Origin of the sequence: Streptomyces sp. NPDC102283, assembly GCF_044766265.1 — a bacterium.
GTDB lineage: Bacteria > Actinomycetota > Actinomycetes > Streptomycetales > Streptomycetaceae > Streptomyces.
On sequence record NZ_JBIWLQ010000004.1, the window covers coordinates 1 to 57,256 of the forward strand.

The 57,256-nt window shown below is 72.9% G+C and carries 45 protein-coding genes (1 of these 45 cut by a window edge); 18 read left to right on the forward strand and 27 right to left on the reverse strand.

What is annotated here, in order from left to right; all coding sequences use genetic code 11:
• Positions 1-531: 531 nt before the first annotated feature.
• Both ACIRJT_RS09260 and ptsP read left to right on the forward strand, forming a co-directional pair.
• Positions 532-981, forward strand: a complete 450-nt coding sequence (locus tag ACIRJT_RS09260; protein ID WP_403906593.1) for a PTS glucose transporter subunit IIA — start codon at positions 532-534, stop codon at positions 979-981.
• Between the two features lie 76 nt (positions 982-1,057).
• Positions 1,058-2,728 (forward strand): phosphoenolpyruvate--protein phosphotransferase, encoded by a 1,671-nt coding sequence (gene ptsP / locus ACIRJT_RS09265; RefSeq protein WP_403906596.1) that lies wholly within the window; start codon positions 1,058-1,060, stop codon positions 2,726-2,728.
• A 75-nt stretch (positions 2,729-2,803) separates the two neighbouring features.
• Here ptsP and ACIRJT_RS09270 read toward each other — a convergent pair whose 3' ends face one another.
• Complete coding sequence (locus ACIRJT_RS09270; RefSeq protein WP_403906599.1) at positions 2,804-3,733, reverse strand: hypothetical protein; 930 nt, start codon at positions 3,731-3,733, stop codon at positions 2,804-2,806.
• A gap of 75 nt (positions 3,734-3,808) precedes the next feature.
• Complete coding sequence (locus ACIRJT_RS09275) at positions 3,809-5,788, reverse strand: acetoacetate--CoA ligase (RefSeq protein ID WP_403906601.1); 1,980 nt, start codon at positions 5,786-5,788, stop codon at positions 3,809-3,811.
• Positions 5,789-6,007: 219 nt separating this feature from the next.
• Here ACIRJT_RS09275 and ACIRJT_RS09280 point away from each other — a divergent pair, with 219 nt between their 5' ends.
• Complete coding sequence (locus tag ACIRJT_RS09280) at positions 6,008-8,371, forward strand: glycoside hydrolase family 31 protein (protein WP_403906603.1); 2,364 nt, start codon at positions 6,008-6,010, stop codon at positions 8,369-8,371.
• Between the two features lie 147 nt (positions 8,372-8,518).
• Here the strand turns inward: ACIRJT_RS09280 and ACIRJT_RS09285 are convergent, their stop codons facing one another.
• A complete protein-coding gene (locus ACIRJT_RS09285) occupies positions 8,519-9,082 on the reverse strand; it encodes an NUDIX domain-containing protein (protein ID WP_403906606.1) in 564 nt (187 codons plus the stop codon).
• A gap of 168 nt (positions 9,083-9,250) precedes the next feature.
• On the opposite strand from ACIRJT_RS09285, the gene ACIRJT_RS09290 reads away from it, so the two are divergent.
• From ACIRJT_RS09290 to ACIRJT_RS09305, 4 genes are all read left to right on the forward strand, one after another.
• Positions 9,251-10,048, forward strand: coding sequence for a M15 family metallopeptidase (locus ACIRJT_RS09290; protein ID WP_403907491.1), 798 nt, complete (start codon positions 9,251-9,253; stop codon positions 10,046-10,048).
• A gap of 132 nt (positions 10,049-10,180) precedes the next feature.
• Positions 10,181-10,597 (forward strand): Mpo1-like protein, encoded by a 417-nt coding sequence (locus ACIRJT_RS09295; protein WP_403906609.1) that lies wholly within the window; start codon positions 10,181-10,183, stop codon positions 10,595-10,597.
• Positions 10,598-10,696: 99 nt separating this feature from the next.
• Complete coding sequence (locus ACIRJT_RS09300) at positions 10,697-11,164, forward strand: Zn-ribbon domain-containing OB-fold protein (RefSeq protein ID WP_403906611.1); 468 nt, start codon at positions 10,697-10,699, stop codon at positions 11,162-11,164.
• Complete coding sequence (locus ACIRJT_RS09305) at positions 11,161-12,363, forward strand: lipid-transfer protein (protein WP_403906614.1); 1,203 nt, start codon at positions 11,161-11,163, stop codon at positions 12,361-12,363. Before ACIRJT_RS09300 ends, ACIRJT_RS09305 begins: the two co-directional genes overlap by 4 nt.
• Positions 12,364-12,513: 150 nt before the next feature.
• Here ACIRJT_RS09305 and ACIRJT_RS09310 read toward each other — a convergent pair whose 3' ends face one another.
• The 4 genes from ACIRJT_RS09310 to ACIRJT_RS09325 are packed head-to-tail and all read right to left on the reverse strand — an operon-like array spanning position 12,514 to position 17,027.
• On the reverse strand, positions 12,514-13,122 hold the full coding sequence (locus ACIRJT_RS09310; RefSeq protein WP_403906616.1) for a GTP-binding protein: 609 nt from the start codon (positions 13,120-13,122) through the stop codon (positions 12,514-12,516).
• Positions 13,103-13,540 (reverse strand): DUF742 domain-containing protein, encoded by a 438-nt coding sequence (locus tag ACIRJT_RS09315; RefSeq protein ID WP_403906619.1) that lies wholly within the window; start codon positions 13,538-13,540, stop codon positions 13,103-13,105. Before ACIRJT_RS09315 ends, ACIRJT_RS09310 begins: the two co-directional genes overlap by 20 nt.
• An 11-nt stretch (positions 13,541-13,551) precedes the next feature.
• A complete protein-coding gene (locus tag ACIRJT_RS09320) occupies positions 13,552-13,995 on the reverse strand; it encodes a roadblock/LC7 domain-containing protein (RefSeq protein WP_403906622.1) in 444 nt (147 codons plus the stop codon).
• Entirely contained in the window at positions 13,992-17,027 is a 3,036-nt protein-coding gene (locus ACIRJT_RS09325) for a nitrate- and nitrite sensing domain-containing protein (RefSeq protein WP_403906624.1), read from the reverse strand. The genes ACIRJT_RS09320 and ACIRJT_RS09325 overlap by 4 nt, the downstream gene beginning before the upstream one ends.
• Before the next feature lie 623 nt (positions 17,028-17,650).
• Between ACIRJT_RS09325 and ACIRJT_RS09330 the strand changes: the two genes are divergently transcribed.
• Positions 17,651-18,004 (forward strand): hypothetical protein, encoded by a 354-nt coding sequence (locus ACIRJT_RS09330; protein ID WP_403907493.1) that lies wholly within the window; start codon positions 17,651-17,653, stop codon positions 18,002-18,004.
• Positions 18,005-18,061: 57 nt separating this feature from the next.
• On the opposite strand, the gene ACIRJT_RS09335 is transcribed toward ACIRJT_RS09330, so the two are convergent.
• From ACIRJT_RS09335 to ACIRJT_RS09365, 7 genes are all read right to left on the reverse strand, one after another.
• On the reverse strand, positions 18,062-22,831 hold the full coding sequence (locus tag ACIRJT_RS09335) for a hypothetical protein (RefSeq protein WP_403906626.1): 4,770 nt from the start codon (positions 22,829-22,831) through the stop codon (positions 18,062-18,064).
• A 99-nt stretch (positions 22,832-22,930) separates the two neighbouring features.
• Positions 22,931-23,875 (reverse strand): hypothetical protein, encoded by a 945-nt coding sequence (locus tag ACIRJT_RS09340; RefSeq protein ID WP_403906628.1) that lies wholly within the window; start codon positions 23,873-23,875, stop codon positions 22,931-22,933.
• A gap of 103 nt (positions 23,876-23,978) precedes the next feature.
• The gene (locus tag ACIRJT_RS09345; RefSeq protein ID WP_403906630.1) at positions 23,979-25,508 is read right to left on the reverse strand and encodes a hypothetical protein; all 1,530 of its coding nucleotides are present in this window, start codon (positions 25,506-25,508) and stop codon (positions 23,979-23,981) included.
• 45 nt (positions 25,509-25,553) lie between these two features.
• The gene (locus ACIRJT_RS09350; RefSeq protein WP_403906633.1) at positions 25,554-29,267 is read right to left on the reverse strand and encodes a hydantoinase B/oxoprolinase family protein; all 3,714 of its coding nucleotides are present in this window, start codon (positions 29,265-29,267) and stop codon (positions 25,554-25,556) included.
• A gap of 106 nt (positions 29,268-29,373) precedes the next feature.
• The gene (locus ACIRJT_RS09355; protein ID WP_403906636.1) at positions 29,374-29,946 is read right to left on the reverse strand and encodes a DUF4240 domain-containing protein; all 573 of its coding nucleotides are present in this window, start codon (positions 29,944-29,946) and stop codon (positions 29,374-29,376) included.
• A 72-nt stretch (positions 29,947-30,018) separates the two neighbouring features.
• Entirely contained in the window at positions 30,019-31,437 is a 1,419-nt protein-coding gene (locus tag ACIRJT_RS09360; RefSeq protein ID WP_403906639.1) for a HEAT repeat domain-containing protein, read from the reverse strand.
• Positions 31,438-31,726: 289 nt separating this feature from the next.
• Positions 31,727-32,119 (reverse strand): ankyrin repeat domain-containing protein, encoded by a 393-nt coding sequence (locus ACIRJT_RS09365; protein WP_403906641.1) that lies wholly within the window; start codon positions 32,117-32,119, stop codon positions 31,727-31,729.
• A 325-nt stretch (positions 32,120-32,444) separates the two neighbouring features.
• Here ACIRJT_RS09365 and ACIRJT_RS09370 point away from each other — a divergent pair, with 325 nt between their 5' ends.
• Both ACIRJT_RS09370 and ACIRJT_RS09375 read left to right on the forward strand, forming a co-directional pair.
• Entirely contained in the window at positions 32,445-32,639 is a 195-nt protein-coding gene (locus tag ACIRJT_RS09370; RefSeq protein WP_003970432.1) for a hypothetical protein, read from the forward strand.
• 37 nt (positions 32,640-32,676) lie between these two features.
• Positions 32,677-34,362 (forward strand): hypothetical protein, encoded by a 1,686-nt coding sequence (locus ACIRJT_RS09375; RefSeq protein WP_403906643.1) that lies wholly within the window; start codon positions 32,677-32,679, stop codon positions 34,360-34,362.
• Positions 34,363-34,460: 98 nt separating this feature from the next.
• Here the strand turns inward: ACIRJT_RS09375 and ACIRJT_RS09380 are convergent, their stop codons facing one another.
• A complete protein-coding gene (locus ACIRJT_RS09380; protein ID WP_403906645.1) occupies positions 34,461-35,960 on the reverse strand; it encodes a PLP-dependent aminotransferase family protein in 1,500 nt (499 codons plus the stop codon).
• Positions 35,961-36,062: 102 nt separating this feature from the next.
• Between ACIRJT_RS09380 and ACIRJT_RS09385 the strand changes: the two genes are divergently transcribed.
• The 4 genes from ACIRJT_RS09385 (at position 36,063) to ACIRJT_RS09400 (ending at position 39,601) form a co-directional block, all read left to right on the forward strand.
• A complete protein-coding gene (locus ACIRJT_RS09385; protein WP_403906647.1) occupies positions 36,063-36,782 on the forward strand; it encodes a YitT family protein in 720 nt (239 codons plus the stop codon).
• Positions 36,779-37,540: a glycerophosphodiester phosphodiesterase gene (locus ACIRJT_RS09390; RefSeq protein WP_403906649.1), complete on the forward strand. Its 762-nt coding sequence runs from the start codon at positions 36,779-36,781 to the stop codon at positions 37,538-37,540. Before ACIRJT_RS09385 ends, ACIRJT_RS09390 begins: the two co-directional genes overlap by 4 nt.
• 46 nt (positions 37,541-37,586) lie before the next feature.
• Positions 37,587-38,960: an MFS transporter gene (locus ACIRJT_RS09395; protein ID WP_403906652.1), complete on the forward strand. Its 1,374-nt coding sequence runs from the start codon at positions 37,587-37,589 to the stop codon at positions 38,958-38,960.
• 266 nt (positions 38,961-39,226) lie between these two features.
• Positions 39,227-39,601, forward strand: a complete 375-nt coding sequence (locus ACIRJT_RS09400; protein WP_003959706.1) for an RNA polymerase-binding protein RbpA — start codon at positions 39,227-39,229, stop codon at positions 39,599-39,601.
• Between the two features lie 149 nt (positions 39,602-39,750).
• Here ACIRJT_RS09400 and fxsA read toward each other — a convergent pair whose 3' ends face one another.
• From fxsA to ACIRJT_RS09420, 4 genes are all read right to left on the reverse strand, one after another.
• Positions 39,751-40,362 (reverse strand): FxsA family membrane protein, encoded by a 612-nt coding sequence (gene fxsA / locus ACIRJT_RS09405; protein ID WP_403906655.1) that lies wholly within the window; start codon positions 40,360-40,362, stop codon positions 39,751-39,753.
• A 91-nt stretch (positions 40,363-40,453) separates the two neighbouring features.
• Complete coding sequence (locus tag ACIRJT_RS09410; RefSeq protein WP_403906658.1) at positions 40,454-41,221, reverse strand: polyprenol monophosphomannose synthase; 768 nt, start codon at positions 41,219-41,221, stop codon at positions 40,454-40,456.
• Positions 41,222-41,804: 583 nt separating this feature from the next.
• Complete coding sequence (locus ACIRJT_RS09415) at positions 41,805-43,451, reverse strand: amidohydrolase (protein WP_403906661.1); 1,647 nt, start codon at positions 43,449-43,451, stop codon at positions 41,805-41,807.
• A gap of 67 nt (positions 43,452-43,518) precedes the next feature.
• Positions 43,519-43,959, reverse strand: a complete 441-nt coding sequence (locus ACIRJT_RS09420; protein WP_371622361.1) for an Lrp/AsnC family transcriptional regulator — start codon at positions 43,957-43,959, stop codon at positions 43,519-43,521.
• A gap of 202 nt (positions 43,960-44,161) precedes the next feature.
• On the opposite strand from ACIRJT_RS09420, the gene ACIRJT_RS09425 reads away from it, so the two are divergent.
• Positions 44,162-44,560: a hypothetical protein gene (locus ACIRJT_RS09425; RefSeq protein WP_403906663.1), complete on the forward strand. Its 399-nt coding sequence runs from the start codon at positions 44,162-44,164 to the stop codon at positions 44,558-44,560.
• 430 nt (positions 44,561-44,990) lie between these two features.
• Here ACIRJT_RS09425 and ACIRJT_RS09430 read toward each other — a convergent pair whose 3' ends face one another.
• Positions 44,991-46,163, reverse strand: a complete 1,173-nt coding sequence (locus ACIRJT_RS09430) for an acyl-CoA dehydrogenase family protein (protein WP_403906665.1) — start codon at positions 46,161-46,163, stop codon at positions 44,991-44,993.
• Between the two features lie 387 nt (positions 46,164-46,550).
• On the opposite strand from ACIRJT_RS09430, the gene ACIRJT_RS09435 reads away from it, so the two are divergent.
• Positions 46,551-47,822 carry a glycoside hydrolase family 18 protein gene (locus ACIRJT_RS09435; RefSeq protein WP_403906668.1) on the forward strand — a complete coding sequence of 424 codons (1,272 nt, stop codon included), beginning with the start codon at positions 46,551-46,553 and terminating at the stop codon, positions 47,820-47,822.
• 130 nt (positions 47,823-47,952) lie between these two features.
• On the opposite strand, the gene ACIRJT_RS09440 is transcribed toward ACIRJT_RS09435, so the two are convergent.
• The 3 genes from ACIRJT_RS09440 to ACIRJT_RS09450 all read right to left on the reverse strand — a co-directional run bounded on the left by ACIRJT_RS09440 (position 47,953) and on the right by ACIRJT_RS09450 (position 50,600).
• On the reverse strand, positions 47,953-48,105 hold the full coding sequence (locus tag ACIRJT_RS09440) for an SCO1431 family membrane protein (protein WP_403906671.1): 153 nt from the start codon (positions 48,103-48,105) through the stop codon (positions 47,953-47,955).
• A 254-nt stretch (positions 48,106-48,359) separates the two neighbouring features.
• Complete coding sequence (locus tag ACIRJT_RS09445; RefSeq protein WP_403906674.1) at positions 48,360-49,142, reverse strand: SAM-dependent methyltransferase; 783 nt, start codon at positions 49,140-49,142, stop codon at positions 48,360-48,362.
• A 93-nt stretch (positions 49,143-49,235) separates the two neighbouring features.
• Entirely contained in the window at positions 49,236-50,600 is a 1,365-nt protein-coding gene (locus ACIRJT_RS09450) for a peptidase C39 family protein (RefSeq protein ID WP_403906677.1), read from the reverse strand.
• A 186-nt stretch (positions 50,601-50,786) separates the two neighbouring features.
• Here ACIRJT_RS09450 and ACIRJT_RS09455 point away from each other — a divergent pair, with 186 nt between their 5' ends.
• On the forward strand, positions 50,787-51,416 hold the full coding sequence (locus tag ACIRJT_RS09455) for a uridine kinase (protein WP_403906679.1): 630 nt from the start codon (positions 50,787-50,789) through the stop codon (positions 51,414-51,416).
• A 357-nt stretch (positions 51,417-51,773) separates the two neighbouring features.
• Entirely contained in the window at positions 51,774-53,678 is a 1,905-nt protein-coding gene (locus tag ACIRJT_RS09460; RefSeq protein ID WP_403907495.1) for an AAA family ATPase, read from the forward strand.
• Between the two features lie 47 nt (positions 53,679-53,725).
• Here ACIRJT_RS09460 and ACIRJT_RS09465 read toward each other — a convergent pair whose 3' ends face one another.
• From ACIRJT_RS09465 to hisG, 4 genes are all read right to left on the reverse strand, one after another.
• Positions 53,726-54,835 (reverse strand): hemolysin family protein, encoded by a 1,110-nt coding sequence (locus ACIRJT_RS09465; RefSeq protein WP_403906682.1) that lies wholly within the window; start codon positions 54,833-54,835, stop codon positions 53,726-53,728.
• Positions 54,832-56,190, reverse strand: a complete 1,359-nt coding sequence (locus ACIRJT_RS09470) for a hemolysin family protein (protein WP_403906685.1) — start codon at positions 56,188-56,190, stop codon at positions 54,832-54,834. The genes ACIRJT_RS09465 and ACIRJT_RS09470 overlap by 4 nt, the downstream gene beginning before the upstream one ends.
• A 193-nt stretch (positions 56,191-56,383) precedes the next feature.
• Positions 56,384-56,854, reverse strand: a complete 471-nt coding sequence (locus tag ACIRJT_RS09475) for a PH domain-containing protein (RefSeq protein WP_403906687.1) — start codon at positions 56,852-56,854, stop codon at positions 56,384-56,386.
• Positions 56,855-56,887: 33 nt separating this feature from the next.
• Positions 56,888-57,256: the 3' portion of an ATP phosphoribosyltransferase gene (gene hisG / locus ACIRJT_RS09480; RefSeq protein ID WP_403906690.1), read on the reverse strand. The gene runs 480 nt beyond the window's last position; 369 of the gene's 849 nt are visible here — the last part of the coding sequence; the start codon falls outside the window, past its right edge; it ends in the stop codon at positions 56,888-56,890.

The window sequence follows — 57,256 nt, forward strand, 5'->3', positions numbered from 1 at the left end:
CGTTGACTTTTGGCACGCTGTTGAGTTCTCAAGGAACGGACGCTTCCTTCGGTCCCGTATCACCGGGGCCCTCCGGGCGCTTCCCTTCGTTTACTACTTTGTCTTACTGTCCTGCGTTTCCGACTCTATCAGACTCTTTCGTGTCCGATTCCCGGTCGAAGCGGGTCCCGCTTTTCGCTTTCAGATAATTCGCTTTCGCGTTTTCCCTTTCGGCGAGTCCGACTCTATCAGGCCTTTTCCGTCTCCTTGACCACGCCCTGCGGGCATGCCGAAGAAAGGTTCAAGGTTAGGATCTGGGCTTGGAGGTCGCCGCCGACCCCCGACTCAAAGTCGCGTTGGGGTCAGGCAGGAGTACGACAGTACAGGCCTCCGGGAGTCGAGGCAAATCGTTTCTGGTGCACCCCTAGGTCCGCCAAGCGGTAGGTCTCGGGCGGAACCGGGACTTCATATGACTTACTCTGCTGAGCAGTACGCCGTCCCCCATCAGTCGCGGCGGCGACACCTGAATCTCCACCCCCTGGGAGGCTCCCCATGACCAACGTGACGTCCCCTCTTGCCGGACGCGCCATCGGACTCGCCGCGGTTCCCGACCCGGTCTTCTCGGGCGCGATGGTCGGTCCCGGCACCGCCATCGACCCCGTACGTGAGCCCTCCGAGGCCGTGTCCCCGGTCGACGGCATCGTCGTCTCCCTGCACCCCCACGCGTTCGTCGTCGTCGACGCGGAGGGCCACGGGGTCCTGACACACCTCGGCATCGACACCGTCCAGCTCAACGGCGAGGGCTTCGAGCTCCTCGTGAACAAGGGGGACACGGTGAGCCGGGGCCAGAGCATCGTGCGCTGGGACCCGGTCGCCGTCGAGGCCGCGGGCAAATCACCCATCTGTCCGATCGTGGCCCTGGAGGCCACCGCCGAGTCGCTCTCCGATGTCCGTGAGGACGGGGACGTGAAGGTCGGCGACCCGCTGTTCGGCTGGCAGTGACGCCTCGGGCGCAGTGACAAGCCAGTTGCACAACCACCGCGGTGACTCGGTCGCCGCACAACCGGAGACGGGTGAAATGGAGACAACGCTGCGAGGCGTCGGCGTGAGCCACGGTGTGGCCATCGGCGAGGTTCGGCACATGGGTACGGCGGTGCTGGAGCCGCCCGCCAAAGCGATTCCCGCCGAGGAGGCCGGTCGCGAACAGGGGCGTGCCAGGCAGGCGGTGGAAGCGGTCGCCGCCGATCTGATCGCGCGCGGCAATCTGGCCGGCGGCGAGGCACAACACGTGCTCGAGGCGCAGGCCATGATGGCGCAGGACCCCGAGCTGATGTCCGACGTCGATCGGCGCATCGCCGTGGGCAGCACCGCCGAGCGTGCGGTGTACGACGCGTTCGCCGCGTACCGGGCGCTGCTCGCCAATGCCGGGGAGTACCTGGCGGGGCGGGTCGCGGACCTCGACGACGTACGGAACCGGATCGTGGCGCGGCTGCTCGGTGTGCCGATGCCCGGCGTGCCGGACAGCGACGAGCCGTATGTGCTGATCGCGCGCGACCTCGCGCCGGCCGACACCGCGCTCCTCGACCCGACGCTGGTGCTCGGCTTCGTCACCGAGGAGGGCGGGCCGACCAGCCACAGCGCGATCCTGGCGCGGGCGCTCGGCGTTCCCGCCGTGGTGGCGCTGCCCGGCGCCGGTGAGCTGGCCGAGGGCACGGTGGTCGCGGTGGACGGCAGCACGGGCGAGATCTTCGTCGACCCGAGCGAGGAGAAGCGCGCCGAGCTGGAGGGCGCCGCCGCCGCTCGTAGGGCGGCGCTGTCCGCCTCGACCGGTCCCGGCGCCACGTCGGACGGGCACAAGGTGCCGCTGCTCGCCAATGTCGGCGGTCCGGGCGATGTGCCCGCGGCGGTCGAGGCGGGGGCGGAGGGCGTCGGGCTGTTCAGGACCGAGTTCCTGTTCCTGGACGACAGCAAGCAGGCTCCTTCCGAGGAGAAGCAGATCGCGGCCTACCGCGCGGTGCTGGAGGCGTTCCCCGAGGGGCGTGTCGTCGTGCGCGTGCTGGATGCCGGAGCCGACAAGCCGCTGGACTTCCTGACGCCGGCCGACGAGCCGAACCCGGCGCTCGGCGTCCGTGGGCTGCGGAGCCTGCTGGACCACCCCGAGGTGCTGCGTACCCAGCTGACCGCGCTGGCGAAGGCCGCCGAGGGTCTGCCGGTGTACCTGGAGGTCATGGCCCCCATGGTGGCCGACCGTATCGACGCCAAGGCGTTCGCGGACGCGTGCCGCGAGGCCGGGCTGCGGGCGAAGTTCGGCGCGATGGTGGAGATTCCGTCCGCCGCTCTGCGGGCGCGGTCGATCCTCCAGGAGGTGGAGTTCCTGTCGCTGGGCACCAACGACCTGGCGCAGTACACCTTCGCGGCCGACCGTCAGGTGGGCGCGGTGTCGCGGCTCCAGGACCCGTGGCAGCCGGCGCTGCTGGATCTGGTGGCGCTGTCCGCCGACGCGGCTCGTGCCGAGGGCAAGAGCTGTGGTGTCTGCGGTGAGGCGGCGGCGGATCCGCTGCTGGCCTGTGTGCTGACGGGTCTGGGGGTCACCTCCCTGTCGATGGGCGCCGCGTCCATTCCCTATGTACGGGCCACGCTGGCCAAGTACACGCTGGCGCAGTGCGAGCGGGCGGCGAACGCCGCTCGTGCGGCGGACTCGGCCGACGAGGCGCGCAGCGCCGCGTCGGCTGTGCTGTCCGGCGAGTAGTCGGGATCCAGTGGGTCCAGGAGGGGCTTTCCGCCGGGTGGCGGGAAGCCCCTCCTGCTGTGTGGTTGTGGGGTGTCAGTGGTGGGGCTCCGCCGGATCCGCTCCGATGTCGAATCCCGCGCAGTACTCCACGCCGGATTCCGGGGAGACGGGTTCTCCGGTGTCGGCGTCGGTGCAGTAGGCGTTGAAGACCTCGCCCGCGGTGAGCGGGGCGAGGGCTCCGTAAGCCAGGCGCCAGCCGTGGACGCGGTCCGGGCTGTCGGGTGCGCTGGTGCGCAGGACGACTCCCCCGCGCGATTCCAGGGCGATGGCCACCGCGAGGACGGTGGCGAACTCCGCTCCCTCCGTGCTGTCGAGGCGGGCCGGTCCCGTGGTGTCGCGGTGGGTGTGGAGCACGGCCAGGAGCTGGTCGTCCTCCGTCGGGGTGCTGCACACCAGGTGGTGGGCGCCTGGTCCCGCCGTTTCCAGCAGGCGCGTGAGGAGGTGGGAGGCGCGGTCGAAGGCGGCGCGTCCGATGTCCTGGCCGCAGTCGGCGCAGGTGCCGAGGTCGGTGAGGAGAAGGGTGGCGTACTCCCAGGTGGCCCGGCGGACCGCGCGGGAGACGAGGACGGGGATGAGGTCGCTCAGGCGTTGGCCGGTGTAGGCGACCGTGGCTCCGGCGGCGGCGATCTCCGCGGTGAAGCGGCTGCGGCTGGCGCCGGTGTCGGCGTCGAGGCCCGATTCGGCGCAGAACTCCGCGTAGTCCTCCGGGTCGAAGAGGGCGACGGTGGTGTGCACGCCTTGGGCCGCGAACGCTTTGAGCAGGCCCTCGACCTGCTGGAGGTAGACGGTGTGGTCGTCGAAGGCGAAGGTGCGGTAGCGCCGCATGGCCGCGAAGTCCTGTGCGTCGGCGAGGAGGCCGATCGTGCTGGGCGCTTCGCGGCGCAACGCGCGTCGCATGGTGGTGCCGGTGCCGTGCTCCGTGTGGTGGGTGGTGCTGTTCTCGGTGTGGCCGGTCTGCGCCATGTGTCCCCCTGTGCGCGGTGAATCCTTGCTCACTCAGCGTAATCATGGGGACTGACAACCGGGCTGCCCAGTGGCCTAGCGGTGTCGGTTCGCGGCCAGGTCGGCGTAGAAGTGGAGGAGGTCGAGGTTGTCGACGGAGCCCGGGTTGACCGCCTTGGCCAGCTCGGTTCCCTGAAGCAGGCGCTTGACCGGAACCTCGATGCGCTTGCCGGTGAGGGTGTGCGGGATGGCGGGGACCTCGATGACCTCGTCGGGTACGTGGCGCGGGGAGAGGTTCTCGCGGATGGTTCGCTTGATCGCGGCGCGCAGGTCGTCGTCGAGGGTCGCGCCGTCGGCGAGGTGGACGAAGAGCGGCATCCAGTAGCCGCCGTCGGGTTCTTCGAGGCCGATGACGAGGGATTCGCGGATCTCGGGGAGCCGTTCGACGGCCTCGTAGATGTCGGCGGAGCCCATGCGGACGCCCTGGCGGTTCAGGGTGGAGTCGGAGCGGCCGTGGATGATCACCGAGCCGTGGTCGGTGAGGGTGATCCAGTCCCCGTGCCGCCAGACGCCGGGATACATGTCGAAGTAGCTGTCGTGGTAGCGGCTGCCGTCGGGGTCGTTCCAGAAGCGGATCGGCATGGACGGGAGCGGGTTGGTGACGACGAGTTCGCCGACCTCGCCGATGAGGGGTTTGCCGGACGGGTCCCAGGACTGGAGGTCGGTGCCGAGGCAGGGGGCCTGGAGTTCGCCGATGTGGACGGGGAGGGTGGGGACGGCTCCGGCGAAGCAGCTGCAGACGTCGGTGCCGCCGCTGACGGAGGCGATCCAGAGGTCTTCGGCCACCTCGTCGTGGAGCCAGCGGAAGCCGTCGGGCGGGAGCGGGGAGCCCGTGGTGGCGACGCACTGGACGCGGGAGAGGTCGAGGTCGCGGCCGGGGTGGATGTCGGCCTTGCGGCAGGCCATGACGTACGCGGCGGAGGTGCCGTAGAGCGTCGCGCCGGTCTGTTCGGCGACCCGCCACTGGGCTTGGACGTCCGGATAGCCGGGACTGCCGTCGTACAGGACGACGGTGGTGCCGGTGAGGAGGCCGGAGACGAGGAAGTTCCACATCATCCAGCCGGTGGAGGTGTACCAGAAGAAGCGGTCCTCGGGTCCGAGGTCGCAGTGCAGGCCGATCTGCTTGAAGTGTTCGAGCAGGATGCCGCCCTGGGACTGGACGATGGCCTTGGGCAGGCCGGTGGTGCCGGAGGAGTAGAGGACCCAGAGCGGGTGCTCGAAGGGGACCTGTTCGAAGACCGGCTCGGTGTCGGCGGAGGTGAGGGCGGCCCAGGCGAGCGCGCCTTCGGGGGCGTCGGTGCCGAGCAGCGGGATGTGGACGACGGCGCGCAGGGTGGGCAGTTCGCGGCGGAGTTCGGCGACGGTCTCGGTGCGGTCGTGTTCCTTGCCGCCGTAGCGGTAGCCGTCGACGGTGAACAGGACGACGGGTTCGATCTGCTGGAACCGGTCGAGGACGCTGCGGGCGCCGAAGTCGGGGGCGCAGGAGGTCCAGATGCCCCCGACGGCGGCGGTGGCGAGGAAGGCGACGACGGCCTGCGGAATGTTGGGGAGGTAGCCGCTGACGCGGTCGCCGGGGGTGACGCCCAGCGCGCGGAGTTCGGCGGCGAGCGCGCCGACCTGGCGGCGGAGGTCCGCCCAGCTGACGGGAGACTGGGTGTGGGTCTCGTCGACGTACAGCAGGGCGGGGGTGTCGGCGCGGGCCGGGTCCTCGGCGGTGCGCAGGGCGTGTTCGGCGTAGTTGAGGGTCGCGCCGGGGAACCAGGTGGCGCCGGGCATCGCGCGGTCGCCGATGACGCTCTCGTACGGGGTGGAGAAGCGGATGTCGAACCATTCGGCGACGGCGCGCCAGAAGGTGTCGAGCTCGTCGACGGACCAGCGGTGCAGGGCCGCGTATCCGCCCTCGGCCGGGGCGCCGTACCGGGTCGCGGCCCAGTTCTGGAAGCGGGTGACGGCCGCGGCCTCGATGCGGTCGGGGCCGGGCTGCCAGAGCGGGGCGTCGGGCGTGGCTGCGGTCATGAGGGCTGCTCCCTGGCTGTACGGGTACGCGGGGTGGGCGTGTCGGTGCCGCACGGGCCGGGATGTGCGCGTGAGCGGCTGACACGGACGATGCCATGTGATCGTCTTCGGCACCAGGGTGGCCCCTCCGTCAGGAGTTCCGCCCCTCCCCGGCCGGCATGGGTGAACGGCAGTTGAACGGGAGGTTCTGCGGGTCGGGCGGGTGGCAGGGTGTGCGCCATGGACGGTCGTGACCTGGTGCGTCGGGTGAGATGGGTCGGTTCGGTGCGAGGGCTGCGGACGGTGCGTTCGGCGTGGCGGCGGCGGTCCGCGGACGCTGCGGCGCTGCCGGCGCGTGGGGTGGAGCGGGCCCGGGTGCCCGGTGCGCTGACGGGTGCGGAGCCGGCTCCTGGCGGGGGTGTGGTGCGGTTCGCCCGTTCGGAGCTGCGTATCCGTGTGTCGGTGGGCGGTGCGGTGTTCTGGGCGTGGGACGGGGCTCGGCCGCTGCCGTCGTACGCGGTGGCGGGCGAGGCGCCCGCGCCGGATCCGCGGGCGGTGCTGGAGCCGGACAAGGACGGCGGCTGGCAGGTGGTGTCGGAGCGGCTGACGGTGGTGGTGTCGCGGACCGGGGCGGTGGAGCTGCGGACGCCGGGCGGGTTGCTGCTGCGGCGTGAGCTGCCGCCGCGCTGGTGGGAGCCGGTGGGCGGGGGGCCGGTGCGGTGGGTGCAGCGGTCCGAGGTGCCTTCCGACGCGCGGTTCTTCGGTCTGGGCGGGCGGGCGGCGGGACCCCGGTTGCGGGACGGGGTGTACGGGCTGTGGAACACCGATCCCGGCGGGCGTTTCGGTCCGGGGGACGACCCGCTGTATCTGACGATGCCGGTGCAGGTGGTGGTGTCGGACGCGGGGACGCATCTGATGTTCCACGACAACAGCTGGGCGGGGCGGGTGGTGCTGCGGGAGGGCGAGGAGGGCGCCGGTTCGGGGCATGACCGGCCGGGCGCCTGCGAGGTGCGGATGGAGGGCGGGCCGCTGCGCTGCTGGGTGGTGGCGGGGACGCCGGCCCGGGTGCTCCAGGGCTGGACGGCGCTGACGGGTGCGCCGGCGCTGCCGCCGTCCTGGGCGCTGGGGCCGCAGCACGCCCGGTGGGGCTTCGGCAGCGAGCGTGAGGTGCGGCGGGTCGTCGACGGTTACCGGGAGCGGGGGTTGCCGCTGTCGGTGCTGCATCTGGACATCGACCACTACGACGCGCACCGGGTGTTCACGGTGGACCGTGAGCGGTTCCCCGAGCTGCCCGCGCTGGCGAAGGAGCTGCGCGAGGACGGGGTGCGGCTGGTGTCGATCGTGGATCCGGCGGTGAAGGCGGAGCCGGGCGAGGCGGTGTTCGACGCGGGGGCGGCGGTCGGGGAGCGGGGGGCGTACGTCCGGGACGCGCGGGGGCGGGTGGTGGTCGGTGAGGTGTGGCCGGGAGCCTCGGTCTATCCGGACTTCACTGATCCGCTTGTGCGGGATTGGTGGGGATCTCTGTACGAGGAACGGCTCGCGCAGGGCTTCTCGGGGGTCTGGCACGACATGAACGAGCCGGTGTCGTTCGCGGCGTTCGGGGATCCGTCGCTGCCGCGTTCGGCCCGGCATGTGCTGGAGGGCTTCGGTGGTGATCATCGGGAGGCGCACAACGTGTACGCGCTGGCGATGGCGCGGGCGGGTTATGAGGGGCTGCTCCGGTTCCGTCCGGAGGAGCGGCCGTTCCTCTTCTCGCGGTCGGGCTGGGCGGGGATGCAGAGGTACGGGGGCACCTGGTCCGGCGATGTGTCGACGGCGTGGCCGGGGCTGCGGGCGTCGTTGTCGCTGGTGGTGGGGCTCGGTTTGTGCGGGGTGCCGTATTCGGGTCCGGATGTGGGCGGGTTCGACGGGTTCCCGTCGCCGGAGCTGTATCTGCGGTGGTTCCAGCTGGGGGCGTACCTGCCGTTGTTCCGGACCCGTGCGGCGATCGACGCGGGGCTGCGGGAGCCGTGGGAGTTCGGTCCCGAGGTGCTGGAGCACGCGCGGGCGGCGCTGGTGGAGCGGGAGCGGCTCCGCCCGTACTTCGTGACGCTGGCGCAGGTGGCGCGGATGACCGGGGCGCCCTATGTGCGGCCGATGTGGTGGGGCGCGACGGGCGACCGGGCTTTGCGGGAGTGCGAGGACGCGTTCCTGCTGGGCGACGCGCTGCTGGTGGCTCCGGTGCTGGAGGCCGGGGCGCGGCGGCGGGCGGTGCGGCTGCCCCGGGGGCGGTGGTACGACACGGCGACCGGGCGGGCGTACGAGGGGCCGGGCCAGGTCCTGGTCGACGCTCCGCTGTCGCGGGTGCCGGTGCTGGCGAGGGCGGGCACGGTGATTCCGGTGCGGGGTGCGGACGGCGGCGCGGAGCTGGAGGTGTGGGCGCCCGCGCCGGGGCGTACCGGCGGCGGGCTGGTGGTGCCGGACGCGGGCGACGGGTGGGCGGAGGCGGAGGTCGAGCGGTATGTGACGCGGTGGGAGGGCGACCGCGTGGTGGTGGAGCGGGACGGCGCGGAGGACGGGGTCGACTGTCCGGTACGGGTGCGGGGGGCGCGGGGGCGGGGTTAGGGGGCGGGCGTCGGCACGGGGGCGGTGTGGGCGTGTCCGGCACGTGCGTGTCGGTGCGCGGGGGCCCGGTGGCCTCAGCCGTGGCGGCCCCGGGGGCGGTGGCCTCAGCCACGGTCCCACGACGGTGGTCCCCCGGCTGTGGTGGCCTCAGCCGCGGCGGCCGGCGAACCAGGCGTCGGCCGCTTCCGTGTGCAGCGGGAAGGCCAGAGGGCGCGGGCCGTACAGGACGTCGTAGCCGGACGTCTCGTCGGTGGGTGCCGAGGGCGGGAGGCTCGCGAGGGAGCGTGCCGGGAGGAGGCCGAAGACCAGGAGGTGGCCGGCGGGGTCGCTGAGGGTGTCGGCGAGGCGGACGTCCTCCGCGGCGGCCTCGATGCCGGTCTCCTCGCGCAGTTCCCGGGCGACCGCCGCACGCCAGTCCTCGCCGTGGTCGATGAACCCGCCGGGCAGGGCCGTACCGCCCTTCTGCGGCTCGATGGTGCGGGTGATGACGACGAGTCCGGTGGAGCGCGGGCCGGTGACGGGGAGGAGGGCCACCGCGACGGGGAGCGGGTTGCGGTAGGCGGTGGTTCCGCAGTGCGCGCACCTGCGGGGCCAGGCGTCGGCGGACACTAGCGCGGTGTACGGGGCTCCGCAGGTGCCGCAGTGGGAGTCGCGTACGTACCGGGACGGCTGCGGGGCGTTCGGGGATGGGCTGTTGCCGGGTTCGGACACGGGCGGACTGTACCGAACCGGCCTCCCCGCTTTCCGGCTCTCCCCGCTTTCCGGCTGCCTCGCCGTTTTCCGGCCCCCCTGCTTCCGGCCCCCTGCTCTCCGGGGGGCGCGACGTCGCGTCCTTTCCCGGAGGCCGCGGAGCTGATAGACGATGTGCCCATGACAGGAATGCGTACCGCTCTGCGCTCTCTGGCCGCCACGGCCGCCGCCCTCCTCGCCGTCACCGCGCTCTCCCCCGCGGCACAGGCGCGCCCCGAACCGAAAGCTCCCGAGGAGTTCGTGGCACTGCGCTCGGTGGACCCGACGATCATCCAGGAGATGCGCTACACCACGGCGCACACCTTCCTCGGCGAGCGGGTGGACGGATACCGGCAGCCGGTCTGCATCCTGACCCGGCCCGCCGCCCGTGCCCTGCACCTGGCGCAGAAGCGGCTGTCGCGCCATGGGTACTCGCTGAAGGTGTACGACTGCTACCGGCCGCAGCGGGCCGTGGACCACTTCGTGCGGTGGGCGAAGGACCTCGACGACCAGTCCATGAAGGGGGAGTTCTATCCGCGGGTCGACAAGGGCCGGCTGTTCGAGGACGGCTACATCGCGGAGAAGTCCGGGCACAGCCGGGGCAGTACGGTGGATCTGACCCTGGTCCGGCTCCCCGCCCCGCCGACCAGGCCGTACCGTCCGGGCGAGCGCTTGGCCCCCTGCTTCGCGCCGAAGGGCGAACGGTTCCCCGACAACTCGGTGGACATGGGCACGGGTTATGACTGCTTCGACACCCTGTCGCACACGGACGATGCCCGGATCCAGGGGCTTCAGCGCGTCAACCGGCAGTTCCTGAAGCGGACCTTGACCGAGGTGGGGTTCGTGAACCTGCCGGAGGAGTGGTGGCACTTCACGTTCAAACCCGAGCCGTTCCCGGACACCTACTTCGACTTCCCGGTGCACCGCCGGCCGGTCGCCGGGCACTGACCGAAAACGGTCCGCCCCGCGAGGCGGGGAACGGGCGACCGGGACCACCCCCGTGGGCTCCGGCCGCCCGTTCTTCATCTCGGACGCGAAAGGGGCGTGTTCGGTTGCCGATCGGGCGGCTACGGTGCCCGTATGTCACAGCAGACGTTCGATACGTACGAGGAATTCTGGCCGTACTACGTCGCGATGCACTCCCGTGCCGCCACCCGCTGGGTCCATCTCACCGGCACCCTGACCGGGCTGGCGATCTCCGCGTACGGGCTCGCGCGGGGCCGGAAACGCTATCTGGTGGCCCTGCCGCTGATCGGGTACGGCACGGCGTGGCCCGCGCACTTCCTGATCGAGAGGAACAACCCGGCCACGTTCGGACATCCGGTGTGGTCGCTGCGCGGGGACGCGCGGATGATCCGGACGATGCTCGCGGGCCGGGACGCGGAGCTGGCGGAGACCGCGGCGAAGTGGCTGGCGGAGCACGGCGAGGGCGGGCACGGCGAGGGCGGGAGCGCCGACGGGGGTGAGTACGGGCAGGGCGGGGACGGGCGCGGCTGAGGTCCGGCCCGACCGGGGTGACGGGCCGGACCCCTCGCCGGACGAGGGCGCCCGTGGCACACTTCTGACGTTCCGTCAGATCCAGTGCCGGGAGGGGCTTTGTCGCGCACGCGCATACCCGTGGTGGCCGGGTGGTTCACCGAGGACGCCGCGGAGGAGGATTTCCGGCTGCTGGGCACCCGGTGCTCCGGCTGCCGGTCGGTGCACTTCCCCCGGGAGGACGGCCACTGCCGCAACCCGGGCTGCCCCGGCGGCGAGCTGGAGGAGGCTCCGCTGTCGAAGCGGGGCACGGTGTGGTCCTGCACCGACGGGCGCTACCGGCCCCCTCCCCCGTACGTCAGCGACCCCGATACGCCCTGGACCCCGTACACGCTGGTCGCCGTCGAGCTGGCCGCCGAGCGCATGGTGGTCCTGGGGCAGGCCGCCCCCGGGGTGGGCGTGGCCGATCTCCCCGTCGGCTCGGTGGTGGAGGTCGTACCGGGTGTCCTGACCGAGGACCGGGCGACGGGAGTCGTGCACACGACCTGGCACTGGCGTCCCGTCGCGGCGACGGGGGCCAAGTCATGACCGGCGGAAGGGCCGGCGACGTGGCCGTCCTCGGGGCCGGGATGCACCCGTGGGGCAAGTGGGGGCGCGGTTTCGTCACGTACGGGCGGATCGCCGCACAGGCCGCCCTGGCTGACGCGGGCATCGGCTGGCCCGAGGTCAGGTCGGTGGTCGGCGCGCAGACGGTGCGCGGGGGCTATCCGGGGTACGTGGCGGGCGCGACGTTCGCCCGGGCGCTCGGGTGGCAGGGGGCGCGGGTGGCGTCCGTGTACGCGGCCTGCGCTTCCGGGGCGCAGGCGATCGACACGGCGCGGGCGCAGATCCTGGCGGGTCTGGCGGACGTGGTGCTGGTGGTGGGGGCCGACGCGGCGCCCAAGGGGTTCTTCGCCCCGGCGGGCGGGGAGCGGCCGGACGACCCGGACTGGCTGCGCTTCCGGGTGCTCGGGGCGACGAATCCGGCGTACTTCGGGCTGTACGCCCGCCGCCGCATGGCGCTGTACGGGGACACCTCGGAGGACTTCGCGCTGGTCAAGGTGAAGAACGCGGCGGCGGGGACGCTGAACGAGTACGCCCGCTACCGGGTGCCCGTCACGGCCGAGGAGGTCGCCGCCTCCGCGCTGGTCGCCGATCCGCTGCGGCTGCTGGACATCTGCGCCACGTCCGACGGAGCCGCCGCCCTGGTGCTGTCCAGCACGGAGTTCGCGCGGCGTCGCGGGGTGCGTGATCCGGTGCGGATCCGGGCCGTCTCCACCGTGTCGCCGACCTATCCGAGGACCGTCCTGGACCTGCCGGACATCGGCACGGACTCGGCGGTGGCGGTGGACCCCTCCCCCGAGAGCTTCCGCGCCTCGATCGCGCGGACCGCGTACGAGGAGGCGGGGATCGGGCCGGAGGATCTCTCGCTGGCCGAGGTCTACGACCTGTCCACGGCCCTGGAGCTGGAGTGGTACGAGGACATCGGGCTGTGCGGTCCCGGCGAGGGAGCGAAGCTGCTCAGGACGGGGGCGACCGCGCTGGGCGGCCGGGTCCCGGTGAACGCGAGCGGTGGTCTGGCCTCGTTCGGCGAGGCGGTCCCCGCGCAGGCCATCGCACAGGTCTGCGAGCTCACCCGGCAGTTGCGCGGACAAGCCGGGGAGCGACAGATACCGGGCGCACGGGTCGGCATCACGGCGAACCAGGGGCTGTTCGGGCACGGCTCGGCGGTGGTGGCGGTCCGCTGAGCCCGGCCGCCCCCGCCAGGTTTTCCCTGCCCTTTACTTGACTGGGCGTCACCGCCGCAGAACACTCGGGGCCCGGTCCGCCGGACGACGTGCGGCCCGTACCCCTGTCGGCGGGGGTACGGGCCGTACGCGTACCCGGGACTGCTCGACTCAGGTGGCGACGGGTTCACGGGCCCGTGCCGCGCGCTCCAGGGCGTGCTCCACGACCGCGACCAGGACGTCACGCACGGAGGACCGGTCCCGCGCGTCGCAGACGAGCACGGGGACCTCGGGGTCGAGGTCGAGGGCGGCCTGCACGGTCTTTGCCGGAAACCTCTCGGCGCCCTCGAAGGTGTTGACCGCGACCGTGAACGGGATACTCCTGCGCTCGAAGTAGTCGACCGCGGCGAAGCAGTCCTCGAGACGCCGGGTGTCGGCGAGGACGACCGCGCCCAGGGAGCCCTGGGCCAGTTCGTCCCACAGGAACCAGAAGCGGTCCTGGCCCGGCGTGCCGAACAGGTAGAGGACCAGGTCCTCCCGCAGCGTGATCCGGCCGAAGTCCATCGCGACCGTGGTGGTGGTCTTGGACTCGACCCCCGCCAGATCGTCCACCGGGCGGCCCGCCTCGCTGAGGCGTTCCTCCGTGCGCAGCGGCCTGATCTCGCTGACCGAGCCGACCGCGGTCGTCTTGCCGACGCCGAAACCTCCCGCCACCAGGATCTTCAGAGTGACGGGCTCGACGTGCCGCTGCTTCTCGCGCCTAGAGCGCCCGAAGGCCATTGATAACCTCGCGAAGAATGTTCACGTCCGGCAGCTCGGCCGGTGGAACGGGACGGGTGACATGCACCAGCTCGTCCTCGACGAGATCGCCGACCAGGACCCGTACCACCCCTACGGGAAGGTCGAGTTCGGCGGCGAGCTCGGCGATCGACTGGGGCATGTCGCTGCAGAGTTCGACGATCGCCACATGTTCGGGGGCGAGCGTCTGGTCCCGGCCGGGATCGTCGGCGGCCGGTTCCGGGACGACGAGCGCGATCAGGTCGAGGCGGTGACGGGAGGCGCTGCTGGTGCGCCCGCGGGTCATCGCGTACGGGCGGACCACCGGTCCCGCCTCCGCGTCGTACCACCGCGAGACCTGGGGATCGAGGGACCCGTCCGTGGATCCGGGGCCGGTGCCCCGGGGGGAGTCGGCGCTCATGCCCGCCACCCTCACCCTCCGGCGGACAGACCGGTCGTCCGTGGGGCGTTGGCGAGATGGACCCCCACGCGCTTGACCATGAGTGTCATCTCGTACGCGACCTGGCCCACGTCGGAGTCGGCGTCCGCCAGGACGGCGAGACAGCTCCCGTCGCCGGCGGCCGTGACGAAGAGGAAGGCCTCGTCCAGTTCGACGACGGTCTGGCGCACCCGGCCCGCGTCGAAGTGGTGGCCCACTCCCTTGGCGAGGCTGTGGAACCCGGAGGCCACGGCTGCGAGGTGCTCGCTGTCCTCACGGGTCAGGTCCGCCGAGGCGCCGGTGGCGAGTCCGTCGCTGGAGAGCACCAGCGCCTTGCGGATGCTGGCGACGCGCTGGACGAGTTCGTCGAGCAGCCAGTTCAGTTCGCCCGAGCCGTGGCGTGCGGGGTTGTGTGCTGCGGCGTTCGGTGCGGTCATCGACCGTCCCCTCCCGGAGTGGTTCCTGGTGCTGTGCCACCGGGGCCGCCGGTGGGCTCGGTGTCCTCGGTGGCTTCGGCGTGCGCGGTGGTTTCGGTGTCCGCCGTGTTCTCGGTGGACTCGGCGGCGTTCTGCCGACGGCCGCGCTGCCAGCCCCGCTGGAGCGAGGCCATGCGGTCGCGTACCTCGTCCGCGTCGCGGTCGCCGTCGTCGAACGTGTCCACGGGCGCCCGCTGAGGAGTCCGGTCCGCGGAGTCCTCACGGAGCTGACGGGCGAGGCTGGCCTGCCGGACCCGCCGGGGCAGTCCGCCCACGGTGTCGGGCTCCGGTGGGGCGGGCGGCACCGGGGTCCCGTCGTGCCGTGTCCCGGGGGCCGGGGACGGCTCAGTGGCCCGTGGTGCTTCCGTGACGCGGGATGTCTCTGTGGCGCGGTGTGCGGCCGCTCGTACGGTCCAGGGCGTGTCGGAAGCCCCGGTCCTGTCTGCCGTCCCGGGTGGCCTGTCGGCGGTGTGCGGGACCGGACCGGTGGACTTCGCGGAGGTCTCGACCGGGCCGTCGCCCGGGGTGTCGACCCGGCGGCCCCGGTCGGAGACCAGCGTCGGGGTGCGGCGCGGCAGCGGGACGGGTCCGGCGGGGCGCATCGGGCGCACCTGCGCCGTGGGCTCGTCGCCGTGGTCGCGGGCCTGCTGGTGCTGGTCCCGGTCGGCCGCCCGGCGCATGCCGCCGGGCTCGTCGCGACGTGAGCCCCGGTCGTCCTCGCGGCGCAGGTCCCGGGCGCGGAAGATGCCGCCGCGCTCGCTCTCGGTGTCCTCCAGGTCGGACACGCCGTCCAGGACCGGGCCCAGGGCCGGGTCCAGGGCCGGGTCCAGTTCGGGATCCGGAGCGGGCGAACGGTCCAGCCGGTCGCCGGTGAAGTCCAGCGGGCCGACCGGGGCCTCCAGCTCGACCGGCCCGTCCAGGACGCCCGGTGCGGTGAGCCCGGTGGGCACCGGAGACAGGGCCGTAGACCTGCCGTTGACGCGGCGCTCCCCGCCCGTGACCGTGCTCTGCGCGCCCTGCGCCGCCTCCGGGCCGTGGCCGCTGCCGATCGCCCGCTCGGCCCGGCGATCGAGGCGGAATCCGGTGCCGTGGGTGTCGGGGGCGTCGGTGAGCAGCGCCGCGGGGATGAACACGACCGCGGTGGTGCCTCCGTACGGTGATTTCTGCAGGGAGACGCGGACGTTCTGCCGCTGGGCGAGTCGGCTGACGACGAACAGGCCCAGCCGGTCGGTGTCGGAGAGCTCGAAGTCGGGGGTCTCGGCGAGCCGCAGGTTGGCGTCGAGGAGGATCTCGGGGGCCATACCGAGGCCCCGGTCGTGGATTTCGAGCGTGAAGCCGTTGGAGACGCGTTCGCCGTGCACCTGGACCGCGGTGTGCGGGGGTGAGAAGACGGTGGCGTTCTCCAGGAGTTCGGCGATCAGATGGGTGAGGTCGGCCACGGCGGGGCCGCCCACCCCGATCCGGGCGAGGCGCCGGACCTCGATGCGTTCGTAGTCCTCGACCTCGGCGACCGCGGCCCGCACGACGTCCATCAGCTGGATGGGCTTGCGCCACTGACGGGAGGGCGCGGCGCCGGAGAGGATCACGAGACCCTCGGCGTGGCGCCGCATGCGGGTGGTGAGGTGGTCGAGGCGGAACAGGTCGGCCAGCTCGTCGCCGTTCTCGGTGCGGCGCTCCATCGCGTCCAGCAGCGTGAGCTGACGGTGCAGGAGGACCTGGTTGCGGCGGGCGAGGTTGACGAAGACCTCGGAGACGCCGCGGCGCATGTCCGCCTGCTTGACCGCGGCCTCGACGGCGGCCCGCTGGAGGGTGTTGAGCGCCTGTCCGACCTGGCCGATCTCGTCGGGCTCGTAACTGAGGTGCGGGGCCTCGGTCTCGACGTCCACCTGCTCGCCCGCGGCCAGCCTGCGCATGACGCTCGGCAGCCGGACGCCGGAGACCTCGTGGGCGTCCTTGCGCAGCCGGGAGAGGTCGCGGACGAGCTCACGGCCGACGCGTACGGAGACGAAGACGGAGACGATCAGGGCCAGGAAGCCGAGGATCCCGGCGATCCCGGCCTGGACGAGGACCCGGTACGCGGCCGGCTCGGAGCGGTCCTGGAAACGGTTGCCCATCTCCGTGGCGTCGCCCGCCAGCCGGTCGAGGACGAGGACGGCCGACTTCTCCCAGCGTTCGGCGTCGACGGCGCCGGGGCTCTTCGTCGGGCCGGCGGCGATCAGAGTGTCCTCGGCGGTGCGCAGTGGTTCGGTGTCGGGGCTGCCCCAGAACTGCTCGACGCGCCGGCGCTCGGCTGCCGGCAGGTTCTCCAGGCTGACCTCGTAGAGCAGCTCGCGCTGGGCGACGAGGCCGGATATCCGGCGCAGTTCGGAGGTGGTGAAGCGGCCCGCGATGAGGCCCGAGGCGATCAGCGCGTCCTCGCGGGAGAGCATCTCCCGGGCCCGGGAGATGCCGACCAGGCCCCGCATCTGCTTGTCCATCGACACGTTCTCCAGGGTGTGGAGTCCGTTGAGGAAGCGGTACGAGGGGTCGACGAGGCCGTTGTAGAAGTCCATCGCCTTCGCCCGGCTGATGGTGCGCCTCTCGACCGATTCGCGCAGGGCGTCCAGTCCGTCGAGGGCGCTGAGGATCGCGTCCAGGCGGCCGGCGTCGGAGTCGGTCAGCGCCTCCCGGACGCCCTGCTCCCGGGCGTTCTCCCTGACCTCGCCCACGATGCGGTCGGTGGCGGCGCGTTGGCCCATGAGTACGGGGAGCGCGTCGGAGGCCCGGGGATCGGCGAGGAAGACCAGCGTCTGCCGTCGCTCGTCCTGGACGGCGCGGACGGCGTCCTCCAGCGGGTGGCCGACCTTCTCCACGATGGATCCGGCGCTCAACAGCTCATCGGCCTGACGGCCGGTGATGTAGGTCGCGAAGACCCAGAGGCCTGTGAGGGAGACGAGCGGCACCAGCAGCAACGCCACGATCTTCCTGCGGATGGACTTCCCGCGAAAGCGCATGGCCTCCCCCAGATCGACCCCGCACCGCGGGGGTGGTCTTCTCCCGGTCGTCCCTCGGCCCTGCCCCGCCGCGCACCGTGCGTACACCGGCGCGCATCGGGCGGACGCGGGCGAGGTCCGTCCTGCGTCAATAAACGGCGCGAGCCTACTACCGACCCAGAGACAACTCGAAGACACGTCCGGATGATTTTCAGCCGCCCCTCCTCGGCTTGATCATGAGTTGTCCCGGTATTCCCGGAGATGAAATTCGCGAAAGCGACAGTGGACACCAGCTGGATCTGTCGGCGCCGACACGTATCAGTTGGCTGGAATTATTCGCTCCGTGCCCTTCTGTGCCCTGCGAGCGTTTTTCAGGGGAATCTTCGGGACGAGTGGTTCGTCCATATGTACGGGGTAGACGCACGGTGGGGTCGTGCGCGGCAGGACGGACGTGTTCCGCCCGCGTAGAACCGGCGCAAGCCGGGCAGCCACCCTGAAGTCGGACAGTGGTGGGGAGTTGAAGGTCCTTGAGCACGCAGGAACGCGGGAGCGCCGGAGCACCGGCGGCCGCGGATACGGAAGCCGCGGACGGGGCACGGGTCCCGCGGCAGTTGTGGGTGGAGGAGTCGGCGTCGAAGCGACGGATGCCCGACGCGGTGCGGACGGCCGCCGTGCGCGCCGTGCTGATCCTGTCGCTGACGATCATCCAGGCGATGATCGCCTTCCTGAGCACCTTGACCGGCTCCTGGCTGGCCTTCCCGATGGTGCTCAGCAGTGTGGCCAGCACGGTGGTAGCCACCTGGTCGGTGCTCGACGTCTGGGTGACCCGCCAGGTGTGGAACCAGCGCAACGGCGTGGTGTCCGGGCCGAGCAGCTCGGCCCGGCAGATACGCCGTGAGCGGCGCCGGTCCCGGCGGGCCGAGCGGGCGGCCGAGCGGGACGGCACGGGCGGTGGCATAGGCGACCGCCGGAAGACCGGAGACCTCTCCCGGGCCTGATCCCGGACCCGCCACCGTTGCCGGGCCGAGCCGCCCGGCAACGGTGGCGGTCTGCGGCTACGCGCCAGGCTGTGGCGCCGGGGTTTCGGCGGTGGTCTTCTCGTTCCTCTTGAACATACGGGTCGCCGTGATCTCGCCGTGGACCGTCTCTCCGTCCGGGTCCTGCTGCGGCAGGCCGGGGCGCAGATGCTCCTCCACGCTGATGTACTTGAGTCCGGCCCTCAGGTCCGCGTCGTTGCGCAGCCGGATCACGAGAGGAAACTCGGCGAGCGCGGTCGTGTCGAACAGGCCCGTCGTGTAGAGCAGTTGCACGCCCAACGCGTCCGACACCGCCCGCTGGAGCTCCAGCAGGTACGTGGCGTTGGCGCGGCCGATCGGATTGTCGAGGAACAGGGTGCCCGCGTGCCGGTGACGGTCGCGGCCCCGGTCGTTGCTGCGCAGCGCCGCCATCGTGCAGTACAGGGCGATGGCGGCGGTGAGCAGCTGCCCGCCGGAGAAGACGTCGCCCATCTGCCCGACGGGGACGCGCTCGGCGCGCAGCACGGCGTCCGGCTTGAGGATCTCCACCGCGATGCCCTTGGGCCGCAGCGCCGCCTCGACGCCCCTCAGCAGCAGGGACATTCCGTCGCGGCGCAGGTCGGAGTTCTTCTTGAGGGCGGCGTGGGTGGCCTCGTCGACGACCTCGCCGAGGCGTTCGGTGAGGGTGGCCTGGTCGGGTTCCTCGAAGCGGATCCGGAGGAATTCCTGGCCCGACCACTCCCCCAGCCCTTCGGGGAGCTGGGAGAGCCGCTGGGCGGAACGCAGGGTGGTGAGCGCGGAGTCGACCAGGCCGCGCAGCCGGTCGACGATCGAGTCGCGGTTGCGTTCCAGCTGGATCAGCTCGTCGGTGAGGACGCGCAGCCGGGGAGCGAAGGCGTCGGCCCACTTCCGGGCGTGCTCGGGCAGTGCGGAGGCGGGCAGCTCGCGGATCTGCTGGCGGGCGGGGGTGCGGACCTGTTCGTAACGGGTGGAGTTGGCGTGCCGGACGAGGACGTCGCTCGCTTCCCGGACGGCGCTCTCGGCCGCCGAGAGGTCGGCGTTGCAGCCGCGCAGGGAGCGGCGGGACTCGGCGGCGGACTGCCGGGCCTCCTCCAGGGTGCCGGGGTAGGGGTCGGGGTGCTCGGTCCCGTCCTCCGTGCCGTGGTCGCGCAGGAGGTCCCGCAGCAGGGCCGCCGTCTCGTCGAAGCCTCCGGCGGAGTCCTCGGCGGTGCGGTGGGCGTGCAGCAGCTCGCTGTGGGCGGCGCGGGCGGTGTCCAGGGCTCCGGTGGCGGCGGCCAGCTCGGCGGTGGCGGTACGCAGGAGGGACTGGGCCCCTTCGGCGTCGGCCGGGACGAGGCCGTCCGGCAGTTCGGTGTGGTGCTGCCGCTCGTCGTCGGGGGCGAGCCGCTCGGCCTCGCCGCGCAGCCGTCCCAGATGCTCGCTGGCGGTGGAGGCGCGGGTCTCCAACAGCTGGACGTGTGCTTCGGCACGGGCGGCGGCGGCCTGGCGCGAGGGGCCGTCGGCTCCGTCGGTGCCCTCCAGGAGCTGGGCGGCGCGGGTGCGGACCTTGATGGTGAGGCGGTCCAACTCCGCGAGGGCGGCGCTCTCGTCGCTCTCGGCGCGGGCTTGTTCGGCGCGCAGGTCGGCGCCGACGCCGACCTTCTCGTACAGCTGGGACGCGGCCCGGTAGGCCTCGCGCAGGGTGGGCAGGGCGGTGCGGGCCGCGGTCTCGTCGGGCTCGGGGAGGACTTCGGGGACACCGGCGATCTCGGCGCGCTCGGCCCGCAGGGCGCGGGCGGTGCGGCGGGCATCGTCCCCGGCGCGCTGGGCGGCCCTGCGGTCCTCGTCTGCGGCGCGGGCGAGGTCGAGGCAGACCGCGGCGCGGGCCTCGGACTCGGCGGCCTCGTCGACCAGTTCGCGCAGCCGGACCTGCCAGCCGGCCCGCTCCCGCAGCCGGTGGGCGAGCCCGGCCAGGGCGTCGGCGGCGCGGCGGGCCCGCTGGGCGGCTTCCTGGCGCTCGTCGCGGACGCGGGCGGTGTCGGCGGCGGCCTCGTCGGCCTCGGCGCGGGCGGTACGGGCCTCGGCGAGGACGGCTTCGGCGCTCTCGGCCGCCGTACGGGCGGCGGCGGCGGCCTCGGCCAGTTCGGTGAGCATGCCGGGCGGGCAGTCCGCGCGCCAGGAGCCGATGCGGGCGGCCAGCGCGCGGTCCCCGGAGAGTCGGGCGGCGAGCGTCCTGATGTCCTCGTCGCGGGCGGCGGCACGGCTGCGCAGCGCGTGGCGCTCCTCGTCGGCGGCGTGTTCGTCGTGCATCGCCGGGTTCGGCGGGACGAGGAAGACGCCGTCGTGCTGCGCGTCGGAGCCGGCGCCGGGGGCCGGTACGGGGGCGAGGAGGGCGGCGGCGGTGCCGACGGCCACGGTCGATCGGGGCAGCAGGGCCGCGCTGCCGAGGACCTCGCGCGCGCGGGTGTGGGCGTCGGGGTCGGTGATGACGACACCGTCGACGAGCTCCGGGCGGGCGGCCAGGACGGTGGCGTGGTCGGCCGGGTCGACGGCCTGCGCCAGGTAGCGCCAGCCGGGCAGGGCGGGGATGCCGTGCTCGCCGAGATACTCGACGGTGGCGAGGACGTCGGGTCCTGGCGGCAGCAGCCCGCCCTCGCCGAGCGCGCCGAGGATGCGGGCGTCGTCGGCGGCGGCGGTGCGCAGGTCGAAGAGGCGGCGTTCGGCGGCGGCCACGGACTGGTCGATGAGGTCGCGCAGCTCGTCGGCGCTGCGGTCGAACTCCTCGGCGGTCAGCGGCTGCCGGGCGGCGGCCTGGTCGGCGAGCGCCACCGCGCGGTCGGCGGACGGTCCCGCGGCGGGGCCCGCGCCGTCGCCGCTCGTCCGGCCGGAGCCTGCGGTGGCGGTCCGGTCGGGTCCCGGGACCTCTTCGGCGGCTTCCCGCCGTGGGTGCGGGACGCCGGTGGCGGAAGGGAGGCCCAGCAGCTCCGCGAGGCGCGGGTCGGCGGCGATGGAGGCGGCGGCGCGGAACTCGTCCTCGTGACTCTGCTCGGCCGCCCTGGCCCCGTCGGCGGCGCGGGCGGCGGCCAGATCGGCGCGGCTCTCGGCGACGGCCGCCTCGCGGGCGGTGTCGGCGGCGCCGCGCGCGGCTTCGCGGGCGGTGTCCCAGGCGGCGACGGCGGACTGTTCGGCATCGCTGGCGGCGAGGGCCGCGCGGGCGGGGTCGGCGTCGGGCGCGGTGTCGTCGAGCCAGCCGGCCCGGACGGCTTCGGCGGTCTCCTGGCCGACTTCGGCGAGGCGCTGGCGCAGGTGTCCGGCCTCACTGCGGGCGCGCTGGGCCTCGGTGGCGGCGACGGTGGCGTCGCGGTGGGCGCGCTCGCCGGTGGCCTGGAGGGTGTCGGAGCGCTCCTCCTCCTCGTTGGCGACGCGCTCGCCCTCCTCGGCGGCCTTGTGCAGGGCGCGGACGAGGTCGGTGGCGGCGGCGGAGCGGGCGGCGAGGGCAGGGGCGGCGTCGCGCTCGGCCTCGCGGATGGCGGCGGCGACCCTGGCGGAGCGGTCGGCGGCGACGCGGTGGCGCAGGACGGCCTCGGCGGCCTGCCAGGCGGCGTGCAGAGTGCGGGCCTCGACCAGCTCCTTGCGACCGGCGGCGGCGCTCTTCTCGGCGGCGGCCAGGGCCAGCGAGGCGTGCCGGTAGGCCAGTTCGGCGGCGATCAGGGACCGGCTGCCCCGGGTGGACTCGGCCTCGGTGACGGTGTGGGCGGCGGCGGTGACCCGTCCGGCCAGCTCGGCGGTGCGGCCGCGTTCCTCGGCGGCACGGGCGGTCAGGCGACGGGCCAAACTGCGGGTGCGGCGCTCGGCGCCGGCGTGGATGTCGCGGGCGCGGGCGCGGGTGTCGGTGGCCTCGACGATCCGGTTGAGCAGGTCCACGGAGCCCGCGGTGAAGTCGCGTTCGGCGGTCAGCTCGGCGCGGCGGCCCAGCTTGTTGCCGAAGCCGCTGACCAGGTCGGCGAGTCCGTCGGTGTCACGGGTGTCGGTGACGGCGCGGAGCAGGAGGTCGGTGAAGTCGGAGTCCTTCTTCACCGCGAAGAGTCCGGCTGCCTCGCCCTCGTCGGCGTTCATCTCGCGCTGGTAGCGGAAGAGTTCGGGGTCGAGGCCGAGATCGCCGAGGTGTTCGTTCCAGCGGTCGTGGATCTCTTCCCAGTGCACGTCGAGGTGCGCGTAGAACTTGCCCGCGTCCATCAGCGCGTCGCGGAAGCCCTTCATGGTGCGCCGCCTGCCGCGTGCGCCGGAGACACCTTCGGCGGGGCGGCCCACGGCGGAGGACTCGGCGACGGGCAGGCTGTCCAGGCTGAGCCCGGGGCCGGGCCGGAACGAATACCAGGCCTCGGCGAACTTGCGGGGGTCGCCCGAGACCTGACGGCCACGCCACTCGCTGACCTTGCCGACGACGACGCACTCACCGGTGAGGGTGTGCTGCCACTCCAGGGCGACGTGCCCGCAGTCGTCGGCCAGGAGGAACTTGCGCAGCACGCCGGAGCTGGCGCCGCCGAGGGTGTTGCGGTGGCCGGGGAGCATCACCGAGAAGATCAGCTTGAGCAGGACGGACTTGCCGCCGCCGTTCTCCAGGAAGAGGACACCCGCGGGGGCGGGGCGGCGGGGCGGGCCGACCGGCTCGTCCTCGAAGAACTCCGCCTGGGCGGGGGCGGGGCTGGGAACGGGTGCGCCGACGCCGCGCAGATCGAGGACGGTGTCGGCGTAGCGCGCACCGGCAGGCCCGATGGAGTAGAGGCGGACCCGGGACAACTCGTACATGGCGGCGGACTCTCGTCGTTCGGTGAGCGGGTGCGGAGCGGCAGGTGCGGGGCGGGGCGGACTGATCGGGAACGGCCGGTCAGGTCAGGTCAGGCACAGTCAGGAGTGGAAGGGCAGGCCCGCGTCGGCGGCCAGCTCCATGCTGTCGGGGTCGGGCGGCGGCAGCAGGGTGGCGGAGCCGTCGGTGACAGGGACGACGCCGAGCTCCAGCAGTTCGGCCATGGCGGCGCTGCCCGCCAGGTCGCGGACCTGGAGCTGGTAGCGGGCGGTGGTGCGGTAGGCGCCGCCCGCGTCGTCGCCGGTGCGCTGGAGGAAGCCGGAGTCGGTGAGGAAGGCGACGGCCTTGCCGATGATGCCGGTGGTGGATCCGGCGAGCCGGCGGGCGTCCTTGGTGGCGCCGGTGGAGCTGCGGCGGGTGTAGATCCGCCAGCTGGCTTCGAGTCCGGGGGCGTCGCTGGCCGGGTCGGTGTTGTCGCCCTGTTCCTCGGCGCGCTCCTCCAGTCGCCGGCAGGCCTGGCGTACGAAGGCGTCGACGCCGTTGACCGTGATGCGGCCGATGTAGGCGTCGTCGGCGAGGTCCTCGGGGCGGGGGAAGGCCAGGGCGGCGACGGCGAGGTGGGCGAGACCGTGCAGGAAGCGGTCGGCGGCGTCGGAGGAGGCGCGGCGGGCGTAGTCGCCCATGCGGACGGCGAAGACGGAGTCCTCGCCCGCGGTCACGGCCATTCCGGCGCGTGGGGAGACCTCCAGGACGATGAGGCCGAGGCCGGTGGCGACGGCGTCGGCGAGCCGGGCGAAGGCGCTCTCCTCGCGGTAGCGCCGCAGCAGGTCCGCGTACTCGGCGTCACGGGCGGGCAGCAGCTTGGGCTGGAGCCCGAAGGAGACCAGCCGGGCGGCGTCGGCGGCGTCGGCCGGGGTGACGGGAGCCTGGCCCGCGGGCTCGGCGGCGCCCGGGTGTGCGGGGTCGCCCGTGTGCGGGGTGGCGGTCCCGGCGTACGCGTCGGGCTCGGTCCACGCGTCGGGGCGCTCGGCGTCGTGGTCGCTCACGGCTGGGACTCCTCGGTACGGAAGACGTGCGGGTGCGGAAACGGGGCGGGCACGGTCACGGCGGCGGGCGCGGGGCGGTGCACGGCAGGGGCCGCGGGGCCGGTCATGAGGCCTCCTTGCGGTCGGCGGCCATGCCGACGGCGTCCAGCAGGGCGGTGCCCACGATCAGGTCGGCGCCGCCGAACTCCGGGTCCTCCAGCTGCGCCCCGTCGTCCACGGCGAACAACAGGCGCCGTTCGCCCTGGCGGTAGGCGGTGCCGACCGGAGGGCTGGCGGCGTGGACGGCGAGCAGGGCGACCAGGTACGGCAGGTCGGTGTCTCCGGTGTCGCGGGCCTCGGCGAGCAGGCCGGAGAGCCGGCGCGGGGCGTCGTGCTCCAGGTCGAGCAGGGTCATGGCGCGGGCGAGCTGCTCCTCGCTGAACCGGCTGTCGTCGGGGGTGGCGATGAGGTCGGGCTCGGGCATCTCCGCGCCCAGGTGCTCCCGCTCCAGAGGTGGGGTGAGCAGCAGGTCGACCAGGTCCCCGACCCGTACGGACGTGGGCGTGCGCAGCCCGGTGCCGTGGGCGAAGAAGGCGTCGGTGGCCCGGGTGGACTGCTCGACGGGGAGGGGGAGGAGCGGGGCGAGGAGCTGCCCGTACAGGTCGAGGCCCGCGTGGGCGGTGGGTGGGGCGAACGCCTGCCGGTCCTGCTCCGCGCGGAAGAGGGGGCCCGCCTCCAGCAGCCGGGACTGGAGCTGGGTGTGGCGGCGGATGCAGTCCTTGACGATGTCGACCAGCTCGGCGGCCCGGCGCTTGTGCTCGGGTTCCTCGGCCTCGTCGCGTGCCTTGCGGATGTTGGTGAGGATCGCGTTCTCGTGGCGGTAGCGGTCGGCCACGTGGTCGAGGGCCTCGGCGATCATGTCCGGGACGGTGTGGAGCCAGTCGACGGCGCGGACGTTGCGCCGGGTGGCCTCCAGGGTCCGGCGCAGGGTCTCGGCGTACTGCACGGTGCGGTAGCGGGCCTGTTCGGCGGCGAGCTGGGCGTCGGCGAGGCGGCCCCGGCTGATGAGGACCTCCAGCTTGACCTCGGCGGCGATCTGGGCGCTGGTGACATCGGTGTCCAGCGCGCCGACCAGGACGTTGACCGCTTCGTCGGTGGCGCGGAGGTAGACCGTGCCGCCGTAGCCCGGGACCTCTTCGATGAGCTTGAAGTCGTAGTCCCGGCGGACGTAGACCCCGTCGGGACCGAAGGTGCCGTAGACCGCGCGGAAGCCGCGGTCGACGCTGCCGACGTTGATCAGGTTCTCCAGGACCCAGCGGGCGACCCGTTCGTGCTCGGCGACGGGGCGGTCGGGGGCCTGGGCGCCGACCCGGGGCAGCAGTCTGGCCACTATCTGGTCGTGGTCGGCCCCGGTGTCGAAGTCCATGTTGAGCGTGACGTGGTCGATCGCGGCGAGGGCGACCTCCGCCATGGCGTACACCGTGTACTCGCCGGCCAGATTCGCCTTGCGGACGTCGAGGTCGTGCAGCGGCGCCGTGCACGCGAGCGCGCGCAGCCGCCGCGAGAGCCCCTCGTCGGCGGCGGGGCCCGGGGCAGGCCGCGGCCCCGCGCTGAGCTGCGGCGAGGCGGTGTCCGGGTAGGCAGGCGAAGTCACGTGGGACAGATTAGGTCCTCGCACCGACAACGGTCGAAACGGCGTTTATGCGACCGGTCCCGTGCGAGCGTCCACGTCTGCGTGGGTTCCGTAGCCACCGCCGCCCGGTGTGCGCACCACGAGCACGTCTCCGGCGTCCAGTTCGGCGGTGTCGCGGCCCTCCAGCGGTACCACTGCGCCTCCGGCCCGCTCGATGTGCTGCTCCCCGAGCGCCCCCGGCTCGCCACCGTCCGCTCCGTACGGCGGGACGCGGCGGTGTCCGGAGAGCAGCGCGACCGTGACCGGCTCCAGGAAGCGGATGCGGCGCTCGACGCCGTCGCCGCCGTGCCACCGCCCCGCTCCCCCGCTGCCGTCCCGGACGGCGAAGCCCTCCAGCAGGGCGGGCAACCGCCACTCCAGGATCTCGGGGTCGGTGAGCCGGGAGTTGGTCATATGGGTCTGTACGGCGTCGGCTCCGTCGAAGCCGTCCCCCGCACCCGATCCGCTGGCGATCGTCTCGTAGTACTGGACGTGGTCGTTGCCGAAGGTGAGGTTGTTCATGGTGCCGGAGCCCTCGGCCTGGCCGCCGATCGCTCCGTACAGGGCTCCGGTGACCGCCTGGGAGGTCTCCACGTTGCCCGCGACGGTCGCCGCCGGGTGGGCGGGGTCGAGCATGGACCCGGGCGGGATCGTCACCTCCAGGGGTTTGAGGCAGCCGCTGTTGAGCGGGATGTCCTCCCCTACGAGGGTGCGGAAGACGTAGAGGACGGCGGCCATGACGACGGACCGGGGCGCGTTGGCGTTGCCGGGCTGCTGGGGCGAGGTTCCGGTGAAGTCGAGGTGGGCGCGGCGGGCGTCCCGGTCCACGGTCAGCCGGACCTGGATCACGGCACCGCTGTCGGTCTCGTAGCGGCAGTGCCCGTCGTGCAGTCCGGCGACGATGCGGCGTACGCACTCCTCGGCGTTGTCCTGTACGTGGCCCATGTAGGCGTCCACGACGTCGGCTCCGAACTGGTCGGTCATGCGACGCAGTTCGGCGATGCCCTTCTCGTTGGCGGCGATCTGGGCGCGCAGGTCGGCGAGGTTGGCGTCCGGGTCGCGGGAGGGGTAGGGGGCGGAGGTGAGCAGGTCGCGGGTCTCGTCCTCGCGCAGCCGGCCGTCGCGGACGAGCGGCCAGTTGTCGAAGAGGACGCCCTCCTCGTGGATCGTCCGGCTGAAGGCGGGCATGGAGCCGGGGGTGATGCCGCCGATCTCGGCGTGGTGCCCGCGCGATGCCACCAGGAAGCGCAGGCGGTCCGGCTCTCCTGCTCCGCCCTCGTCGAACACAGGGGTCACCACGGTGACATCGGGCAGGTGCGTGCCGCCGTGGTACGGGTCGTTGACGGCGTACACGTCGCCGGGGCGCAGGGCGCCCTCGTTGCGCCGCAGGACCTCCTTGATCGACTCGCCCATCGAGCCGAGGTGCACCGGGATGTGCGGGGCGTTGGCGATCAGGTTGCCCTCGGCGTCGAAGAGGGCGCAGGAGAAGTCGAGGCGCTCCTTGATGTTGACCGAGTGGGCGGTGTTCTCCAGGCGAACGCCCATCTGCTCGGCGATCGACATGAAGAGGTTGTTGAAGACCTCCAGCATCACCGGGTCCACCCGGGTGCCGACGGCGGTGCGTTCGGGGCGGGGGCGGCCGCGGGTGAGGACGAGATGTCCGGTGGGGGCCGCTTCGGCCCGCCAGCCGGGGTCGACGACGGTGGTGGCGTCGTCCTCGGCGACGACGGCGGGCCCGGTCACGGTGTCGGCGGGGCGCAGGTCCGACCGGCGGTAGAGCGGGGCCCGCTGCCGGCGCCCTTCGGCGTACAGGTCCACGGTGTCGGCGGGGCGCGGCGGGGTGTCGGGGTGGCCGTCGCGCGGACCGGAGCCGGCTGCGGGCGCGGCATCACCGGTCACACCGGCATCACTGGCGTTACCGCTCGCACCGCCCGCACCGCTCCCACCAGTGGCACCGGTCGCACCGGTGGCCTCCACCGTGACCGTCTCCACGACGACGGGCTTGTCCATGGTGAAGCCGAACCGGGCCCGGTGGGCGGCGGCGAACGCCTCCGCCATGGCGGTCTCCGTGTCCAGGTCCACCGGCAGCGCCGCGTCCGTCCCGGCGTACCGCAGCAGGACGCGGGCCTGTGTGGTGATCGCGGAGTCCGGCGTTCCGTCGGCGCGCAGGGCTTCGCGGGTACGGTCGGCCAGCTCCGCGCAGAGCCTTTCCACGCGCTCGCGCGCGGCCTCGTCGAGCTCCTCCTCCACCGACTGCTCGCGCATCGCGGTGGCGTCGGCCAGGCCGATGCCGTACGCGGAGAGCACCCCGGCGAGCGGGGGGACCAGGACCGTGTCGATGCCCAGGGCGTCGGCGACCGCGCAGACGTGCTGGCCGCCCGCGCCGCCGAAGCCGGTCAGGGCGTAGCGGGTGATGTCGTGGCCGCGCTGCACGGAGATCTTCTTGACGGCGTTGGCCATGTTGAGCACGGCGATCTCCAGGAAGCCCGCAGCGGCTTCCGCCTCGTCCGGTCGCCGCCCGGTGGCACGCCCCACCTCGTCGGCGAGCGCCGAGAACCGCGTCCGTACCAGGTCGGCGTCGAGCGGGAGGTCTCCGTCCTCGCCGAAGACCGCCGGGAAGTGGCCGGGCTGGACCCGGCCGAGCATCACGTTGGCGTCGGTGACGGTGAGGGGGCCGCCCCGGCGGTAGCAGGCGGGCCCGGGGTCGGCGCCGGCCGAGTCGGGGCCGACGCGGTAGCGGCTGCCGTCGAAGTGCAGGACGGAACCGCCGCCGGCCGCGACGGTGTGGATGCTCATCATCGGGGCACGCATCCGGACCCCGGCGACCTCGGTGCCCAGATCCCGTTCGAACGTGCCGGCGTAGTGGGAGACGTCGGTGGAGGTGCCGCCCATGTCGAACCCGATGACGCGGTCGTATCCGGCCTGCCGCGACGTGCGGACCATACCGACGACGCCGCCGGCCGGGCCGGAGAGGACGGCGTCCTTGCCGCGGAACCGGGCGGCTTCGCGCAGGCCGCCGTTGGACTGGAGGAACATCAGCCGGATCCCGTCGAGACGGGCGGCGACCTCGTCGACGTACCGGCGCAGGACGGGTGAGAGGTAGGCGTCGACGACGGTGGTGTCGCCGCGGGGGACGAGCCTGATCAGCGGGCTGACCTCGTGGGAGCTGCTGACCTGGGTGAATCCCGCCTCGCGGGCCGCCTCGGCGACGGCCCGTTCGTGGGCGGGGTGGCGATAGCCGTGCATCAGGACGACGGCGGCGCTGCGCAGACCGTCGGCGTGGGCGGCGCGCAACTGTTCGCGTACGGGGGCGATTTCCAGGGGGCGTACGGTGCGGCCGTGGGCGTCGAGGCGTTCGGGGACCTCGATCACGCGCTCGTGGACGGACTCGGGCAGGACGATGTGCCGGTCGAAGAGGCGGGGCCGGTTCTGGTAGGCGATCCGCAGTGCGTCCCGGAAGCCCTCGGTGATCAGCAGGACCGTCGGCTCGCCCCGCCGTTCCAGCAGGGCGTTGGTGGCGACCGTGGTGCCCATCCGGACGGCGGCGACCCGGTCGGCGGGTACCGGTTCGCCGGGGTCCAGGCCGAGGAGCAGCCGGATTCCGGCGACGGCCGCGTCGTCGTAGCGGTCGGGGTCGTGGGAGAGGAGCTTGCGGGTGATCAGGCGGCCGTCGGGACGGCGGCCCACCACATCGGTGAAAGTGCCGCCCCGGTCGATCCAGAACTCCCAGCGTCCGGTCATGGCGCCATTCTGTGCCCGCGCCCACGGGCTCGCAGGGGCGGAGCGCCCGCAGGGATCTCGCGGGGCCGGAGCACCCGCGCGGGATTCCGTCCTGGAAGCAGGGGATTCAGTCCTGGAAGAGCGCCGCCAGCCGGGGCAGATGGCGGCGGTTCGCGGCGGCGTCCTCGGCGTCCCAGCTCTCGCCCGCCGGGTCCGCCGGGCGTATGCGGTCGCGCAGCGCCGCTTCCACGGCGGCGTCGAGGGAGGCCCTCTCGCCCCGGAGGCGCCGGTAGGCCTCGGAGATCGGGGCGTTCAGGGACTCGTATCCGATCCAGCCGCGCTCTCCCCGGCTCATCCGGATCACCACCGGCAGTGCGGCCAGCGTGTCCGGATCGGCCACCGCCCGGGTGAAGGTCTCCCGGCCGAGCAGGGCGAGCCCGTCGCGGAAGTCCATGAACCCGTCGTCGCCGCAGCCGCCCTCGATGAGGTAGGCCGCGTTCCACAGGGGCCAGCGGTAGGCGGACCGGGTCACGTCCGCCGCCGTGACGGCGAAGGCGGCGATCCGCACCGGCTCCAGGGTCGCGAGCACGTCGGTCAGGGCTCCGGGCAGGGGGTCGTCGGGCGGGTTCCGGTCGTCCGCCCGGTCCCCGGCCGCGTCGCGAGCCCGTTCGACGAGATGCCACCACTCGTTGCTTTCCATGGGGAGAAGCCTAGGAGGAGGGTCTGACAACGCCCCTCCTCCTGGGCTCCCGCGTCCTGCCGGCTCCCGCGGTCAGAGAGCCGGTGCGTCCGGCCCGATCCGGCTCCGTACCGCCGTCTGCACCTCGGCCTCCTCGGCCGGGTCGGCGGCGAGGCGGCGCAGGCGTTCGGCGACGCGGACGTCTCCGGTCTCGGCGTGCAGGGCGGCCACCTCGCGGGTGGTCTCCTCGCAGTCCCAGAGGCACTCCACCGCGAACCCGGTCGGGTAGGACGGGTCGGTGGCGGCCAGGGCGCGGGCGGCCCTGCCCCTCAGGTGCGAGGAGGACGTCTCGCGGTAGACATGGCGCAGCACGGGCGCGGCGCAGGCGATGCCGAGGCGGCCCGCTCCGTCGACCAGCGTCCACAGCCGGGGGGCGTCGGGCCCGTCGCCGCGTACGGCCTCCCGCAGCGCGCCGAGGACTTGGGGAGCGTCCTGGGCGGTGCCTCGGCAGGCGAGCACTCCGGCGGCCGAGGCCCCGAGTGCGTCGGGCCGGTGGGCCCAGCGCCGGGCCCGTTCCACGGCGTCGTCGCAGGTCATCCGCTCGAAGGCGGCGATGGCCGTGTCGGCGACGGTGCGGGCGGGGCTGACGGTGGCGGCCTCGATGAGGTCGAGGACGGCGGGATCGCCCGCCTCCGCGAGGTAGTGCAGGGCGGCACAGCGTGCGCCTTCGGGGCCGTTGCGGGCGGCCTCGACGATCAGGGGCAGATCGTCGGGTCCGGCGACGGCGGAGAGGCAGCGGGCCGCGGGGACGTGCAGTTCGCTGCCGCGCTCCAGTGCCTGCTGGGCCCAGTCGAAGACGGCCTGGACGCTCCAGCCGGGGCGGGGACCCCCGGGGCGCATCTGGCGTTGCCATCGGTCGAACGAGCCCTGTTCGCCAGCGGCCCTGACCCGGACGCCGACCGCTTCGCGCGGGTCGTCGGCCCACAGCCGCCAGGGCCGCGGCTCGAAGGAGTCGCGTACGGCGGCGGCGAGATCGGCCGAGCCCTGGTCGGTGGCCGGGAAGCGGGCGAGGACCGGCAGCGCGAGGGAGCGCAGGCCGGCGTCGTCGTCGCGCAGGGCGAGTTCGTCCAGGGCCCAGGCCCAGTTGGCGCCGGTCGCCGCGTAGCGGCGGAGCAGGGCCAGGGCGTCGTCGCGCCCGTAGGAGGCGAGGTGGCCGAGGACGGACAGCGCCAGACCGGTCCGGGAGTCGTCGGTATCGATGTGGTCGTCGGGATCGGCGAGGTGCCGCTCGATCTCCTCGATACCGCCGTCGAGGTCGAGGTAGAGGCGCGCGTAGTAGAGGGAGCGGTTCTCCACCTGCCAGTCGTGACGGGGGTCGCTCACGACGCAGTGGTTGAGAGCCGCGAGGGCCTCGGGGCGCGGTGCGGCGAGCGCGTGGAGCGTGCCGTCGCCGCGGCCCCTCTGCAACAGGCCGAGCAGGGTGCCGCTCGGCGCTATGAACGGATCGAACATGGGAGAAAGCCTCACATCAAGCTGTCGACGCAACCGGGACTGTGCAGTGCCCCGTACCTCTCGGCACGCGGGAGTGTCCGGGGGACACCGTTACGCCGCGCAGTGACATGATCGGCCGACCGCCGTCTTTCGCCTGGTGTAGAGCATCTTCCTCTGCCTCTCGTCGGTGGCCCTGAGCGGGCCCGCGACGTCATGATGACCCAGCCATTTCGCCACCGCGACCACATTTACGACGGACCGGTCAGCGGAGCCCACGGCGGACGCGCGATGGGGCGCGCCCGCCGGCGTCTCACCGGGCACCGAAGCGTTCCAGCAGGTCGGACTTGCCGAACATCCGGGCCGTGTCCAGCGCGGACGGTGTTCCGGCGGCCGGGTCGGCGCCGGCGGCGAGCAGCGCGTCGATGACGGCGTCCTCGCCCTTGAAGACGGCTCCGGCCAGCGGGGTCTGGCCCCGGTCGTTGGCCCGGTCCGGGTCGGCCTCGCGGGCGACGAGGGCGGCGACCGTCCCGGCGTGCCCGTGGTAGGCGGCGAGCATGAGCAGTGTGTCGCCCCGGTCGTTGGTGAGGTTGGCGGGGACTCCGGCCTCGACGTATGACGTGAGCGCCTCGGTGTCACCGGTGCGGGCCAGGTCGAAGACCTTGGTCGCCAGCTCGACCACCTCGGGATCAGGGGTTTCGCTCATCGGACGGACCGCCTTCCTTGACTGCGGCCGCGGCTCACCGCCGCGGTTGACCTGGTGGGGAGTACGGCACGGGACCGTACGAGTGAATCGACAGGGTACTGCTCCCTGGCCGACATGACCCGGCCCGGATACGGCAAGGGATCAATGCGGCTGATCCTGCCCGGCACGGACGAGGTGATGCCGCTCCCCGGGAACCGACTTCTGTGGGCCAGTCAAGTGAAAGAGCAGGTTATTCACTCGATTGCACCTTTTGTCGTATAGATACTTCCCGTGATCCTGGAAGGACTCATGGTGACTGTCCCCTTCAACCAGGAGAGAACCGCTCATGATCCTTTCCATCTCGGGCGTGGTACTGCTCGCCATCGTCGTCTTCCTGTTCTTCAAGAAGGACGGGCTCAAGGCCTCCCACGCCATCGTCTGTGCCCTGTTCGGCTTCTACCTGGCCGGCACCGCCATCGCACCGAGCATCACGGCGGGCGGGGCGAGCCTCGCCGGCCTGCTGGGCGGGATCAAGTTCTGACGCTCCGCAACCGCTCCCACCCCTTCAGGAGACCGACGTGGCCCGGCGACCACTCCCCCGCATTCTGAGCAGCGGCAGCGCTTCGATCACTCGCAGCAGAGAGATCGCGCGCACGGCCGCCGACGGTGCCACCGATGTCCTCCATCCGCTGATCACGGTGGTCCGCGGACTGCGGCTGCTGGCCGTTTCCGGCAGGCAGAGGTGGGTCGCCACGCCCAAGGAGCGGCGCGGTCCCAAGCTGTTCCTCGGCGCGGCCTGCGTGCTGGTGGTGGCACTCGTCCCCTACGGACCGATCATGGCCCTGGTCACGGTGATGGGCGCCGCCGCGTGGAAGGGGCGGGAGCGGACCCCGGTGAGGACCGGGCCCGACGACGCGGAGACCGCGCGCCTGCGGTCGCTGTACGAGGCGCTCGTGCCGTACTTCTCGACGCCCGACGACCCCGATCCGCTGTTCGCCCACGGCGGCGACTGGGGGAAGGCCTTCGACGGGTACGCCTTCGACGCCGACGGGCGGCTCACCCGCCTGCGGGTCTCCTATCCCGCGTACTTCACGGACGGCGAGGCGGCCGCCCGCTCCCGGATCGAGCAGTTGCTCCACACCAAGTCCGGCCGGGGCCGCGAGTACCACTTCGGCTGGGACGAGGAGGCCAACCGTCTCGTCATGACCGTGCTGGACGCGCTCCCCACGACGGTCGCCGCGCAGCGCTTCGTCACCGCCCCCGGCGAGACGGTGCTCGGCTTCACCGACCCGGACGCCGTCTCGCGCACCGTCCCCGTGCGCGACGGCGACATGACGGTGGACGCCTCGCCCGTGGTCTGGCGGACCGGCGGCCGCTCCACCGAACCGCACCTGCTGGCCGTCGGACAGCCCGGCGGCGGCACCACGACCCTGGTTCGTTCGATCGCTCTCCAGGCGCTCCGGGACGGCGACGTCATCGTCGTCGACGGCAGCGGCACCGGCGAGTACGGCGCCCTCGCGGGACGCGGCGGCGTCCTCGCCGTGGAGTCCGGCCTCGGCGGGGCGCTGGCGACGCTGGAGTGGGCGGCGCACGAGACGGAGCGCCGACTGATCGCCGGCAACCGGGCCCGGCAGAGCGGACACCCCGTGCCGGACGACATCCGGCGCCCGCTGTGGATCCTGCTGGACCGCCCCGGCGCGCTGGGCCATCTCGCGGCGGCCGACGGCAGGCCCGATCCGCTGGAGCTGCTCCGGATCCCGCTGCGGCACGGCCGGGCCGCCCAGGTCACCGTCGTGCTGGCCGAGCAGTTCGACGCGCTGGACACCCTCACCGAGACCGTCACGACCCACACCCGCGCCCGCGCGGTCCTCGGGCCGGCCTCCCGTGAGCAGATCGAGGCCGTCCTCGGTGCCGAACCGCACACCACGCCGCCGCCCGAGGTCCCCCCGGGGCGCGGCTACGTCCGCCTCGGAGTGGGCCCGGTCCTGCGCTTCCAGGTTCCCGCCACCCCGGACCCGTACGACGACGCCACGAGCGACGCGCACCGGCAGGCGGTGCTCGACCTGCTGCCCGGACGTCACACCTCGGTGGAGGCGGCGTCCGCGCCGGAGCCCGCCGACGAGGGGCCGTCGACGGAGCAGGTCCCCGTGGCGGCGGAGGCAGCGGCCCGTACGGTCGAGGCCGTTCCGGTGGAGGCGATGGTCGCCGAGGCCAGGCCGTCGGAGCCGCTGGCGAAGGCGCAGCCGGCGGGCGCCGAGAGCTGAACGGGGAGCCCGGCCGCGCCACCGCGGGCGGGAAGCGGACCGTCGACGGCCGGCTTCCCGCCCGCACGCGTCTGTGCGAGGCCCGGAAGCCGAAGCCCTCAGGCCACGAAGCTGCGCGGGGCGTCGGCCCCCACGCCCGCCCCGGAACGCACCAGGTCCACCGCCGCGGCCAGCCGTACGGCCGCCTCGTCGGCGACCGGCCCGCCGACCGTGAACGGCAGCCGTACGTACCCCTCGAAGGCCCCGTCGACCCCGAAGCGGGGACCCGAAGGCACTCGGACACCGACCCGTTCGCCGGCCACGGCCAGCCGCGATCCGGAGAGGCCGCCGGTGCGCACCCACAGCGTCAGTCCACCGCGCGGCACGGCGAACTCCCAGTCCGGCAGCTCCCGGCGCACCGCCGCGACCAGGGCGTCCCGATTCTCCCGTGCCTGGATCCGCCGGACCTCGACGGCCTGTTCCCAGCCGCCCGTGCCCATGAGCCAGTTGATGGCGAGCTGTTCCAGGACGGGGGTGCCCATGTCGGCGTAGGCGCGGGCGGCGACCAGGCTGCGGATGACGTCGGGGGCCGCGCGCACCCAGCCGATGCGCATGCCGGCCCAGAAGGCCTTGCTGGCCGAGCCGACGGTCAGGACCGTGCTGCCCGCCGGGTCGAAGGCGCAGACGCGGCGCGGCATGTCGATGTCGGCGTCCAGGCGGAGTTCGTTCATGGTCTCGTCGACGACCAGGACCGTTCCGGCGGACCGGGCCGCGTCCACCAGGTCCCGGCGCTGCTGCTCGTCGGCGAGCGCGCCGGTGGGGTTGTGGAAGTCGGCCACCACATAGGCGAGCCGGGGCGCGGCGTCCCGCAGCACCTGGCGCCAGCGGTTCATGTCCCAGCCGCCGAGCCCCTCCTCCATCGCGACCGGGACGAGGCGGGCGCCCGTCTCGCGCATCAGCTGGAGGATGTTGGCGTAACTGGGGGACTCGACCGCGATCCGTTCGCCGCGGCCCGCGAAGAGGTGACAGATCGCGTCGATGGCGCCCATCGCGCCGGTGGTCACCATGATCTGTTCGGGCATGGTCGGGATGCCGATCGCGGTGTAGCGGTCGGCGATCATCTGCCGCAGGGCGGGCAGTCCGGCAGGGTAGTCGCCGTGCGTGTGGGCGTACGGCGGCAGCTCCTCCAGCGCCCCCTGGACCGCGCGGGTCAGCCAGGGCTCGGGCGCCGGCAGGGCCGCGCACCCCAGGTCGATCATCGAGCCGAGCGACTCCGGCGGCAGCGGTTCGAGGCCGCGGGCGGGCAGCGGGTTGCCGGCCGGGACGGCGGTCCAGCTGCCAGCGCCGCGCCGGGACTCCAGGAAGCCCTCGGCGCGCAGCGCCTCGTAGGCGGCCGCGACGGTCGTACGGCTGACGGCGAGGGCGAGGGCCAGTTCGCGTTCGGCGGGGAGGCGGGCGGCGACCGGGACCCGGCCCTCCAGGACGAGCAGCCGGACCCCGTCGGCGAGCGCGCGGTAGGCGGGCGGCTTGCGGCCGCCCGGTCCGGTGGGCCGGGCCTGTTGCGACCGGAGCTGCCGGGCGAGCTGGGCCGCCCCCACCGTCGATGTCCACTGCGTCATCGAAATCAGTCCACCTTCCTCGAATTGGCCCTAGTTGGTGGCCGATCCCCTGCCACAGAGTGACATGAAGCAGTCCACTACCACCACAGCAGGGGGCACAACGTGGCCAGGACCACCGGCCGGAGCACCACTCACCTCACCCGGCGGCTGGTCCAGCTGTACGTCGGTCTCACGCTGTACGGGGCGAGCTCCGCGCTCCTGGTGCGGGCCGAGCTGGGCCTGGAGCCGTGGGGTGTGCTGCACCAGGGCCTCGCGGAGCTGACCGGGATATCGATCGGCGTGGTGTCGATCATCGTCGGCGCCGTGGTGCTGCTGCTGTGGATCCCGCTGCGCCAGCGGCCGGGGCTCGGCACGGTCTCGAACGTCTTCGTGGTCGGCCTGGCGATGGACGGGACGCTCGCCGTGGTCGGCGACCTGGACGGACTCGGTTTCCGCGTTCCCGCGATGGTCCTGGGCATCGTGCTCAACGGGGTGGCGACCGGTCTCTACATCGCGGCCCGGTTCGGGCCGGGGCCGCGCGACGGGCTGATGACCGGGCTGAACCGGCTCACCGGGCGTTCCATCCGGCTGGTCCGCACCGCGATCGAGGTGGCGGTCGTGGTGACCGGGTTCCTGCTGGGCGGCTCGCTGGGGGCGGGCACGGTGCTCTACGCGCTGGCCATCGGCCCGCTCGCCCAGCTCTTCCTGCGGATGTTCGCGCTCCCCGAGCCCGGCGGACCGGGTGTCACCGTCGCTTCGGGCGAACCGTCCACCACCGCGCCGCCCGCCGGTTCCGGCCCCGTCGCCGACCCGGCACCCGGGCAGGCCATACTGCCGCAGTGAATCCGAGCCACCCCTATCTGGACCACCCGACGCCGATCGCCTTCGCCCATCGCGGCGGGGCGGCGGACGGCGTGGAGAACACCGCGACCGCCTTCCGCCGGGCGTCGGAGGCGGGCTACCGCTATTTCGAGACCGATGTGCACACCACCGCCGACGGCCGTCTCGTCGCCTTCCACGACGCGACGCTGGACCGGGTCACCGATGCCCGGGGCCGGATCTCCGCGCTGCCCTGGAGCGAGGTGCGCCGGGCCCGGGTCGGGGGCGGCGAACCGCTCCCGCTCTTCGAGGAGCTGCTGGAGGAGTTCCCCCGGGCCCGCTGGAACGTGGACCTGAAGGCGGAGTCGGCGCTGGAGCCCCTGCTCGGCCTGATCCGTCGCACCGACGCCTGGGACCGGGTCTGCGTCGGCTCGTTCTCGGAGGCCCGGGTGGCCCGCGCCCACCGCCTGGCGGGCCCCCGCCTGGCCACCTCGTACGGGGTGCGCGGCGTCCTGGGGCTGCGGCTGCGGTCGTACGGCATCCCGGTGCCGCTGCGCGCGGGCGCGGTCTGCGCCCAGGTGCCGGAGCGGCAGGGCTGCATCCCGGTGGTGGACGCCCGCTTCGTCCGCACGGCGCACGCGCTCGGGCTCCAGGTGCACGTCTGGACGGTGAACGAACCGGAGCGGATGGCGGCGCTCCTGGACCTCGGTGTGGATGGCATCATGACCGATCACATCGAGACGCTGCGTACGGTGCTGAGCGAGCGGGGGGCATGGGCCTGACGCCCGGTCCGTCCACGTCCACAGGGGACGACCGAGGGGGCGCGGCTTGAGCACCGGGACCACAGGTAAGGCCGATCCGTCCGGGCGGCCGCCGGACGACGGGACGGCGGCCGCCCGCAGACGCGAGCAGCACGGCTGGTACTTCTACGACTTCGCGTGCTCCGTCTACTCCACCAGCGTGCTGACCGTCTTCCTCGGTCCGTACCTGACGTCGATCGCCAAGGCCGCGGCGGATCCCGACGGGTTCGTGCATCCGCTGGGCATACCCGTGCGCGCGGGATCGCTGTTCGCGTACTCCGTCTCGGCCTCCATCGTGGTGGCCGTCGTGCTGATGCCGATCGTGGGCGCGGCTGCGGACCGCACCGGGCGCAAGAAGCCGCTGCTGGCGGCGGCGGCCTACACGGGGGCCGCGGCGACGGCGGGGATGTTCTTCCTGGACGGCCACCGCTATCTGCTGGGCGCGTTCCTGCTGATCGTGGCGAACGCCTCCATCTCCGTGTCGACGGTCCTGTACAACGCCTACCTGCCGCAGATCGCCGAGCCGGAGGAGCGCGACGCGGTCTCCTCGCGCGGCTGGGCCTTCGGCTACACCTCGGGCGCCATCGTCCTGGTGCTCAACCTGATCCTGTACACCGGCCACGAGTCCTTCGGGCTCTCGGAGTCCGACGCGGTGCGGATCTGCCTCGCCTCGGCCGGTCTGTGGTGGGGCGCGTTCACCCTCGTGCCGCTGCGCCGGCTGCGCGACCGCCGGATCCCGCCGGGCGGCGAGGGAGCGGTCGGGTCCGGGTGGCAGCAGCTGAAGGCGACCCTGCGCGACATGCGGCGCCACCCGCTGACGCTCTCCTTCCTGCTCGCCTATCTCGTCTACAACGACGGGATCCAGACGGTGATCTCGCAGGCCTCGCTGTACGGCTCCGAGGAGCTGGGCCTGGATCAGACGACGCTGATCGTCGCCGTGCTGCTGGTGCAGATCCTGGCGGTCGCGGGGGCGCTGGGCATGGGACGGCTCGCCCGGACGTACGGCGCGAAACGCGTCATTCTGGGATCGCTGGTGATCTGGACCCTCATCCTGATCTCCGCCTATCTGCTGCCCGCCGACGCTCCGGCGTTCTTCTTCGTTCTGGCGGCGGCGATCGGCCTGGTACTGGGCGGCAGTCAGGCCCTGTCGCGGTCGCTGTTCTCGCATCTGGTGCCGCGCGGCAAGGAGGCGGAGTACTTCTCCGCGTACGAGTTGAGCGACCGCGGGCTGAGCTGGCTGGGGCCCCTGGTGTTCGGTCTGGCGTACCAGCTGACCGGCAGCTATCGCGACGCGATCATCTCGCTGATCGTGTTCTTCGCGCTCGGCGCGGTGCTGCTCGCGCGGGTCCCGGTGAGGCGTGCGGTGGAGGCCGCGGGCAACCCCGTGCCGGAACGGATTTAGACGTTGAAGTCAAAGGGCGGTAGTATACGTCTTTGGCCTGCCCGGGAGGACCGTTACTGCCAGTGGAAGCGGCTCGACCATTGAGTGACAACTTCCACCAGAGGTGACAAACCGGGCATGCGTGGGTACTCAACCCAGACAAAGCAGCGGCACGACGGGCGACGCATGACCGGCAACGGGAATCTTTACCGCCGACCGGACGTTGACCGGATGACGACGACAGCGACATTTTGTCCTGTGGGCGACAAGCCCGGGAGGCACGATTCATGAGTGAGCGAGCTCTCCGCGGCACGCGACTTGTGGTTACCAGCTACGAGACGGACCGCGGCATCGATCTGGCCCCGCGCCAGGCGGTGGAGTACGCATGCCAGAACGGACATCGATTTGAGATGCCGTTCTCGGTAGAAGCAGAGATTCCGCCGGAGTGGGAGTGCAAGGCGTGCGGCGCCCAGGCACTCCTGGTGGACGGGGACGGCCCCGAAGAGAAGAAGGGCAAGCCGGCGCGCACGCACTGGGACATGCTCATGGAGCGGCGCACCCGCGAGGAGCTGGAGGAGGTGCTGGCCGAGAGGCTGGCGGTTCTGCGCTCCGGAGCCATGAACATCGCCGTGCACCCGCGGGACAGCAGGAAGTCTGCCTGACCGCGTCCTACCGCACAGCACCAAGAGCCGCGGGCCGCGACACAGAACATGTGTCGCGGCCCGCGGCTCTTCGGCATGGTCCGAGCCCATGACCCCGACGGCACGGCTCCCTGACGCGCCAGGGAGCCGGTACGCCAGGGAGCCTCCTGTCAGGGTGTGAGAGGTGGGCGGGGTCCCTGGTGGGGGCCGTCGTCGGGTCCGGAGGGCGCCTGGGAGCCGTCCTCGCGGATGACCTCGCCCTGGACGACCTTGCCGTCCGGCCGGTGCATCCTGGCCTGCTGGAAGGCGTCCGAGAGGCCTCCCGGCGGCGCGGCCCGCATACGGCGCTCCAGCGAGCGCTCCGCGTACCGGCTGATCATGGTGCGCACCGGCGGGACGAGCAGGATCAGTCCGGCCGCGTCCGAGATCAGTCCGGGGATCAGGAGCAGCAGCCCGCCCAGCATCAGCAGCCCGTTGCCCCGGGAGCCCTTGCCGCCCGCGGGGGCGGTCGGCCCGGTGGCGGGAGCGCCGGGCTGACCCGGCATCTGCTGGAGGGTCTCGGTGAGGTTCTTGAAGGCGCGCCGGCCGGCGCTCTTGATGACCACGGCGCCGAGCGCGGCCCCGGCCACCAGGATCAGCAGGAGGATCAGGCCGCCCGCGGCCGAGGCGACCAGGGTGAGCAGCCAGATCTCCAGGACCAGCCAGGCGGCCAGGGCCGGCGGCAGGAATCTACGGGCGCGCGAGCGCCGGGGACGGGTCGGGGGCGGAGTGCCGGTCGTCATGTCCCCAGTGTGCCTGTACGAGCGTGCAAGCGGCGTAAGGGGGTGATCATGAAGCCGGGCGGGCGGCGGCCCCGTTCGCCGGCCCGGGGCCTCAGAGCGTCTTGCGGCCCAGGACCTTGTTCGCACGGGCGGTGATGCCCCAGCCGGTGACCCGCCACAGCGCCTCGACGAGGATGTCCCGGCTCATCTTGGAGTCGCCGATCTCCCGGTCGACGAAGGTGATGGGGACCTCGACCACGTGATAGCCCGCCTCGACCGCGCGGCGGGCGAGATCCACCTGGAAGCAGTAGCCCTGCGAGGCGACCTCGCCCAGACCGAGGCCGTCGAGCGTCCCGGTGCGGAAGGCGCGGTAGCCGCCGGTGACGTCCCGGACCGAGAGACCGAGGGCGAGCCGGGAGTAGAGGCTGCCGCCGCGCGAGATCACCTCGCGGCTCTTGGGCCAGTTGACCACGCGGCCGCCCGGCACCCAGCGGGATCCGAGGACCAGGTCGGCGCCCTTGAGCGCGGTGAGCAGCCGGGGCAGCTCCTCGGGCTGGTGGGAGCCGTCCGCGTCCATCTCGACGAGCACGCCGTAGCCGTGCTCGGAGCCCCAGGCGAAGCCCGCGAGGTAGGCGGCACCGAGCCCTTCCTTGCCCTTGCGGTGCAGGACGTGGACCTGGCCGTCGGCCGCGGCGATCTCGTCGGCCGCCTTGCCGGTGCCGTCGGGGCTGTTGTCATCGGCCACCAGGATGTCGGCGTCCGGGACGGCGGTGCGCACCCGGTCGACGATCGGCCCGATGTTCTCGACCTCGTTGTAGGTCGGAATGATCACCAGGACCTTGCCGAGCGGGCCGAACTGCCTCTGACCGCCGTCGTTCACTACTGCCCCTTAGAGTCCGTACACAGGGGGACACCATATCCAGCGCACCGCCGCCGGGCTCCGACGCGGTCGCGCGAGCGTGTGGCGCGGCGTGGACAGACCCCTGGAACTGCGGACAGAACACGGGTCCACGGCACGGCGAACCCCCTGGGAGAACGCGCGTGAGAAACGTCGGAACTTCGGATCGGGGCCCGGCGCCCTTCGGGCCGACCTGGGGCCCGCTGGCTGCGGGTCGACCGAAAGCCGTTGTCTACTGAACGTCCGGGCCCCACCCGGGTCCCACCCTCCGTCCGGCTGGAACCTTCCCTCGCCCCCGAGGCGCGGGCGCTGAACCTGGCTGTCAGCGGTGGTGGGCCGGTGCGGCACACCGCCTCATGACCCAGCGGCGTTCGACGACTGCGTGGAGGTTTAACCGGACGGATGTCCTGTGGTGGACCCGGCCGAACCTACCGGCCCGTGGGCGCTTTCTGTCAATAGGCGTCCGACCTGCGGCTTTTTCCAAGATTGCCTGGTCAGTGGCGAAGGGCCGCAGGTCGCGGACCCGTGATCGGGCCATCGATCGGCGGTACGAAATGTCCCGGCATCACTCGTTCGGTCGCACGTAGACAGTTTGTCCGAAGACCACGGTTCGCAGGCAGACCGGAAGGTCGGCCCCGGGGGTGAGATCCGGCAGGCCGGGCGTGCCGGACCGGGGATCGGTGGACCATCGGGCGACCCGGTCGTCGGGGGCCTGGACCAGGAGTTCGGCGGTGCGCCAGACGGCGTAGTCGGCCGGGGCGCCGGGCACCAGGAGGCCCGCGTCGTCGCGGCCGACGGCCCGCCAGCCGCCGCGGGTGTGCGCGGTGAACCCGGCGCGGACCGAGATGCGGTGCTCCGGGGTGCGGTGGTGGGCGGCGGCCCGCACGGTGCCCCAGGGGTCGAGCGGGGTGACCGGGCTGTCGGAGCCGAAGGCCAGCGGCACTCCGGCGCGCAGCAGCGCCGCGTACGGATTGAGGCCGGCGGCCCGCTCCGCGCCGAGGCGCTCGGCGTACATCCCCTCCGGGCCGCCCCAGGCGGCGTCGAAGGCGGGCTGGACGGAGGCGGTGAGGCCCAGTTCCGCGAAGGCGGCGATCGTCTCGGGGGTGAGCATCTCGGCGTGCTCGACGCGGTGACGGGCGGCCCGGATCCGGTCGAGGCCGAGCGTCCCCGCGGCGGTCCGGACCCCGTCCACCACGGCGGTGACCGCGGCGTCGCCGATGGCGTGGAAGCCCGCCTGGAGGCCCGCCTCGGTGCAGGCGGTGACATGGGCGGCGATCCGGGCGGCGTCCAGGTGGGCGGTGCCGGTGTGCGGGTCGTCCGCGTAGGGCCGGTGCAGGCAGGCGGTGTGCGAGCCGAGGGAGCCGTCGACGAACAGGTCGCCGGCCGCGCCGATCGCGCCCAGTTCGCGGATGCGCCGGGCGTCCTCCTCGTCGGCGATCTCCTCGGCCCAGAGGCCGAGGACGCGCGGTCCCGGCCGCTCGGCGGCGAGGGCGAGGAGGGAGGTGAAGTCCTCCTCGTCGGAGATCTCGGGTCCGCCGCACTCATGCACGCTGCCGATGCCGAGGGAGGCCGCGTGGTCGAGGGCGGCGCGCTGCGCGGCTCCCCGCTGGGCGGCCGGGAGCGCACCGTGCGCGGCGGCCCGTACCGCGTGGTGGGCGTCGCCGGTGAGCGGCGCGTCGGGGTGGTAGCCGGTCATCGCGGTGACGCCGGGGACGAGGTCGAGCAGGGCCGTCGTGACGACCGCGGAGTGCACGTCGATCCGCGGCAGGTACAGGGCCCGGCCGCCGGCCGCCGCGTCGAGTTCGGCGCGCGAGGGGTGGCGCCGCTCGGGCCAGCGTGCGGCGTCCCAGCCGTGTCCGAGCAGAACGTCCCCGGCGGGGCGCCCGTTCGCGAACGCACGGACGAGACCGAGGGCCTCGGACAGCGTGCGGGCACCGGAGAGGTCGAGCCCCGTCAGGGCCAGGCCGGTGGCGGTGGTGTGCACATGGGCGTCGGTGAACGCCGGGGTGACCAGGGCGCCTTCGAGGTCGACCACCTCGTCCACACCGCTCGCGAAGGCGTCGGCGGCCCCCTCGGAACCCACCCAGGCGACATGACCGCGTTCGACGACCATCGCGGTGGCGAACGGGTCGGCGGGGCTGTGGACGTCTCCGCCGCGCAACAGCACGGTGCGGTGTTCGGGGGCGCTCCGGGGGGCGGTGCTCTGGCTCATGGGACCAGTCTCGCGCCTTGCGCCCGCCACCTGGCCCCCGGCCCCCTCCGGAGCGGGCGTCCGCCGCTCAGATACGCGGGGGCCGGGCCTCGTACGGCGTGGACAGGACGATGGTGGTCCGGGTGGACACGCCGGCGAGCGTACGGATCCGGGTGAGCAGGTGTTCCAGCTCCAACGGGGTCGCCACGCGCACCTTCAGGATGTAGTTCTCGTCCCCGGCGACGCTGTGGCACGCCTCCAGTTCGGGCACCCCGGCGAGCCGTTCGGCGATGTCGTCGGGTGCGCTCGGGTCGAACGGCTTCACCGAGATGAACGCGGTGATGGGCAGCCCGACGGCCTCGGGGTCGACGACCGCGGCATAGCCGCGGATCACCCCGCGCTGCTCCAGTCGGCGGACGCGCTGATGAACCGCCGACGTGGACAGGCCCGTGGCCTTGCCCAGGTCGGTGTAGCTCATCCGCCCGTCCCTGACGAGCAACTCAACGATCTGACGGTCCAGCTCCTCCATGTGGATCAACCTATGGCCCCGGGCACCGCTCGGCACAGTCGCGCGGGTCACGGTTGGGCACCTGCGGGCCGCATGTGACGAATGCCACATGCTCGCGGGTCGGTAGCGGACCGCCTCGCGGTTATCGGCGATGCGCGATGGGAAGTGCTTGCTGTGGTCGAGGCCGTGGCGCCTTGTCGGCCCACCCGAGGGGGGAATTTCCATGCAGAGCCTGAAGCTCACCGAACGCGGCGAACCGGAGCCTGTCGATCCGGACGACGACGGTAGCGCCGACGCGTACGACATGTTCGAGATGGTCCGGGTGATCTGCCCGGACTGCGCCCAGCCCATCGCGCTGCTGGCCGACGAGGACGTCCTGCCGGAGCACGCCCGGTGCCCCACGCCCTGGAACCCCTTCGTCCTCACCGTCTGCGCCGGAACCGGCCGCGGCGTGAGCGATGCCCGGCCCGCGGACGAGACCCTGGAACTCCAGGAGCAGGAGGCGGGGCTGCTGTTGACGCTCCCCCAGGGGCTCGACTGGCGGATGCAGCCGTTCTCGCACGCCGGGGGGCCCGGCTCCCGTCCGCTGCGCGTGCCGAGGATGCGGCGCGAGGCCGCCTGACCCGTACCCCGTACGCCCTGCGCAGCACCACGACGGCCCGGCCGCCGTGGTGCCCGGGGCACCGCATCCCCGGATCGCCGGCGGCAGGGGGCGGGCACCCGCGAACGAGCGCTCGAATCGGCGTGGCAGTGACCCCGGCCCGCCCTGTCGCGTTGGCCCCGTATGACCACGCCGCATTCAGCAGTCGGTCGGGGTCGCCGCCGTCTCGCCGCGCCGCCCCCCGAAGAATCGGTTCCGCAGCCCGGGACGCTCACACGGCCGCCGCCCCGCTCCACGGGGACCTCGCCCATGGGCGCCCCCGTGGACCCCCCGATCTACAGCGCGCTGCTCAGCCAGTGGGAGAGCGACGGGCGCACCCTGCCGGGCCGCCGCGACCCGGAGTGGCACAAGGTCGCGGCGCCGCCTCCCTGGCCCGAGGCGCCGCCGCTCCTCAGCGCGTCTCGGGACCCGCGAGGTGGCGCGCGATGACCATGCGCTGGATCTGGTTGGTGCCCTCCACGATCTGGAGCACCTTCGCCTCGCGCATCAGCCGTTCGACCGGGAAGTCGAGCGTGTAGCCGTAGCCGCCGAGCACCTGGACGGCGTCGGTGGTCACCCGCATGGCCGCGTCCGTGCAGAACAGCTTCGCCATGGCCGCCTGCCGGGAGAAGGGCTCCCCCGCGTCCCGCAGGCGCGCCGCCTCCAGATACAGCGCACGGCCGGCCTCGATCTGGGTGGCCATGTCGGCGAGCATGAACCGCAGACCCTGGAAGTCCGCGACGGGGCGGCCGAACTGCCGCCGGTCCGTGGCGTACCGGACGGCCTCGTCCAGGGCCGCCTGGGCGACCCCGACGGCACAGGCCGCGATTCCGAGCCGCCCGGAGTCGAGCGCGGACAGGGCGATGGCGAAGCCCTGGCCCTCCTCGCCGATGCGCCGGTCGTCGCCGACCCGTACGCCGTCGAAGTGGAGCTGGACCGTGGGCGAGCCCTTCATCCCCATCTTCTTCTCGGGGAGAGCCGCGTTCAGCCCCTCGGCGTCGCCGGGGACGAGGAAGGCCGTGATGCCGCGGGGGCCCTCGACGCCGGTACGGGCGAGCACGGTGTAGAAGTCCGCGACGCCGCCGTGGGTGATCCACGCCTTGGTGCCGGTGATGACCCACTCGTCCCCCTCCCGCACGGCCTTGGTGCGCAGGGAGGCGGCGTCGGAGCCGGAGGCGGGTTCGGAGAGGCAGTAGGCGCCCAGCAGGCCGCCGGAGAGCATGTCCGCCAGGTGCGCGGCGCGCTGCTCGTCCGTGCCGAATCCGGCCAGGGCGTGGCAGGCGAGGGAGTGGACGCTGACGCCGAGACCGACCGTGAGCCGGGCGGCGGCCAGTTCTTCCAGTACCTGGAGGTAGACCTCGTAGGGCTGGTCACCGCCGCCGTGGGCGGAGTCGTACGGGAGTCCCAGGAGTCCGGCCTCGGACAGGAGGGTGAAGACCTCGCGGGGGAAGACACCCGCTTCCTCCTCCTCGGCCGCCCGGGGAGCGATCTCCTTCGACACGATGTCGCGGACGAGCGCGACGAGCTGCCGGGACTCCTCGGTGGGCAGACGGCGTTCCACCGGCTGCGGGGCACGGTCGGACATGACGGCGCTCTCCTCCCTGTCGGGCGTTGCGGCGGTCGCGCGCTCGGGGTGGGAGAGGCGCCGCCGGGTGATCTCCCGGAAGTGACCCGGGAAAGACAGACTGCCCCGCCGATCCTGCCCTCCCGGGTCACGGGGGGGCGCGATCATCGGCAGTGGCGGGTTGAGTATGCCCGATCGAATGCCTCCCGTCACGGGGGTCAACGCGCAGGCCGGACGGGTTGGCGGAGCCGTGGGCCACCGGCGAATTGGTCCGAACCATTGACCCAACTGGTCTAGTCCTTCTACGGTTCCACCGGGCGCCTATCGCGTTCATGTCAAATCGGGCACTTCCGCCCGCGGTTCCACCCGCACCCCCCACGCACCAGCCCTCCCCCACGAGGAGCCACGATGCTCAAGCTGCACCGTCCCCGCGCCCGGCTCCGGGCGCTCGCCGCGGCCGCCTGTACGGCGGCCCTCGGCGCCACCCTGCTCGGCGTCGCGGGAATGTCCCCGGCCGGCGCCGCCCCCGCCGCGCAGCCGGCCGCGACCCCCGCCGCGGCCGAGGCCGCCCCCACGGCGGCGGGAGACAAGGTGATCGGATACTTCACCAACTGGGGCACGTACGACCGCAATTACCACGTCAAGAACATCGAGACGTCGGGTTCCGCGGACAAGCTCACCCACATCAACTACGCCTTCGGCAACGTGACCGGCGGCAAGTGCACGATCGGCGACTCGTACGCCGACCACGAGAAGGCCTACACCGCGGACCAGTCGGTCGACGGGGTCGCCGACACCTGGGACCAGCCGCTGCGCGGCAACTTCAACCAGCTGCGCAAGCTGAAGAAGCTCCACCCCGACCTCAAGATCCTCTGGTCGTTCGGCGGCTGGACCTGGTCCGGCGGATTCGGCCAGGCGGCGCAGAACCCGGCCGCTTTCGCGAAGTCCTGCCGCGACCTGGTCGAGGACCCCCGCTGGGCCGATGTCTTCGACGGCATCGACATCGACTGGGAGTACCCCAACGCCTGCGGCCTCACCTGTGACACCAGCGGCCGCGACGCGTACGGCAACCTGCTGGGCGAGCTGCGCAAGTCCTTCGGGACCGACCTGGTCACCTCGGCGATCACGGCGGACGGCTCCGACGGCGGCAAGATCGACGCGGTCGACTACGCGGGGGCGGCGAAGCACCTCGACTGGTATCTGCCGATGACGTACGACTTCTTCGGCGCCTGGGAGGCGAAGGGGCCGACGGCACCGCACTCCCCGCTGACCTCCTACCCGGGCATCCCGACGGAGGGCTTCGACTCCGACGCCGCGATCTCCAAGCTGAAGGCCCTCGGCATCCCGCCGGAGAAGCTGCTGCTGGGCATCGGCTTCTACGGCCGCGGCTGGACCGGCGTCACCCAGTCCGAGCCGGGCGGCAGCGCGACCGGTGCGGCGCCGGGTACGTACGAGGCGGGCATCGAGGACTACCGGGTCCTCAAGGACAGCTGCCCCGCCACGGGCAAGGTGGCCGGTACGGCGTACGCGCACTGCGGCACCGACTGGTGGAGCTACGACACCCCGGAGACCATCGGCACCAAGATGAACTACAAGAACGAACAGGGCCTGGGGGGCACGTTCTTCTGGGAGCTGAGCGGTGACACCGGGAACGGCGAGCTGATCAAGGCGATCCGCTAGCGTTCACGGGATCGACGGACGAAGGGGCGGGGTGCCGGACGGCGCCCCGCCCCTTCGCGCGTCCCGCCCTTTCGCGCGCCCTGCCTTTTCGCGCGCCCTGCCCGCGCTCACGACCGGAGTCGGGCGGCCGTCACAGCAGGCCGAGCTGGGTGACGAGCATCGCGAACACGACCACGAAGGCCCAGCCGGCGATGTGCTCCAACAGCTTCGGGCCGTCCTCGGGGCCGCCGGGGCGCGCGCGGCGGGCGTGGTGGGCGTTTCCTGCGGCGGTGGTCGCGGTCATGGCGTCTCGCTCTTCGTACGGATGCGGCTGGGGTCCCCCGTGACCCGACCAGAGTGCCAGCACCCCGGGCCACGGGAAACGAGATCCCGGTCACGGCCCGAGGCGGACCGGGCGTCCGGGGGCGTCCCGCTCCCCCTGCGCGGTGGGGAGAACGGGCCGGGACGGACGACGCCCGAGGGAGCGCACAGTGGGCCACGCCACACCGGGCCCCGCCGCCCGGCGGCCCGACGGACCGCCGGGACCGGGACCCGCCTTCACTTGCGGGCGACGCCCGCGTACATCGCGACGTCCGGCGCCGGCGTCGCCGCCCGCCACGCGGAGCACGGCACCACCCCGGGCTCCAGCAGCTCCAGACCCTCGAAGTAGCGCGCCACGGCGTCCGGGGTCCGCTGCGTGAGCTTCGGCGTCCCGTGCTCGATCCAGAACGCCACCGCCTCGTCGACGTCCGGCATGTCGGGGTGGGTGACCGTGTGGGACAGGACGAGGTGACTGCCGGGGGCGAGCGCGTCCATCAGCCTGCGGACGAGTCCGTACGACTCCTCGTCGTCCTCGATGAAGATGACGACTCCCAGCAGCATCAGCGCCACCGGCTGCGAGAAGTCGAGAGTCCTCGCCGCGGCCGCCAGGATCCCGTCGATGTCCCGCAGGTCGGCGTCCAGGTAGTCGATGCGCCCCTCGGGCGTCCCCACCAGCAGGGCCTGGGCGTGCGCCAGCACGAGCGGGTCGTTGTCCACGTACACGACACGGGCGTCGGGAACAACGCGCTGGGCCACCTCGTGGGTGTTGTCGGCGCTGGGCAGCCCCGTTCCGATGTCCAGGAACTGGGTGATGCCCTCCTGCTCGGCCAGGTGCCGGACCGCCCGTCCCAGGAACAGGCGGTCCTCCTTCGCGTACGCACCGATCCCGGGGTGCAGCTCCCGGATCTCGTCTCCGGCCTGCCGGTCGACGGGGTAGTTGTCCTTGCCGCCGGTCCAGTAGTTCCATATCCGGGCCGTGTGCGGGCGGGATGTGTCGATGCGTGAGTTGGTGTCGGTCACTTGTTCAACATAGCGCGGCCCTTCGGCAACTCCTCTGCGGCCAGGGCACTTTGGCCGCTCGCCCGGCGGGTGCGGCCGCGGGGCCGCACACGCTCACAGCAGGCCGAGCGACCTGAGCACGCGGTGCCGGCCCGGTGTCGTCCGGGTCGGCCAGTAGACGTAGCACACCCCGCCCGTGCCGCTTCTGACCTTGCCGCCCGCGTCGTGGCGCTTGGTCCGCAGCCAGATGTTCTCGAACTCGCGCCGCCGGTACACCCGGCGTACCGCGTCGTTGTCGGGGGACGCGGGGTCGTTGGCGATGACGTCGCCCTCGGGGGTGAAGCCGATGACCGTCATCAAGTGGCCGGCCGTCCCGTATCCGGCGCCGGTCAACTCCTCCTTCAGGAAGGACTGGGAGGTGATGACGGGAATGCCGGCGCGGACCAGCCGCTCCACGTCGGTGAGCGAGCCGAGCCGGGTGACGACGGCGTTCAGGTCGCGGTACGTGGCGGCGTAGGCGGCGTTGAACGGCCAGTTGCCGCAGCCCGCGTACTGGTAGTCGTAGGTCTGGCGGGCGGCGTGGCAGACCTGGGGGTCGGGCAGGCCCGGCCTGACCCAGGCGAGGTCCTCGGCCGTGGGGCGGCGGCCCCAGTGCTCGATGATCATCTGCGAGGAGGTGGGGCTGCACCACGCCTCGCCGCCGTTGTCGTACTCGGGATACTGCCCGATGTGGATGTTCTGCGAGTAGCGGGGCACGGGCAGTTCCCGGGCGACCGTGGGGGTGCTCGCGGGCACGGTGAAGCGGTCGGGCACGTCGGAGGCCATCGCGCCGACCCGCCGGACGGTCGGGGTGAGGCGGCTGCCCGGGGTGCGGTACAGCGTGAGCCGCAGCCGGTAGGAGACCAGGCGGACGCCGCTCGCGGGATCGTCCACCGACCAGGTGTCCGTCCACACCGAGCTGTACGGGTCGCCCTGGCCGTCGACGGACGTACGGCGGATGTCGCCGTCGCCCGCCGCCCAGCGGCCCATCACGAACCAGGGCGTCGCGGTGCCGTCCGCGTAGACGCCGCTCAGCTCGACCTGGATCCAGGTGCCTTCCGGGGTGCGGGCGTTCCAGGAGGCGATCACCTCGGTGGCGGGGACGGCGGAGCGGTGCACGGGGGAGGTCCAGGTGGCGTAGTCCCAGGCGGCCGTCCTGCCGGTGTGCGGATCGGTGTAGTCGGTGCGGCCCGCCGGGACGGCGATCACCACGCCGGGCCGGGGCCCCGGAAGCACCCGCGTTCCGTCGCCCGTGCCGCGGCGCCAGTCGGTGTAGGTGTGCCAGAAACGGTTGTCCACGAGGGCTTCCGGGGCGGCGGAGGAGCCGGTGGGCGAGGTCGGGGCGGCGGACGCGGACGCGGTGGAGCCCACCGTGCCGGCGGCCGCCGCCGCGGCGAGCGCGGCGGTCAGAACGGTTCTGCGCGAAGTCGGACTGGTCATGGTCGTGACCCCCGGTCGGATGCGGAAGGTGGTCTGCGGGTGCCGTGCGGTGCGCCAACTATCCCGGTTCGCAGCCGGATCGGGCCAGTGTTCGGCAGTCGCCGCCGGACCGAATATGGGTCTGGACCACTGGCGTGACCTGCGGTGGACCCCTGGCGCCTTCGTGCCGGAACGTACCCTGGAGCCATGGACGACCTGGCCCGCCACGCCGATGACCTCTCCGCGCTGCCCCCCTCCTGCGGACCGGTGCGGCTCGTCGCGGTCGACGGGCACGCCGGTTCGGGCAAGAGCACCTTCGCCGCCCGCCTCGCGGCGGCGCTGGGAGGTGCGCAGGTCCTCCATCTGGACGACCTCGCCACGCACGAGGAGCTGTTCGGGTGGATGGGGCGGCTGCGGGAGCAGGTCCTCCTGCCCCTCTCGCGCGGCGAGAGCGCCCGGTATGCCCCGTACGACTGGACGGAGCGCCGCTTCGGCCCGGCGCGGACCCTGGAGCCGACCCCGGTGGTGCTGGTGGAGGGGGTCGGCGCGGGACGCCGTCAGGTGCGCCCGTGGCTGGCGGCGCTGTTGTGGATGGAGTTGGACCGGGAGGCGTCCTGGGAGCGTGGCCGGCGGCGGGACGGGACCGGGCTCACCGGGTTCTGGGACGGGTGGACGCAGGCCGAGGCGCGGCATTTCGCCGAAGATCCCTCACGGTCGTACGCGGACACTCTGGTACGCCAGTTGCCGCAGGGGTACGCGTGTCTGGCGGGGCCGCGTACGACAGCGGGAGCGAACCGAACCGTCACGCATGGTAGCCAGGACGCCCCACCATACTGAGCAGTCGGAAATCGGCCCGGAAGTGCCCCAACTCCGCTTGACCGGGGAGCCTTACTGGTCTTACGTTCTCATTGTGCGGCTTTTCGGAGCCCCCATGGACGCGAAGCCCCCGATTGTTCCCCCGTGATCGGGGGCTTCGCCCTGTGCTCCCACCGCCGCCCCGGCGACCACACAGAGCGATTCACTCACCCTGGGTCACCACCGCGGGGGTCGGCCATCGGGCGTCCGCCTCCCCGCGCGCGGGTACGATGCACCTCGGTGTGGTCAATTCCCTTCCTCCACGCCGTGATTCAGCACGCTCCGGTGGGCATGCTGTGCGGGCGGGACATCCTGGGGGCACGGTTTGTGGGGGACCTGATGGACATCGGCACACAGGGCGCTGGAGCCCCTGCCGACCTCGCCTGGCAGCGTGGCATGGACGCCTACACGATGGGCGCCTACCCGCAGGCCGAGGAGGAGTTCAGAGCCGCGGTGCGGTTCGATCCGGGCATGGCGGACGGCTGGCTCGGCCTCCACGCGCTGCGCATCGACACCACCACGGCCCTGTTACGCATGTACCGGCACCGTGACCGCTTCGGCGAGCAGCGTGCGCGCCATCGACGAACACTCAACTCCTGGTACTGGCTGGGCTGGTGGGTGCAACCGGTGCTGGAGAGCCGGCGCGATCTGCTGCTGGCGCACGCCTCGCACTGGCTGGACGGTCGCCATGTGCCGGAGCTGGACCGGGCGTTGGCGGGGCTGCCGCCGGTGGACGCGGATCCGCAGGTGCGGTTCCTGCACGCCTGTCGCTCCTATCTGGTCAAGGACTGGGAGCAGTTGGTGCGCTGCACCGAGCAGCTCGTCGACGATCCGATGCTGGGCATCGAGGCGGGTCTGTTCGGCGGGATGGCGCGGGTGCGACTGGAGATGTTCGGGCAGGCGGAGCCCCTGCTGTCGGCCGCTCTGATGCGCTGCCGCAGCGAACAGCCGCAGCGCAAGGAGTTGCGCTACTGGCTGGCGCGGGCCCACGAGGGGACCGGGCGCAGCGCGGCCGCCCTGCCGTTGTACCGGGCGGTGCACCGGGTCGACCCGGCCTTCATGGACACCTCCGCCCGGCTCGCCGCGCTCGTGGAGGGCGACGGGTACGACGAGTCGGCGGACCTGGCCGCCGTGACCCTGACCGGTTTCGGCTCGGGCGCCTCGGGGGCGGGGGCGCAGTCGGAGGGCGACGCGCTGCTCGGCGCCGATCCGGTGGACGGGCGGGAGTCCTGGCCGATGAGCGACCCGGGGCTGCTCGGCGACGAGCCGGTCCCCGGCCCGCCCGTCCCCGTCGAGGGCGCCCGCCGCACCAGGACCCGGAAGCCGCCCCCCTTCCCGGCCGGGCCCAGCGATCCCGCGCTGCTGGCCGACGCGCTGGCGCAGCTGGAGCGCATGGTCGGTCTCGAACCGGTCAAGCGGCAGGTCAAGGCGCTCTCGGCGCAGCTGAACATGGCCCGGCTGCGGGCCGAGCAGGGTCTCCCCGTCCAGCCGCCGAAGCGCCACTTCGTCTTCTCCGGCCCCTCCGGCACCGGGAAGACCACCGTGGCGCGCATCCTCGGCCGGGTCTTCTACGCCCTCGGGCTGCTCGGCGGCGATCATCTGGTCGAGGCCCAACGGTCCGATCTGGTGGGTGAGTTCCTGGGGCAGACAGCGGTGAAGGCCAACGAGCTGATCGACTCGGCCCTCGGCGGGGTGCTGTTCGTCGACGAGGCGTACAGCCTGGCCAACTCCGGTTACAGCAAGGGCGACGCGTACGGCGACGAGGCGCTCCAGGTCCTTCTCAAGCGGGCCGAGGACAACCGGGACCATCTCGTCGTCATCCTCGCGGGCTATCCGGAGGGCATGGACCGGCTGCTCGCCACGAACCCGGGGCTCTCCTCCCGCTTCACCAGCCGGGTCGACTTCCCCAGCTACCGGCCGCTCGAACTCACCGCGATCGGGGGCGTGCTGGCCGCCGAGAACGACGACGTGTGGGACGAGGAGGCGGTGGACGAGCTGCGCTCGATCAGCGGCCATGTGGTGGACCAGGGCTGGATCGACGAGCTGGGCAACGGCCGCTTCCTGCGGACGCTGTACGAGAAGAGCTGCGCCTACCGCGACCTGCGGCTCTCCGGCTGTCCGGGCGAGCTGACCCGCCAGGACCTGTCGACGCTGCGGCTGGCCGACCTGATGCAGGCGTACGGCGAGGTGCTGTCGGGGCGCGGTCCGGTGGGCCGGGGCAAGCAGGAGCCGGGCACGGTGTGACGCCGCGCCGGGGGCTTTGGCTCCCGGCGCGGCGCGACTGCCGTACCTCAGTGCACGAGGGCGGCCCCGGGCGCCGGAAGTTCCGGTGCCTTCGGCGCGTCCACCGTGCGGCGGGGCACCGAGACCGTCCGGTGGGCCGGGTCCCGCACCTCCCCCACCAGCGTCTCCAGGACGTCCTCCATGGCGACCAGGCCGAGGATCCGGCCCGAGGCGTCCGCGACCTGCGCCAGGTGCGTCGCGGCGCGGCGCATCACGGTCAGGGCGTCGTCCAGCGGGAGTTCGGCCCGTACGGTCGCCATCGGGCGCCAGAGCTGCCGCGGAACGGCGCGGTCGGCGTCCTCCAGCTCCAGGACGTCCTTGACGTGGAGGTAGCCCAGGAAGGCGCCGCCGCCGTCCGCGCAGACCGGGAAGCGGGAGAAGCCGGTGCGCACCGTCAGCGCCTCGATCCGGCGCGGGGTCACGGACGGGTCGACCGTGACCAGGGAAGCCCGCCCCAGCAGAACGTCGGCGACGGGCCTGCTGCCCAGTTCGAGGGCGTCCTCCAGACGTGTCGCCGCCTCGGGTCCCAGGAGGCCGGCCTGTCCGGAGTCCTCCACGAGCCGGTTGAGCTGCTCGCTGGTGAAGACGGCCTCCACCTCGTCCTTCGGCTCGACGCCGAACAGCCGCAGCACCAGCCCGGCGCAGGCGCCCAGCGCGGTGGTGACCGGACGGCAGAGGCGGGCGAAGGCGACCAGACCGGGGCTCAGCCACAGTGCGGTCCGCTCGGGCGCCGCCATCGCGAGGTTCTTCGGGACCATCTCGCCGATGACCAGGTGCAGGACGACCACCGACAGGAGCGCGAGGGCGAAGCCCAGGGGGTGGACGAGTCCGTCGGGGACGTGCGCCGCGTGGAAGAGCGGCTCCAGGAGACGGGCGAGCGTCGGCTCGGCGACGGCTCCGAGGGTGAGGGAGCAGACGGTGATGCCGAACTGGGCGGCGGCCATCATCTGCGGCAGGTTCTCCAGGCCGTGCAGGACCGTGCGGGCCCGGCCGGAGCCCTGTGCGGCGAGCGGTTCGATCTGGCTGCGGCGTACGGAGACGAGAGCGAACTCGGCGCCGACGAAGAAGCCGTTCGCCAGTACGAGGAGAGCGGCGAGGAGGAGTTGGAGCACGCTCATCGCGCGGCCTCCAGCAGTGCCGGTGCGGCCGTGTCCGGCTGCGGGTCGGGCATCCGGGTGAATCGGACCCGTTCGGCGCGGTTGTGGCCGACCTGGCGGACGGAGATCCGCCAGCCGGGGAGGTCGGTGCGGTCTCCGGGGGCGGGGATGCGGCCCAGCAGTCCGGCGACGAGCCCGGCAACGGTCTCGTAGGGCCCTTCGGGCACATCGAGTCCGCTGCGGCGCAGGGTGTGCACCCGGCAGCTGCCCTCGGCGTCCCACACCGGGCGGCCGTCCTCGCCGGGGGCGGCGGTCAGCTCGGGGCGGCCCGCGCCCTCGGCGTCGTGCTCGTCGCGGACCTCGCCGACGAGCTCCTCGATGATGTCCTCCAGGGTGACGACGCCGGCGGTGCCGCCGTACTCGTCGACGACCACGGCTATCGGCTGTTCGTGGCGCAGCCGCCGCAGCAGCGTCTCCACCGGCAGCGTCCCGGGCACCAGGAGCGGGGGGACGGCGATCCGTCCGGCCGGGGTGCGCGGGCGTTCGGGGGCGGGGACGGCGAGGGCGTCCTTGAGGTGGACCATGCCGATGACCTCGTCGATGCTGTCCCGGTAGACCGGGAAGCGGGAGAGGCCGGTGGCGCGGGTGAGGTTGAGGACGTCCGCGGCGGTCGCGGTGGAATGCAGGGCGCTGACCTTCACCCGGGGCGTCATGACGTGCTGGGCGGTGAGACCGGCCAGCGAGAGGGTGCGGACGAAGAGGTCGGCGGTGTCCTGTTCGAGTGCTCCGGCCTCGGCGGAGTGCCGGGCCAGGGAGACCAGCTCGCCCGGGGTGCGGGCGGAGGCCAGTTCGTCGGTGGGCTCGACGCCCAGGAGCCGCACCAGCCGGTTGGCCAGGGCGTTGAGGAGGGTGATCACCGGTCGCAGGAGCGCGGCGAAGCGGGCCTGCGGTCCGGCGACGAAGCGGGCCACCTGGAGCGGCCGGGAGACCGCCCAGTTCTTCGGCACGAGTTCGCCGACGACCATCTGCACGGCCGAGGCCAGGAGCATCCCGACGACGACGCCGACACCCGGGACGGCTCCCGCGGGGAGTCCGGCGGCGGTGAGGGGTCCGGCGAGCAGCCGGGCGAGGGCCGGTTCGGCGAGCATGCCCACCACCAGGGAGGTGATGGTGATGCCGAGCTGCGTGCCGGAGAGCTGGAAGGAGAGTTCGCGCAGGGCTTCGACGACGGTACGGGCCCGTCGGTCGCCTTCGGCGGCGGCACGCTCGGCGTCGGGCTTCTCCACGGTGACGAGCCCGAATTCGGCCGCCACGAAGAATCCGTTGGCGAGGATGAGGAGGAAGGCCGCTCCGAGGAGCAGCAGGGGGGTGGTCATGAGGCCGCCGCCTCCGGGGAAGGGGCGGCGCAGGTACTACCGGACGATCCGTCCATTGCTGGAGGGAGTCACTCCTTGGGTCGCAGGTGAGGCCCCGCGGGCCCGGGAGGGGGCTGTGGTACGGGCGGGGCGGGGCGCGCGGGGCGCCGCCGCCCACCAGAGTAGCCAGGAAGGCCCCGCGCAGGGCAGGGGCTCAGCCGGCGGCCGGGGTGTCGTCGCTCCCGGAGCCGCGCGACTCGGCGAGGGAGCGCAGGGCGCGGGCGTCGCGGATGGCCTGCTGCTTGGCCAGGCCGGGCTGGATGCCGAGGGCGGGCAGGCTCGTTCCGTCGCTGAGGTCGAGGTAGACCCAGGGGTCGCCGGAGCGCAGGTTGACGCGGAGGATCTCCTCCCACTCCAGCCTGCGGGTCAGAGTGAGGTTGACGACCGTGACCCCGGTGTCGTCGGCGGTGACCTTGGGCCTGCTGAGCAGGGCCAGGACTCCGAAGAAGAGCGCCGCGACGAAGACGAAGGTGATCCGCTCCCCCGGGTTGAGCCGCTCCAGCATCAGCGCGATGACGGTGATGACGAGGAACATCGCCAGGCCCGTGCTCAGCAGGACCACCCGGGTGAGGGTGGGCCGGAAGGTGACCGGCAGGGTGGGCTGTTCGGGCCTGGGCGCGGACATCGGGGTCTTCTCTCGGGGGGTGCGGGCGGGCCGTCAGAGGCGGCAGGCGTGGATGGCCGTGGTGAGGATGGCGCGGGCGCCGAGCTCGTACAGGTCGTCCATGATCCGCTGGGCTTCCTTGGCGGCGACCATGGAGCGGACGGCTACCCAGCCCTCGTGGTGCAGCGGGGAGATGGTCGGCGACTCCAGGCCCGGGGTGAGGGCGACGGCGCGCTCCAGGTGCTCGACGCGGCAGTCGTAGTCCATCATGACGTAGGACCGGGCGACCAGGACGCCCTGGAGGCGGCGGAGGAACTGCTGCACCTTGGGGTCGTCGGCGGGGGCGCCGTTGCGGCGGATGACGACGGCCTCGGAGGTCATGATGGGCTCGCCGATCACTTCGAGCCCGGCGTTGCGCAGGCT

Excerpts from the sequence above, each read along its gene's own strand:
- ACIRJT_RS09260 (WP_403906593.1), top strand. The coding sequence starts at position 532 with ATGACCAACGTGACGTCCCCTCTTGCCGGACGCGCCATCGGACTCGCC.
- ptsP (WP_403906596.1), top strand. The coding sequence starts at position 1,058 with ATGGAGACAACGCTGCGAGGCGTCGGCGTGAGCCACGGTGTGGCCATC.
- ACIRJT_RS09270 (WP_403906599.1), bottom strand. The coding sequence starts at position 3,733 with ATGGCGCAGACCGGCCACACCGAGAACAGCACCACCCACCACACGGAG.
- ACIRJT_RS09275 (WP_403906601.1), bottom strand. The coding sequence starts at position 5,788 with ATGACCGCAGCCACGCCCGACGCCCCGCTCTGGCAGCCCGGCCCCGAC.
- ACIRJT_RS09280 (WP_403906603.1), top strand. The coding sequence starts at position 6,008 with ATGGACGGTCGTGACCTGGTGCGTCGGGTGAGATGGGTCGGTTCGGTG.
- ACIRJT_RS09290 (WP_403907491.1), top strand. The coding sequence starts at position 9,251 with ATGCGTACCGCTCTGCGCTCTCTGGCCGCCACGGCCGCCGCCCTCCTC.
- ACIRJT_RS09295 (WP_403906609.1), top strand. The coding sequence starts at position 10,181 with ATGTCACAGCAGACGTTCGATACGTACGAGGAATTCTGGCCGTACTAC.
- ACIRJT_RS09305 (WP_403906614.1), top strand. The coding sequence starts at position 11,161 with ATGACCGGCGGAAGGGCCGGCGACGTGGCCGTCCTCGGGGCCGGGATG.
- ACIRJT_RS09310 (WP_403906616.1), bottom strand. The coding sequence starts at position 13,122 with ATGGCCTTCGGGCGCTCTAGGCGCGAGAAGCAGCGGCACGTCGAGCCC.
- ACIRJT_RS09315 (WP_403906619.1), bottom strand. The coding sequence starts at position 13,540 with ATGAGCGCCGACTCCCCCCGGGGCACCGGCCCCGGATCCACGGACGGG.
- ACIRJT_RS09320 (WP_403906622.1), bottom strand. The coding sequence starts at position 13,995 with ATGACCGCACCGAACGCCGCAGCACACAACCCCGCACGCCACGGCTCG.
- ACIRJT_RS09325 (WP_403906624.1), bottom strand. The coding sequence starts at position 17,027 with ATGCGCTTTCGCGGGAAGTCCATCCGCAGGAAGATCGTGGCGTTGCTG.
- ACIRJT_RS09330 (WP_403907493.1), top strand. The coding sequence starts at position 17,651 with ATGCCCGACGCGGTGCGGACGGCCGCCGTGCGCGCCGTGCTGATCCTG.
- ACIRJT_RS09335 (WP_403906626.1), bottom strand. The coding sequence starts at position 22,831 with ATGTACGAGTTGTCCCGGGTCCGCCTCTACTCCATCGGGCCTGCCGGT.
- ACIRJT_RS09350 (WP_403906633.1), bottom strand. The coding sequence starts at position 29,267 with ATGACCGGACGCTGGGAGTTCTGGATCGACCGGGGCGGCACTTTCACC.
- ACIRJT_RS09355 (WP_403906636.1), bottom strand. The coding sequence starts at position 29,946 with ATGGAAAGCAACGAGTGGTGGCATCTCGTCGAACGGGCTCGCGACGCG.
- ACIRJT_RS09360 (WP_403906639.1), bottom strand. The coding sequence starts at position 31,437 with ATGTTCGATCCGTTCATAGCGCCGAGCGGCACCCTGCTCGGCCTGTTG.
- ACIRJT_RS09365 (WP_403906641.1), bottom strand. The coding sequence starts at position 32,119 with ATGAGCGAAACCCCTGATCCCGAGGTGGTCGAGCTGGCGACCAAGGTC.
- ACIRJT_RS09370 (WP_003970432.1), top strand. The coding sequence starts at position 32,445 with ATGATCCTTTCCATCTCGGGCGTGGTACTGCTCGCCATCGTCGTCTTC.
- ACIRJT_RS09380 (WP_403906645.1), bottom strand. The coding sequence starts at position 35,960 with ATGACGCAGTGGACATCGACGGTGGGGGCGGCCCAGCTCGCCCGGCAG.
- ACIRJT_RS09400 (WP_003959706.1), top strand. The coding sequence starts at position 39,227 with ATGAGTGAGCGAGCTCTCCGCGGCACGCGACTTGTGGTTACCAGCTAC.
- fxsA (WP_403906655.1), bottom strand. The coding sequence starts at position 40,362 with ATGACGACCGGCACTCCGCCCCCGACCCGTCCCCGGCGCTCGCGCGCC.
- ACIRJT_RS09415 (WP_403906661.1), bottom strand. The coding sequence starts at position 43,451 with ATGAGCCAGAGCACCGCCCCCCGGAGCGCCCCCGAACACCGCACCGTG.
- ACIRJT_RS09420 (WP_371622361.1), bottom strand. The coding sequence starts at position 43,959 with ATGGAGGAGCTGGACCGTCAGATCGTTGAGTTGCTCGTCAGGGACGGG.
- ACIRJT_RS09425 (WP_403906663.1), top strand. The coding sequence starts at position 44,162 with ATGCAGAGCCTGAAGCTCACCGAACGCGGCGAACCGGAGCCTGTCGAT.
- ACIRJT_RS09430 (WP_403906665.1), bottom strand. The coding sequence starts at position 46,163 with ATGTCCGACCGTGCCCCGCAGCCGGTGGAACGCCGTCTGCCCACCGAG.
- ACIRJT_RS09435 (WP_403906668.1), top strand. The coding sequence starts at position 46,551 with ATGCTCAAGCTGCACCGTCCCCGCGCCCGGCTCCGGGCGCTCGCCGCG.
- ACIRJT_RS09440 (WP_403906671.1), bottom strand. The coding sequence starts at position 48,105 with ATGACCGCGACCACCGCCGCAGGAAACGCCCACCACGCCCGCCGCGCG.
- ACIRJT_RS09450 (WP_403906677.1), bottom strand. The coding sequence starts at position 50,600 with ATGACCAGTCCGACTTCGCGCAGAACCGTTCTGACCGCCGCGCTCGCC.
- ACIRJT_RS09455 (WP_403906679.1), top strand. The coding sequence starts at position 50,787 with ATGGACGACCTGGCCCGCCACGCCGATGACCTCTCCGCGCTGCCCCCC.
- ACIRJT_RS09460 (WP_403907495.1), top strand. The coding sequence starts at position 51,774 with ATGGACATCGGCACACAGGGCGCTGGAGCCCCTGCCGACCTCGCCTGG.
- ACIRJT_RS09465 (WP_403906682.1), bottom strand. The coding sequence starts at position 54,835 with ATGAGCGTGCTCCAACTCCTCCTCGCCGCTCTCCTCGTACTGGCGAAC.
- ACIRJT_RS09470 (WP_403906685.1), bottom strand. The coding sequence starts at position 56,190 with ATGACCACCCCCCTGCTGCTCCTCGGAGCGGCCTTCCTCCTCATCCTC.
- ACIRJT_RS09475 (WP_403906687.1), bottom strand. The coding sequence starts at position 56,854 with ATGTCCGCGCCCAGGCCCGAACAGCCCACCCTGCCGGTCACCTTCCGG.